The sequence below is a fragment of the Acutalibacter caecimuris genome (assembly GCF_034335085.1).
In the GTDB taxonomy this organism is placed as follows: Bacteria; Bacillota; Clostridia; order Oscillospirales; family Acutalibacteraceae; genus Acutalibacter; species Acutalibacter caecimuris.
The window spans coordinates 1-56,115 of sequence record NZ_JAWXXJ010000022.1; the positions used below are offsets into that span (position 1 = coordinate 1).

Sequence of the window (56,115 nt, forward strand, 5' to 3'; positions counted from 1 at the left end):
TTGAGAGGGGGTGGGGGATCAGGCGGGTTGGGGAGAGAGGTGGGGCCTTGGGAGGGCGGGGCTTTGGCGGGATGAAGTGCAGGGGCGCTTGGGGGAGGGCGTGGGGTAGCTGGCGGGGAGGGGAGGGTGGTTCTTGAGAGAGGATGGGGAGATCAGGCGGGGTAGGGGCAAGGTGGCTTGAGAGGGGTTAGGCGAGGGCGCGGTAGAGGAAGGTGACGATGGCGGCGCGGTCGCAGGAGGCGGTGGAGCCGAAGGTGGTGGCGGAGGTGCCTGCCGCGATGTGGTTCTCCTGGGCCCAGAGCACGGCGTTGTAGTAGTAGGCGCCGGGCTTTACGTCCTGGAAGGGGCTGGCGGCGCCGGTGGGCTGGGGGGCGCCCATCGCCCGGTGGAGGAAGGTGACCACCTGGGCCCGGCTACAGGATTCTTGCACACCGAAGGTGGTGGCGGTGGTGCCCTGGGTGATGCCGGTTTCGTAGGCCCAGAGCACGGCGTCATAGTAGTAGGCGCCGGGGGCGGCGTCGGTGAAGGGGCAATGGGTGGACTGGGGCTTTGGCTGGCCCATGGCCCGCCAGAGGAAGGTGACGACCTGCTCGCGGCTACAGCGGGTGGCCGGGGAGAAGGTGTTGGCGGTGGTGCCGTAGGCAATCCCCTCTGCTATGGCCCACTGGACAGGGTCCGCGTAGTAATCGTCCTGGAACACATCCCGGAACCCGCCTACCGTGGGCCGGGCAAAGGGGTCCTCGCCGGGGGCCAGTTTCCAGCCCCGGTAGAGGGTCCAGTACGGCTTGCCGCCGATGGTTTTCTTCTCTACCATAGCGTAGAAGGAGCCCTGGTCCTCCACCGGGCCGGAGGGGTCATGGCCATGGCTGGACCAGTCGCAGACCACCTCCAGCCGGGAGCCGGTGGCCCGCTACCGGGTGATGCGGATGGTATCGCCCATAGCAAGGCCCGCGGGCTCATCGCCGGAGATATAGCCGTTTTTCACGGTGAGGCCCAAGCCGGTGGGGCTGATGACCCCTTTATTGGCGGCGGCTTTGGCCAACATATCCTCCCAGGCGGCCGCGGGCCAGTTGAGGATGTTGGTGCAGAGCCATTGGGCGTCTTGGACGGACACCCTTTTTTTGCCGGACTGGGTGTAGGACGCCTTGATGCCGTAGGACTCCAGCCGCAGGCCGCTGAGCATATAGAAGATGCTGCTGCCCAGGACTTTGGCGTAGCCGCAGTAGCCGGTACCGGCGCCGTCCAGGTGCTCGTAGTCATACTTGGCGCCGTTGTAGTCATAGAGGGTGGCGGCGCTGATGAGGCGGTTGAGGAACCCTTCCAGGGAGTCCACCTCCTGGGAGCCGGGGACGGCGGCCAGGGCGGTGAAGGGTAGGGCGGACAGGAGCAGGCACAGGGCCAGCAGGGTGGGGACGATCCTCTTTTTCAACATGGTTATCCTCCTTGGGGATATATAATAAGGTATGGGCCCATTATAGCACAGGGGGAGGGCGGTTTGCAAGCTTGGCAGGGGTGGGGGCGGTTTGCGCGGCCCGCGGGGGCCAGCAAGGGGGTTTTTCCGCTTGCTAATGGGCGGGAAACGTGCTATAATGCCTGTACGCGACCTTTATCTTTACTATGCAATAGGAGCTGACCGGATGATCCTCAAATCGTTAGAATTGCAGGGCTTTAAGACATTCCCCGATAAGACGACCCTTACCTTTCAGCGGGGGGTGACCTCTGTGGTGGGGCCCAACGGAAGCGGGAAAAGCAACATCAGCGACGCCATGCGCTGGGTGCTGGGGGAGCAGTCGCTGCGTACCCTGCGGTGCTCGAAAATGGAGGATGTGATCTTTGGGGGCACCCCCCAGCGCCGGGCCCTGGGCTTTGCGGAAGTGACGCTGACCATTGACAACAGCGACCGGGCCCTGCCCTTTGACAACGACCAGGTGGCCATCACTCGGCGGTACTACCGCTCCGGCGAGAGCGAGTACCTGATCAACAAAAGCACGGTGCGGCTGCGGGACATCAACGAACTGTTTATGGACACGGGGCTGGGCCGGGACGGGTACTCCATCATCGGGCAGGGGAAGATAGACAGCATTGTGGCCGCCCGCAGCGAGGACAGGCGGGAGATCTTTGAGGAGGCGGCGGGGATCTCCCGGTACCGGTACCGCAAGGAGGAGGCCCAGCGGCGGCTGGGGAAGGCCGAAGAGAACCTGGTGCGGCTGCGGGACATCCTCTCGGAACTGGAGAGCCGGGTGGGGCCCCTGAAGGAGCAGGCGGAGAAGGCCCAGCAGTTTATTGCCTATGACGGGGAGAAACGGGGGCTGGAGATCGGCATTTGGGTGGCCAACCTGGACCGGGCGTCCCAGGCCCTGCGGGAGCACCAGGAGAAGATCGGCACGGCCAGGGCCCAGCATGAGGCCATAGAGGAGGAGATAGGGGAACTGGGCCGGCTGGCCGAGGAGAACGCCAGGGAGATCAACCGCTGCACCGGCGAGATGGACGCGGCCCGGACCGAGGCCGGGGCCCTGGACGAGCAGGCCCTGCGGGCCGAAGGGGAGATCGGGGTATTGCACAGCGAGCTTGCCCACAACCGGCAGGACGCCCAGCGGTTGCAGGGGCAGGTGGACGCGGCCAGGCAATCTGCCGGGGACACGGCCAGGGAAATGGAGGAGCGGCGGGCGGCCATTGCCCGGCAGGAGGGGCGGATTGCCCACAGCCGGGAGGAACTGGCGGGCTTTACCGCCCGGCTGGAGGAACTGCGGCAGGGGGCCGATGAGGCCACCCGGCAGTTGGAACAGGCCGCGGCCAGGCTGGCCGGGGTGCAAGCCAGCCTGGCGGAGGAGCGGGTGCGGATTAGCGCGGCGGGTTCCTCGATGGAGGAGATACAGCGGCGGGCCGGGGCCGTGGAGGACAGCGTGCGGGAGGCCGGGCAGCGCCGGGAGGCACTGGAGCAGGAATGCGCCCAACTGGCGGATATGCTGGATGAGAGCGGGGAGCGGATTGCGGCCGGGGAGAACGCCGTGAAGGGCTGGCAGATGCGGCTGGAAAGCCGGAAAAAGCGGGTGCAGGCGGCGAAGGACCAGTGGGACAGGCTGACCCTGGACGCCAACGAGCAACTGCGCCGGGCCCGGCTTTTGGAGGACCTGGAACGGAACCTGGAGGGCTTTGGCCAGAGCGTGAAGGTGGTGATGAAGGAGGCCCAGCGGGGGATGCTGAAGGGCATTTGCGGGCCGGTGACCCGGCTGCTGACCGTGCCGCCCCCCTACGCCGTGGCCCTGGAAACGGCCCTGGGCGCGGCCATGCAGAACATCGTGACCGAAACGGAGGGGGACGCCAAGGCGGCCATCAGCCTGCTGAAAGAGCGGGACAAGGGGCGGGCCACCTTTTTGCCCCTGAGCAACGTGAAGGGCCGGCCCCTGGACCCCAGGGAGATGGAGGGGGCACCCGGCTTTGTGGGCGTGGCGGCCAGCCTGTGCGGCTGCGAGCCCCGCTTTGCCGGGGTACGGGACTCTTTGCTGGGGCGGGTGGCCGTGGCGGAGGACCTGGACAGCGCGGTGGCCATTGCCCGGCGTACCGGCTACCGCTACCGGGTGGTGAGCCTGGACGGGCAGGTGGTCAACGCCGGGGGCTCGCTGACAGGGGGCGCGCGGGTGAAGAACTCGGGGCTGCTGAGCCGGGCCGGGGAGATACAGCGGGTGAAGGAGAAGGCCGCCGCCTTGCAGGAAGAGGCCGGCCGGGCCGGGGACGCCTACCGGGAGGGCCAGCGGGAACTGGCCGCCTGTGAAGGCGAACTGGGCGCGGCGCAGGGGGAACTGCTGGGCCGGCAGGAGGAGCGGACGAAGATTACCTATGAACTGGCCAGGGCCCAAAAGGAACTGGAGGGGCTGCGGGAAACCCTGGCCGGGCTGGAAGAGGAACGGGCCGGGGCCAGGGCACGGCTGGACGGGCTGGCCGAAACCCAGGCAAAGGCCAGGGAGCGGGCCGGGGCTTTGGAAGAGGAGGCCGCCCGCTGGCAGCAGGAGAGCCAGGCGCTGGCCGGCAGCCGGCAGCAGCAGATGGACCGCTGCGAGGAGATTGGGGAAACCATACAGGCCTTGCGGATGGAGGCCTTCTCCGCCCGGAAAGACCAGGAGGCCCAGCAGGAGGAACTGGCCCGGCTGGAGGCCCGGCAGCGGGACGCCAGCGGGGAGCAGGCAAGGCTGCTGGAGGAGATAGAGGGGCTGCGGGGGAAAGCGGCGGAACTGGAGGAGCAGGCGGCCGGGATGGTTGCCAGGACCCAGGAACTGCGGGCCGCGGCCCAGGAGAAACGCCGGGAGGCGGAAGAAACCGCCCTGCGGCGCACGGAACAAGAGAAGGAGTCGGCCCGGCTGCGGGGGGAGGAGCGGGAGGCCATTGCCCGCCGGGAAAACGCGGGCCGGGAACTGGCCCGGCTACAGGAGCGGTCGGATAATCTGCAAAAAGAGTATGACGGGCTTTTGGGCCGGCTGTGGGAGGAGTATGAACTGACCCGCCGGGAGGCCCAGGAACAGGCCGCGGAGATAGGCGACCTGCCCGGCGCCCAGCGGCGGCTGGCGGAACTGAAAGGGAAGATAAAGGCCCTGGGCCCGGTGAACGTGGGCGCTGTGGTGGAGTACCAGGAGGTTGCCCAGCGGTACGGGTTTTTGAACGGGCAGGTGGGAGACGCGGAAAAGGCCAAGGCCGAACTGCTGGGGCTGATTGACAGCCTGACCGGGCAGATGCGGGAACTGTTTACGGAGCGCTTTGCCCTGATCAACGAGAACTTTGGGAGGATCTTCCGGGAGCTGTTTGGGGGCGGGGGCGCGGAGTTGAGTTTTTCGGACCCGGCGGATGTGCTGGGGTCTGGCATTGAGATAAAGGTGCACCCGCCGGGGAAGATCGTGACCCATATCGAGAGCCTTTCCGGCGGGGAAAAGGCGCTGGTGGCTATTTCCATCTACTTTGCCATTATGCGGGTGAACCCGCCGCCCTTTTGCGTGCTGGACGAGATAGAGGCCGCCCTGGACGACGTGAACGTGACCCGCTTTGCCCAGTACCTGCGGCGGATGACGGGGAAGAGCCAGTTTATTGCCATTACCCACCGCCGGGGCACCATGGAGGGCAGCGATATGCTGTACGGCGTGACCATGCAGGACCAGGGCATTAGCAAGCTGCTGGCCCTTAGGACGGAAGAAGCGGCGGAGTTTGGGACGTAGCAAGGAAAAGGAGAGTTGACATGGGCATATTCGACAAAATACGGCAGGGGCTGAAAAGGACCAGGGAGAGCATCAGCGGGCAGATCAGCCAGATGGTGCACTCGTTTACCAAGATTGACGAGGAACTGTTTGAGGAACTGGAAGAGCTGTTGATTATGGGCGACGTGGGCATGGACACCGCGGCCTTTATTACCGGGGAACTGCGCCGGCATATCAAGGAAAAGGGCATGACCGACCCCGGACTGATTATGGGGGAATTGCAGGGCATTGTGGCGGAACTGTTGCAGGGGGACTGCACCCTGCACATGGGCACTAAGCCCTCGGTGGTGCTGGTGATTGGGGTGAACGGCGTGGGCAAGACCACGGCCATTGGCAAAATGGCGGCCATGCTGAAGGCCCAGGGGAAGTCGGTGGTGCTGGGGGCGGCGGATACCTTCCGGGCGGCGGCCATTGAGCAACTGGAGGTGTGGGCCCAGCGGGCCGGGGTGCCCCTTGTGAAACACGGCGAGGGGGCCGACCCGGCGGCGGTGGTCTTTGACACCATTGCCGCGGCAAAGGCAAGGGGCTGCGACGTGGTGATTTGCGACACGGCGGGGCGGCTGCACAACAAGAAAAACCTGATGGACGAACTGTCGAAGATTTCCAGGGTGATAGACCGGGAACTGCCCGGCTGCGACCGGGAAAACCTGCTGGTGCTGGACGCCGCTACCGGCCAGAACGGGGTGAACCAGGCCAGGGAGTTTATGCACGCGGCGGCCATTACGGGCATTGTGCTGACCAAACTGGACGGCACCCCCAAGGGCGGGGTTGTGCTGCCCATTAAGCGGGAACTGGGCCTGCCGGTGAAGTTTATTGGGGTGGGGGAGCAGATAGACGACTTGCAGCCCTTTGACCCGGCGGCTTTTGCGGCGGGGCTGTTTAACATGGAGGAGCCCGAACCCCAGGCAGAGCCCCAGGAGGCGGCAGGGCCAGAGCCTCAGCCGGAAAAGGCGGTACAGGCGGCCCAGGAGCCGGAAGGGCCGGAGGAGAAACACCGGCGGTTTAGGGAATTTGCCCAGGGGCTGATGGGGCAGATGGACCGGGGGGAGGATCCCCGGCCGCTGCTGCCGGAACTGGCCCGGTGGCGGGATGACAGCGGGCTGGACCGGGACGACCAGCGGCTGGTGCGCAACCTGCTGCTGACAGTGGAGAACTGGAAGGGCTGAAGGCCGGACGGGCATTGGGAAGAAGAGAAATAACAGGAGAAAGAAAGGGGAGACCGTTATGAAATTTGTGATAGCGACCCATAATAAGGGCAAGCTGGTGGAATTTAGGCGGCTGCTGGAGCCCATGGGCATAGAGGCGGTGCTGCTGGATATCTCGGAGCCGGAAGAAACGGGGGCCACCTTTGCGGAGAACGCGTACATCAAAGCGGCGGCGGCCTGCCGGGAAACGGGGCTGCCGGCGGTGGCGGACGACTCCGGGCTGTGCGTGGACTACCTGGGCGGCGCGCCAGGGATTTACTCGGCCCGGTTTGCGCAGCCCGGCAAGCGGCGGTTGACGGTGCTGGAAAAGTTGCGGGGCGTGCCCGCGGAGCAGCGGGGGGCCCATTTTGTCAGCGCGGTGTGCTGTGTGTTCCCCAACGGCGACCGGGTGGAGGCGGAGGGGAAGTGCTTTGGGCGCATCGGCCTGGAGAGCCGGGGGGAGAACGGCTTTGGGTATGACTCGATTTTTGAGCAGGACGGGGTGACTTTTGGGGAACTGAGCGCCCAGGAGAAGGACGCCCGCAGCCACCGGGGCCACGCCTTTGCGGCCTTTGAGGGGAAACTGCGGGCGTACCTGGAAGGCCACCCGGAACCCTAAAAAGGGGAGAGGGGGGCGCGAAGGGCGGTGGGGTGGGCGGGTGGGGCGATGCCGCTTACTGGGTGGGGCTGCCCACGCGCCACCTTACCGCCTGTGCGGCCTTGGCAAGGAGATGCCGGGGGGACGAAACTATTAAGCAGAAACGAGGGACAGAATTGACCAGTAAACAGCGGGCGTATTTGCGCTCTTTAGCGGTGGAGCAGGACACGATATTACACGTAGGCAAGGCCGGGCTGGGGCCGGAGGTGTTCCGGCAGGCGGACGAGGCCCTGGAAAAGCGGGAACTGATTAAGGGGCGTATTTTGCCGGACACCTGCCCGGAAACGCCCAGGGACGCGGCGGAGAAGATCGCCCAGGCTACCCGCAGCCAGGTGGTACAGGTGATTGGCAGCCGGTTTGTACTGTACAGGCCCCGACGCAAGGACCCGAAGATCGTGCTGCCCAGGCCATGAGGACGGCGGTTTACGGCGGGACCTTTGACCCGATCCACCGGGGGCATTTGCATATTTTGGAAGAGTTTATGGGGCGGCTGGGGCTGGAGCGGGCGCTGCTGATACCGGCTGGGCTGCCTCCCCATAAGCAGGTAAGGCATTTGGCCCGGCCGGAGGAACGGGCTGCCATGTGTGAGATAGCGGCCCAAAGCCTGCCAGGGCAGGTGGAGGTGTGCCGCATGGAACTGGAGCGGCCGGGCAAAAGCTTTACCGCCGACACCCTGGCGGCGCTGGAGGTATTGTACCCGGCGGACACCTTTTACCTGCTGATGGGGGAGGATATGTTCCTAACGGTGGACAGGTGGCACGACGCGGGGGGGATTTTCCGCCGGGCGGTGCTGTGCGCCTCGCCCCGCAGCGGGGAGGGGCTAGCACGCCTGCGGCACAAGCAGCGGGAACTGGAAAAGCTGGGGGCCCGGTGCGCGGTGGAGGATATCCCTTTTTGGGATATATCTTCTACCAGCGTACGGGCTTTGGCCAGGGAGGGGGCGGACATTGCCGCCCTGGTGCCGGCGGGGGTGGCGGATTATATCGCCGCCCACCGGCTGTACGGGGCGGGCCCGGATCAGGTAAAAGGGAGGCGGATGGATTGACCTATCAGGACTATGCGGAAGAGGTGAAAAAGCACCTGACGGAAGGGCGCTTTTACCACAGCCAGTGCGTAGCGGCGTGCGCTGCCCGGCTGGCCGGGCAATACGGCGCGGATGTGGAAAAGGCCCGGCTGGCGGGCATCCTCCACGATATTATGAAGGACACGGCGCCGGAAGGGCAGTTGAAAATCATAGAGAAATATGGTATTATGCTGACAGAGGCCCAGCGGCGCAATACCAAGCTGTGGCACGCGGTGTCCGGCGCGGCCTATGTGGAGTATGTGCTGGGCCTGGGCGACCGGGAGATATTGGACGCCATTGCCTGCCATACCGGGGGCAAGGCTGGGATGGGCCTTTTGGACAAGGTGCTGTTTGTGGCGGACTATATCTCCGCCGACCGGGATTACCCCGGCGTGGAGGGGCTGCGGCAGCTAAGTGCCAGCAGCCTGGAGGCGGTCATCATAGAGGGCATTGCCTTTACCATACCGGAACGGATGGGGCAGCGGCTGACGCTGGAGCCCCGGTCCATAGAGGCCTATAATGAGGCCCTTTGGACGCTGGAGGAGAGGAAGGGGAAAGCGTAGGCGGGGCGCGGTTTTAAGCGGCCCCTGCGCCCCTTGTGCCGCCTCTGGGCGGGAGGTATAGGAAACACACTTGAAAATCGGCAGACACTGATTTTCAAGCTGGGCGGCTGTGCCGTCTGGTTCAAAAGAGGCCCCGACCCGGCAGGGCGCCCGGCTATAGGCCGTGAACTATATTTGGGAAAGGAACGTGGCGTATGAACGCGTATGAACTGGCAAAACAGGCGGCCCGGCTGCTGGACAGCAAAAAGGCCGAGAACATCAGCGTGATAAAAATTGACGAGATCTCCAGCCTGGCGGACTATTTTGTGATTGCCACAGGCAGGGGGAGCACCCATGTGCGCTCCCTCTCGGACGAGCTGGAACAGAAACTGAAGGAGCAGGGCGTGGCCCCGGCCAGGGTGGAAGGGTACCGCTCGGACAGTTGGATACTGCTGGATTACACCGAGGTGGTGGTGCATATGTTTACCCAGGAGGCCAGGGATTTTTATGACCTGGACCGGCTGTGGGTGGACGGGGCCAAGGTGGACTGGCAGGATAAAGGGGAGGCTTAGGCCGCCATGGTGGCCAAAAGGCAAGAGGAACTGCTGGAAAGCTTTTTGTGTGGGCTGGAGCCGGAACAGGCCGCGGTGTACCGGGAACTGGCCCGCTACCTGGAGGGGATGGGCTATAGCCCCAAAAAGCAGCGGTCGGCCATTGTGTTTAAGTGCCCCTGGCATGGGAAACAGTTGGCCAAGCTGGGGTTTGACAAGAAGGGGGCACCCTTTTTTGCCCTGCGCTTTTCCGCCTGCCGGGGGTATTCCCGGCGGTTTGAGGAGATTGTAAAGGCGGCGGTGAGCAAGGAGAAACACCGGGAGCCCGCCTGCATGGGGGCGGACCCGGAAAACTTTTGCAAGGGCCCGGCGGAACAGCGGGTGTATACCTATGTTTTCCCAGGTGGGGAGAGGCGCTGCCTGTGCGGCGCGAAGGCCCTGGCGATACCGGGCCTTGGCAGGGAGGATGTGCCGGAGGTAGAACGCCTGATGGAGGAGGAACACCGCTTTTTGATGCAGTATGAGGCGCAGCCACAGGCTGCGGCCGGCAGGGACGAAATTTAAACCGCAAGGCCGGCGGCCGCGCGGGAAAGGATGATGTAAAGTGAAATATGACCATAGGGCTGTGGAGCCCAAATGGCAGCGGGCATGGGAAGAGGCAGGTGTGTTCCATGCGGAGGAAAAATCGGCGAAACCTAAGTTTTACGCTTTGATCGAGTTCCCGTACCCTTCGGCGCAGGGGCTGCACGTGGGGCACCCCAGGCCCTACACCGCCCTGGACGTGGTGGCCCGCAAGCGCCGGATGCAGGGCTATAATGTGCTGTACCCCATTGGCTGGGACGCCTTTGGCCTGCCCGCGGAGAACTATGCCATTAAGAACCATGTGCACCCGGAGGGCATCACCCGGCAGAACATTGCCAATTTTACCCGGCAGATCAAGGCGCTGGGCATCTCCTTTGACTGGAGCCGGGAGATATGCACCATTGACCCGGACTACTACAAGTGGACCCAGTGGATTTTTTTGCAACTGTACAAGCATGGGCTGGCCTATAAAAAGGAAATGAACGTGAACTGGTGCACCAGTTGCAAGTGCGTGCTGGCCAACGAGGAAGTGGTGAACGGCGTTTGCGAGCGCTGCGGCAGCGAGGTGGTGCACAAGGACAAGAGCCAGTGGATGCTGAAGATTACCGCCTATGCCCAGCGGCTGATTGACGACCTGGATACGGTGGACTACCCGGAACGGGTGAAGGCCCAACAGAAGAACTGGATCGGCCGTTCTACCGGGGCGGAGGTGGATTTTGACACCTCGGCCGGGGACAAGCTGACCATTTACACCACCCGGCCGGACACCCTATATGGGGCCACCTATATGGTCGTTTCGCCGGAGCACCCCTATATAGAGAAATGGGCCGGGCGGCTGGCCAATCTGGAGGCGGTGCGGGCCTACCAGGCCCAGGCGGCGCGGAAGTCTGACTTTGAGCGCACGGAGATGCAGAAGGACAAGACCGGCGTAAGGCTGGAGGGCGTGACGGCCATCAACCCGGTTACAGGGCGGGAGATACCCATCTTCATCAGCGACTATGTGCTGGTAAGCTACGGTACCGGGGCCATTATGGCTGTGCCTGCCCATGACAGCAGGGACTGGGACTTTGCCAGGAAGTTCGGGCTGCCGGTTATCGAGGTGGTACAGGGGGGCCATGTAGAGGAGGCCGCCTTTACCGACTGCGAAACCGGCGTGATGGTGAACTCCGGCATATTGGACGGCCTGCGCGTGGAAGAGGCCAAGGAAAAGATAACGGCCTATTTGGAGGAGAAAGGCATCGGCCACGCCAAGGTGAACTATAAGCTGCGGGACTGGGTGTTCTCCCGGCAGCGGTACTGGGGGGAGCCCATCCCCATGGTGTACTGCGAAAAGTGCGGCTGGCAGCCTATCCCGGAGAGTGAACTGCCCTTGCGGCTGCCCCAGGTGGACAGCTATGAGCCTACGGACACGGGGGAATCCCCTTTGGCCAAGATGACGGACTGGGTGAACACCACCTGCCCCTGCTGCGGCGGCCCTGCCCAGCGGGAAACGGACACCATGCCCCAGTGGGCCGGGTCCTCCTGGTACTTTTTGCGGTATATGGACCCCCACAACCCGGACGCGCTGGCCGGCAAGGAGGCGCTGGCGTACTGGTCGCCCATTGACTGGTATAACGGGGGTATGGAGCACACCACCCTACATCTGCTGTACAGCCGGTTCTGGCACAAGTTTTTGTACGACATAGGCGTGGTGCCTACGGCCGAGCCCTATGGCAAGCGCACCAGCCATGGGATGATTTTGGGCTTTAACCCCCACAACTTCCAGAACCTGCCGGAAGAGGAGCAGGCCCGGATGGTGGCGGAGCATGGCAGCGAACAGGCGGCCCAGGCGGCGCTGGTGGAGAAATACGGCGAGATGGCCAGCCACCCCATTGTGAAGATGAGCAAATCGCTGAACAATGTGATCAACCCGGACGTGATTGTGGAGGAGTATGGCGCGGACACCATGCGCCTGTACGAGATGTTTGTGGGGGACTTTGAGAAGGCCGCCCCCTGGAGCACCGCCGGGGTGAAGGGCTGCCGGCGGCTGGTGGACCGCTACTGGAATTTGCAGGAAAACCTGCTGGACAGCGAAGAGGTGCGCCCGGCGCTGGAAACCGCCTTGCACCGGGCCATCAAGAAGGTGGGCGAGGACACGGAGAACCTGAAGTTCAACACGGCCATTGCCACGTTGATGGCCTTGATGAACGAGGTGGCGGCCCAGCAGGGCATTACCAGGGGGGAGTTGCGGGTGTTTACCCTGCTGCTGAACCCCTTTGCCCCCCACATTACCGAGGAGGTGTGGGCGGCCTGCGGCCTGGGGGAGGGCCTGGCCTGTGCGCAGCCCTGGCCCCAGTATGACGAGGCCAAGACCCAGGAGAGCACCGTGGAGATTGTGGTGCAGATAAAGGGAAAGGTGCGGGCACGGCTGAACGTGCCGGTGGGCATCACCAAAGAGGAGGCCATTGCCGCGGCCAAGGCCGAGGCGCGCATTGCCGGGGAGATCGCCGGGAAGGATATAGTGAAGGAGATCTACGTGCCGGGCAAGCTGGTGAACCTGGTGACGAAGTAGGGCGGCCGCTGGCCGGCCGGTACAGAGGAAAGCGCCGGGGCAAAGGCCCTGGCGCTTTTTTGCGGCTGGGGGTATGGCGGGGCTACCGGCCGGTGTGGGCGGCGCGGGTGCGGGCGATGAGGGCGCGTTCCTCCTCGCTGAGCAGGCCGATGTGGGAGATGCCCTGCCCCACCTTTTTGGGCGCGCGCTTGCGGGCGGTTTCCAACTGGGTGAACTGCTCGGGGTAGAGGAAACACTCTGCCGGCAGGCCGAAAACGGCGGCCAGCACCTTGAGGGTGGGGATGTCCGGCGCGGTGTGGCCGGACTCGTAGTAGGTATAGGCGGAGCGGGAAATGCCCAGCGCGGCGGCCACGGACTTTTGGGTAAACCCGCAGGCCAGCCGTACGGCCCGCAGCATTTTTCGAAGATCGGCATAGTATTCCGACATGATCTGCCCCCCTTTGAAAAAGAATATGTCAACATTTATAACATAAATCATAACATATTAATAGTTGCCTTTCAAGCATAAAATATGTTTGCGAGGTGATAGTGCATGAAAAATGATGATCTGATCATCCACCCCAAACGGGCCAAAGGGGAGGACGGGTACAGGGTATTTTCCATCCGCATACGGGAGGAACTGGTGGAACAACTGGAGGAGATTACCGCCAAGACCTGCCGCAGCCGGAATGAGCTGATTGGGAAGTTTATCGAGTACGCCCTGGAGCACTGCCAGGTGCTGGAGGACGGCCAGAAAGGGCGGCAGGCGGCCGGGGGAGAGGAAGAAGGGGAGGGGCCGGGCGCGGAGTAGGGGGGAATTTTCGGCCGGGCGCGCTTGACATTCGCCCTGGGGATTGCTATAATTTTCTTGATTCCGTTTAGCGCCCGGCCTGTTTGGCGGGCTACCGACCGGGAGATGCGCCCCCCACGGGCAGGGACCGCCGGGGACGCGGACTTTTAAGAAAGGAAGTGCGCGATGAAAGAACACAGAAAGGGTTTGGTGATATGGCTGGTGGTGGTGGCTGTTTTGCTGGCCGGCGCGCTGCTGGCAGGCACCCAGGCCCGGCCGGAGGGCGTGCAGGAGGCTATGCGGGACGCGGTGCTGCATAGCGAGAACCGTATCGCTCTTTTTGGGGGGAAAACCGTGAGCCCCGGGCTGGTTTCCGCCTTTATTGTGACGGCTGTACTGCTGGCCGCCGCTGCCTGTATACGGCTATTTGCCATCCCAAAGTTCCGGTTTTCGCCGGGGAAGCTTCAGCTAGCGCTGGAGGAGGCGGTGGGACTGTTCGACCGTATGGCCAAAAGCAACAGCCCCCACCGAAACGGCTTTTTGGGGGCTTACATTTTTGCCGCCGGGGCCTACATTTTTGTGGGTACGCTGTTTGAACTGCTGGGTTTGCAGGTGGTGGGGGTGAAAGGGCATCCCATCACCCTGCCGGCACCGCTTTCGGACGTGAACGCCGCTATTGGGCTGGGGGTGCTCTCTTACCTGGTGATCCTTTCCGGGGGGATTGCGGCCAACGGCATAAAGGGCGTGGGAAAGACGCTAAAGGAGTTCTCCCTGCCGATCTCCATGAGTTTTAGGCTGTTTGGCGCGCTGCTGAGCGGGCTGCTGGTGACAGAACTGGTTTACTACTTTGTGAACCTGAGCTTTGTGCTGCCGGTGGTGGTAGGGGTGATGTTCACCCTTTTGCACGCGCTGATACAGGCCTATGTGCTGACCATGCTGGTATCGCTGTACTACGGCGAGGTTTCGGAGCGGACCCATAAGGGTTAAGGCCGCCGGCCCGGGGCCTGGCGGTATTTTGTGCGCCTGTTTTATGTCTGCTTTATTTTCCCCGGTTATGCGGGGGCCATTCAGGAGGTTATTCATCATGAGAAAAATTGCCCGTCATAGAAGGTTGATCTGCGCGCTGGTTTTGGCGCTGTTTACTGTTTTGATGCTGGCCGTGCCCGCCTACGCCGCTGCCGCGGAGGGCGGGGAGCCCGCCGCTGTGGCCGCGGACGGCGGCATTGGCGCCAAGGCCCTGGCCGCCGGTATTGCGGTGGGCGTGGCCGCTGCCGGCGGCGCCGTGGGCATGGGCCTGGCCACCGGCAAGGCGGTGGAGGGCATCTCACGCCAGCCGGAGGCCGAAGGGAAAATACGCACCTCGCTGATGCTGGGCCTGGTGTTTATTGAAACGGCGATCATCTACGCGCTGCTGGTGGTCATTTTGATCATCTTTGTACTGTAAGGCAGGTGGGAAACGTGGGAGTACCATTGAACATCGACTGGCAGCAGATTTTGCTGCACTGGCTGAACTTGGCGATTTTGGTAGGCGGGCTGTATTTTTTGCTGTTTAAGCCCGTGAAGGCCTTTATTGCCAAGCGGGAGGAGCATTACCGGGAACTGGATGCGGACGCCCAGGCCAAGCTGGACGAGGCCCAGCGGGTGAAGGAGGAGTACCAGGCCAAAATGGCCGGCGCTGAGGAAGAGCTGCGGATGGCCCGTATTCGGGCCCAGCAGGCCGTGCAGAAATCTACCGAAGAGGAACTGCAGGAGGCCAGGGCCAAGGCCGCGGAGATTATACAGGAGGCCAGGGCCCAGGCGGAACATAGCCGGGAGCGGGCCGTGAAGGAGTCTCAGCGGGAACTGAAAAAGCTGGCGGCCCAAGCGGCGGAAAAGCTGGCCTTCCACCCCGGCGAGGACCCCTTTGACCAGTTTTTGAACCTGGCGGAGGGAGGCGGCAAACATGAGGGCCGATAGAGGGCACCTGCGGGCCGTGCTGCGCAGCGCCAAGGAGCCGAGCCCGGAGCAACTGCGCCGGTTTAGCGCTTTTTTGGAAAAGACCTACCAGCGGGAGATACCCATCCACTGGGAGAAGGACGAGGCCCTGCGCACCGGTTTCCGGTTGCAGGCGGGGTCGGATATATACGACTGGACGCCCCACGGGCTGGCCCGGCAGTTTGAGGACCACCTGCGGGGGGTGACCCCCGGCCAGGAGGACATTATGCCCCTGATGCGGGAGGCCGTGCGGGACTGGAGCCCGGCCATTGCGCCGGAGGAGATTGGCGAAGTGCTGACCGTGGACGGGGACATTGCCACCGTGGGCGGCCTGGACCATGCCCAGTATGGGGAGATCTTGCAGTTTGAGTCCGGCGTGAAGGGCATGGTGATGGACCTGCGGCCCGACGACCTGTGCTGTATCATCTTCGGCGACGGGGAGGAGATCAGCGCGGGGAGCATGGTGCGCCGTAGCCTGAAAACCGCCGGTATGCGGGTGGGCGACAACTTTTTGGGCCGGGTGGTGGACGCCCTGGGCGTGCCCATTGACGGCCTGGGCCCGGTAGAGGTGGAAACCCACCGGCCCATAGAGGCCCCCGCCCCGGGGATTTTGGAGCGGCAGCCGGTGAACGAGCCCATGGAAACCGGGCTTTTGGCCATTGACTCTATGTTCCCCATTGGCAGGGGACAGCGGGAGCTGATCATCGGTGACAGGCAGACCGGCAAGACGGCCATTGCGCTGGACACCATCCTGAACCAGAAGGGCAAAAACGTGGTGTGCGTGTACGTGGCCATCGGCCAGAAAACCAGCTCGGTGGCCCAGATGGTGGAAAACCTGCGCCGCCGGGGGGCTATGGAGTACACCACGGTGGTCAGCGCCCCGGCGGGGGCCTCGGCGGCCTTGCAGTACATTGCGCCCTATGCGGGCTGCGCGTTGGCCGAGCATTTTATGTACCAGGGCCGGGATGTGCTGATTGTGTACGACGACCTTTCCAAACACGCCATTGCCTACCGGGCCCTGAGCCTGCTGTTGGAGCGCTCGCCGGGCCGGGAAGCCTACCCGGGGGATGTGTTCTACCTGCATTCCCGGCTGTTGGAGCGTGCGGCGCACCTCTCGGACGAACTGGGGGGCGGCAGCATGACGGCCCTGCCCATTGTGGAAACCCAGGCGGGGGACGTGTCGGCGTATATCCCCACCAATATTATCTCGATTACCGACGGGCAGATTTTTTTGGAGAGCGACCTGTTCTTTGCCGGCCAGCGGCCGGCGGTGAACGTGGGGCTTTCGGTTTCCAGGGTGGGCGGCGACGCCCAGACCAAGGCCATGAAGGCCGCGGCGGGCACCCTGCGCCTGGAGCTGGCCCAGTACCGGGAGATGGAGGTGTTTACCCAGTTTTCCAGCGACCTGGACGAGGCTACCAAGCGGCAGCTAAGCTATGGGCAGGGGCTGATGCGCCTGCTGCGCCAGCGCCAGTACGCCCCCTTGGCCCACCATGCCCAGGTGGCGGTGCTGGTGGCCGCTATGGGCCATATGATGCAGGATGTGCCTTTGGAGGAGCTGGACAGTTTTAAGGACCAACTGGTGGCCTATGTGGAGCGCCGCGCCCCGGATATGTGCCACAAGCTGGACGTGACCTGCCGCCTGACCGAGGACGACCGGACGGATATTATGGGGCTGGCAGCCAGCTTTTTAACAGAGTACAACGCCGCCGGAAAGCGTGGTGGCTGATATGGCCGGTACCAAAGAGATTAAGACCCATATGGAGAGTGTGCGGGAAACCAGGAAGATCACCAATGCCATGTACCTGATCGCCTCTACCAAGCTGCGCCGGGCCCGGCTGGACCTGGACAACACCCGCCCCTATTTTGAGGCTTTGCAGGGGGAGATCAAGCGGATATTCCGGGGGGCATGGGATGTGGAGAGCCGGTACTTTTACCCGCCCCAGGGCTCGACGGCCTTGGAGGGCACCTACGGGTGCCTGGTGATTACCGCCGACAAGGGGCTGGCCGGGGCCTATAACCAGAATGCCATTAAAGAGGCCCAGGCCCTGCTGGGGCAGCACCCGGACACGAAACTGTTTGTGGTGGGGGAGTACGGGCGGCGGTTTTTTGACACCCACCGGATCCCCATTGAGCACAGTTTCCTGTACACGGCCCAGAACCCGACCATGATGCGGGCCAGGGAGATCAGCGCCCGGCTTTTGGAGGGCTATGAGCGGGGGGAACTGCAAAAGATCTACGTGGTGTATACGGATATGGAGAGCAGCGTGTCTTTCCAGGCCCACTGTACCCGGCTGCTGCCCTTTCACCGCAAACACTTTACGGACACCGCCCAGCACGAAAAGCAGGTGACAGAACCCTTTGAGTTTTTGCCAAACGCCCAGGCGGTGCTGGACAACATGATACAGAGTTATGTGTCCGGGTTTATTTACAGCGCGCTGATCGACAGCTTTTGCTGCGAACAGAACGCCCGCATGACCGCCATGGACAGCGCCAACCAGAACGCCGAAAAGCTGATGGGCGAACTGGGGTTGCAGTATAACCGGGTGCGGCAGGCGGGCATTACCCAGGAGATCACCGAGATTTCCGCCGGGGCAAAAGCCCAGCGTCAAAAAAAGGAGAGGTGACAGAGTTTTGGAACGAGGGATCATAGTACGCATCTCCGGGCCGGTGGTGGACGTGGAGATCACCGAAGGCGCGCTGCCCCGGCTGCGGGAGGAACTGACCGTGGAGAAAAACGGCGTGGTGCGGGTGATGGAAGTGGCCCAGCACCTGGGCGGCAGCACCGTGCGCTGCGTCATGCTTTCTGCCAGCGAGGGCCTGCAAAGGGGCCTGGCTGTGGACGTGCCCGGGCACACCATACAGGTGCCGGTGGGCCGGGCCACCCTGGGCAGGATGTTCAACGTGCTGGGCCAGCCCATTGACGGACAGGGGCCCATGCCGGCGGGTACGCCGGTGCAGAGCATCTACCGCAAGCCCCCCAGCTTTGAGGAGCAGAGCCCGGCTGTGGAGATACTGGAAACGGGCATTAAGGTGATTGACCTGCTGGAGCCTTACCCCAGAGGGGGGAAGATCGGCCTGTTTGGCGGCGCGGGTGTGGGCAAGACCGTGCTTATCCAGGAGCTGATCCACAATATCGCCATGGAGCACGGCGGGTATTCCATCTTTACCGGCGTGGGCGAGCGCAGCCGGGAGGGCAACGACCTGTGGCGGGAAATGCGGGAGAGCGGCGTTTCGGACAAGACGGCCCTGGTGTTCGGGCAGATGAACGAGAGCCCGGGCGTGCGGATGCGGGTGGCCCTTTCCGGGCTGACCATGGCCGAGCACTTTAGGGACAAGGAGCACAAGGATGTGCTGCTGTTTATTGACAACATCTTCCGTTTTGTGCAGGCGGGCAGCGAGGTTTCTACCCTGCTGGGGCGGATGCCCTCGGCGGTGGGCTACCAGCCCAGCCTGGCCAACGAGATGGGGGAGTTGCAGGAACGGATCACCTCTACCAAGGACGGCTCGGTGACATCGGTACAGGCGGTGTATGTGCCGGCCGACGACCTGACAGACCCGGCTACGGCCACTACCTTTGCCCATTTGGACGCCACCACGGTGCTCAGCCGGAAAATCTCCGAGCAGGGCATTTACCCGGCGGTGGATCCGCTGGCCTCTTCCTCCCGGATTTTGGAGGCGGATGTGGTGGGGGCGGAGCACTACCGCATCGCCCGCAAGGCCCAGGAAATTTTGGAGAAGTATAACGAGTTGCAGGATATTATCGCCATTTTGGGCATGGATGAACTTAGTGAGGCCGACCGCCAGGTGGTGGGCCGGGCCCGGCGGTTGCAGCGGTTCTTTGCCCAGCCCACCCATGTGGCGGAGAAGTTTACCGGCCTGCCGGGTATCTATGTGCCCCTGAAGGACACCCTGGAAAGCTTTGGCAAGCTGGTGGACGGCGAGTTGGACCAGTACCCGGAGGCGGCTTTTTACAATGTAGGCACCTGGCGGGATGTGGTGGAAAAGGCCAAGAAGATAGAGGCGGGTGAGCTGTGATGGAAACCTTTCAGGTACACATTCTGGCGGCGGACCGCACCTTTTACGAGGGGCCCTGCGAGAGCCTGACCATCTCCACCTCGGACGGGGAACTGGGTATTTTGGCCGGGCACAGCCCGATAATCGCCGCGGTGCTGCCGGGGACCCTACGCTATACGGCCCCCGGTGCGGAGCCCCAGACCGCGGCGGTTTCGCCGGGCATGGTGAAGGTGGAGGGAAACGATGTGCTGGTGTTGGTGGACTCGGCCGAGCGGCCGGAGGAAATTGACGCGGCCAGGGCCCAGCGGGAGGCCGACGAGGCCAAGGAGGCCCTGTTGCAGCAGCGCAGCCGGCAGGAACACCAACTGGCCCAGGCGACCCTGGCCCGCGCTTTGAACCGGCTGCGGATCAAGGCATCTACCGCCCATTTGGAGCAGTGAGGAAGAAGAGGACGGAAAAAAGGCCGCGAAACCTTTGTTTCGCGGCCTTTTTATGCTTTTTTACACGGACGGTTTACAGGCCCGCTGGCGGACCGCCTCGTAGAGGAGCACGGAGCCGGCGCAGGCTACGTTAAAGGAACTGGCGGAGCCGGTTTCGGCCATGGGGATGGTGCACAGGGCGTCGCAACTCTGCTTGTAGGCATAGCAGAGGCCGTCGGTTTCGTTGCCCAGCATCAGCAGCACAGGGCCGGTAAGGTCCTGGTGGAAGAGGGGGTGCTCCCGGTGGGCGGTGGTGCCGATGACACGGAAGTTAGGGAACCGCTGCCGCAGCCCGGCCAGGAAGGCGGTGACCTCCCGGCTTTCCGCCTGCACGGCGGGCATCTGGAAAAAGGAGCCCATGGAGGCCGTGACCACCTCCGGGTCGTACAGGTCTACCCCGTGGCCGGTGAGGATGAGCCCGTCGGCCCCAAAGCCGTCGCAGGAGCGCAGCAGGGTGCCCAGGTTCCCCCGGTTGGAGGGGCGGTCGAACAGCACCAGCAGGGGGTTGGGGCGGATGGGCAGGGCCGAGAGGCCGCCGGGGCGCATTTTGACCACGGCCAGCAACTCAGAGGCCTCCTCTTTGCCGCTGAGCTCGTCCATCAGCACAGGGGCAAGGCGGTAGTGGACCCCGGCGGGCACATCCCGCAGCATCCCCCGCGCCCAGCCGGACAGGGGTCTGCCCTGGGCGAACAGGAAGGCTTCGATCTGCCAGCCGTTTTTGACGGCCTGGTTGATGTTCCGCACACCCTCTACAAAGAATGCGCCGTACCGGTGGCGCTTGTTGCGGTTGGTTTTCAGCACCTGGAATTTCTGGAATTCGGCCCCCCGGCTGTGGATATCGCATATGGTCTGCTTCATGGCTGTACCATCCTGTCCTGTCATTCCTGTACGTCGATGAGCACCTTCATGGTGGACTCCCGGTGGGCGTCTATGTACTGGTAGGCCTCCAGATACTGGCGGAAGGGGAACCGCTTGGACAGCAGGGGCAACAGCCGCACCTGCCCCTGGGCTGCCAGCCGGATGGCGGTTTCGTAGTCCTCGCTGCGGTACATCATGGAGGTGTTCAGGTCCAATTCGTGGTCGTTGAGCACGGCCAGGTCGATATGGGCCTGGCCGGCGAACACCGCCACCAGGATAATGGTGCTGCCCTTGCGGGCGTGGGCAATGGCCTGACCCATGGTGGTGTCATTGCCGGCGCAGTCATAGATCACATCGGCCTTATCGGGGCCAAAGCAGGCGAGGAGGGCCTCGCCGAAATCCTGCGCAGCGGTGTTGACGCAGTAGTCGGCACCGCATTCCCGTGCTTTTTCCAGCCGCAGGGGGCTGACATCGGTGATCATCACCCGCCGGGCGCCCATGCCTTTGGCGGCCTGGGCCACCAGAATACCAATGGGCCCGGCCCCCAGCACACAAACATCCTTGCCGCTGATCTCCCCGGCCCGGCGCACCGCGTGGACGGCCACGGCCAGGGGCTCGATCATGGCGCCCTCTACCAGGCTCATGGTATCGGGCAGGGGGGTCACTTTTTGGGCATCGACGGCAAAGTACTGGGAGGCCATGCCGGTGGTCTGGAAACCCATGACCCGCAGGTCCTCGCACAGGTTGTACTTGCCGTTGCGGCAGGGCCAGCATTGGCCGCACACCACCTGGGGCTGTATGGTGACTTTTTGGCCGGGGCTAAGGCCGGTGACAGAGGGCCCCAGCTTTTCAATGATGCCGGAAACCTCGTGGCCCTGGGTGACGGGGTAGCTGGTAAAGGGGTGCTCCCCGTGGTAGACGTGGATATCAGAGCCGCAGACGCCGATCTCCATGATTTTAATGAGCACTTCCCCTGGGCCGGGCTCCGGCGTGGGGACCTGCCGGAACGCAATGGCGCCGGGGGCGGTCATAACCTGTTGGAGCATAAGATGTACCTCCTGACTTTCCGCGGCAGGGGCCGCTGGGTGAATTTTGTAAAGCGAGGTGCTTGTCAGCCAGCTTGCAGGCTCTCCACCCGCGCGTCAATGTAGCCCTGCACCTCGTCCTTGGGGATGCCCAGCGCAGCGGCCAGTTCGCCGAACAACAGCTCTTCGGCCTGCTTGAGAAAGCGCTCGTCTACACTGCCGAATTTCCGTTTCAGCCGCAACTGCGCCCTCTTTTTGCTGCGCAAGGACACGGCCAGAACCATCCAGTCCTGGCAGTCGTGGCTTTTCAGCATGGCGCCGTATTGCTCGGCCAGCGCCCGGTTGGGTTTGCCGCTGGGGAGAGGGCAATCCAGGGTGGGGATCAGCCCAATCAACCGGTCGGCCTCTTCGCGGGAAATGATGGGACGCAAGAACACCTTGTCCGACGCCACAGGGACGGAGATCACACAGGCCTTATACAGCGGCTGCAAAACATAATACAACTGCTGGCCAATGTCTGAAAACGCCTGTTCCTTTATCTCGGCCACCCGGCAGACCCCTGTGCTGCCGTATTGGACCAACTGCCCTACTTGATACATGGCTTACCCCCCTAAATATAGTATTTTTCGCCGTATACGGAGGGGATCTCCGTGGTCCATACGGCCTTATTGCTATTATTATACCATATTTTGAGAGAAAATGTAAGCGAAAAAGCGAAAAAGAAAGTTTTTTTCAAAAATGGGGAATCAGATCCGAAAGATAGTCACCATACGCCGTTGGTGACCCAGTAGGGCAGGATGCCGGTGTCGCTGAGGACGATCATCAGGCGGATCAGCAGGCCGATAAGGGACAGCACGATGCCGGCTACAGCCAGGCCCCGGGTCCTATCGCCCCGGAACCCCAGCGCGGAGGACACCAGGCCCAGGGGCAGCAGCACAAGGCTGGTGTAAAAATACCCCACAATGGAGGCGACAAAGCCCAACACTGTACAGACGTCCATCCATGTAAAGGTTTTATGTTGATAGGGCAGCACAGGCGGCGGTGGAGGCATAGGGGCGCGGGGCACAAAGGCAGGGGGCGGCACAGGGGCGGGCTGGGGCGTGGGCGGGTAGGGGGCAGGCGGCGGGGCCGCTACCCCGGAAACCCCGGCGGCAGTAGGGAAAAGCGCTGCCCCGCACCGTTGGCAGGCAGGGGCGTCCAGCGGGTTTAGCTGGCCGCAGTTTGGGCATGGACGCATAGAGGGCACCTCCTAAAGGTAAAGTACAAAACAAGCAACCAAAGATTGCCAGCAAGGGCCGGGCTTGCGCGGAAACGCTTGCTGTAAAGGCAAAAGCTTTGCGAGATAGAAAGCTGTAAAGGGAAAGCCTTGCTATTGGAGAGGGCTACGGACTAGCCCTGCTTGTGTTCCATCTGGCGGCGGCCTACCAGCAGTAGGGCAAGGCCCACCAGGAACAGCAGGGACAGGCTGATGACCCCTATGGAGTCCCGGCCGGTCAGTTGGGTGAACAGGGCCACCAGCAGGGGGCCGATCACGGCGGCGAATTTGCCGAAGATGTCAAAGAAACCGAAGTATTCGTTGGAGCGCTCGGCGGGGATGAGCTTGCCGAAATGGGAGCGGGAAATGGCTTGGATGCCCCCCTGCACGGTACCCACCAGGAAAGCCATACACCAGAACAGCACCAGCGAAAGCTGTAGGGCTGCCGGGTCGCCGGGGTGGTTTTCAATGTTAAAGCCCATATAGAAACCCACCAAGGTGATGAAAAAGTAGATGCCTACCGCCCCGCAGAGCAGCCGCAGGGCCCCCCAACGGCCTGCCAGCCTGCCGAACAGGATGGAGAAGGGTACGGCCACGATCTGGGTCATCAATAGGGCCAGGATCATGCTGATATTGTCCAGCCCCAGCTTGGAGCCGTAGGAGGTGGACACGGAAATGATGGTGCCCACGCCGTCGATATAGAAGAAATACGCCAGGATAAACAGGAAGATGTGCTTTTGGGAGAAGATATCCTTGGCGGTGTGCAGCAGGTTGGAGAGGGTGGAACGCACCAGCCCCTTTTGCGCCTGGATGTAATGGATTTGCCGGACATTGCGCAGGAAGGGGATACTGAACACAGCCCACCACAGGCTGGTAAGCGCAATAACCAGCTTAAAGGCCAACATATTGTCCATACCCATCACAAACAGGAGGATGATGGACAGGATGAAGGGGATGGTGCTGCCGCCGATGTACCCCATGGCGTACCCCCAGGAGGAAACCCGGTCCATGCGCTCGGTGGTGGTCACATCGGTGAGGAAGGAGTCATAGAACAGGCAGGAGCCGGAGAAACCGATGTGGGAGATTACATAGCCCACCAGCAGCATCCGGTACTCGCTGAACAGGGCGCTGGCCAGGGTGAACAGCACCCCGATGGCCAGAAAGGCCGCGAAAAGCCGCATTTTGTGGCCTTTGTGGTCTGCCAGAGCCCCCAGAACCGGGGCCAGGATGGCCACCACGAAGGTGGAAATGGACGTGCCGTAGGACCAGAGCACCAGGTTATCGGCCCCGTTTGCCTGGCAGACGCTGCCAAAATAAATGGGGAAGATGACCGCCAGGATATTGGTGGCGTACACGGAGTTGGCCCAATCGTACAGGATCCAGCTTTTTTCGGTCTTGGTGAACTTTTTCTCGTTGGTTTTTGCCATGCGGCAACACCCCTTTCCCTTATATGATTACATATTTTGGACAAAAAAGCAAGGGGTGATAAGAATTTTTTATTCAAAAGCCGGTTCTGTTAGCTGGCCTATACAGAATTCCTCCTCCACGCCGGTGAGCAGGACCGGCAGCAGGCGGCCGGAAAGGTCTACGGGGCTTGGCACCCGCACCGGGGTGTAGTTGGCGGTACAGCCCTCATACAGGCCGGGGGCGCAGGGGCGCTCGAAGAGTACCGCCTCCCGGCGGCCCAACTGGCAGGCAAAGAAAGCCTGCCGGGTTTCGCGGGCAACGGCCTGCATCTGGCGGCTGCGGGTTTCTTTTTCGGCGGCGCTGACCTGCTGGGGCAGGCGGTCGGCCACGGTGCCGGGGCGGCGGGAGTAGGCGAACACGTGCACCTTTGCGAAGGCCAGCTCCCGGGCAAAGGCCAGGGAGGCGGCAAACTCCTCCGGGGTTTCGCCGGGAAAGCCCACCATGATGTCGGTGGTAATAGCACAGTTGGGGAAGGCCTCCCGCAGGCGGGTGGCGATCTCCCGGTAATCACCGGCGGTGTAGTGGCGGTTCATGCGCCGGAGGGTGGCGGTGCAGCCGCTTTGCAGGGACAGGTGGAACTGGGGGCAAAGCTTGGGCTGGGCCTGCATACGGGCTATGACCGCCGGGGTGAGCCGCTCCGGCTCCAGGGAGCCCAGGCGGATGCGGGCGATGCCGGGGATGGTACAGGCAGCCTCTACGGCGTCGCACAGGGCCAGGCCCAGATCCTGGCCATAGGCGGGCAGGTTGATGCCGGTGAGTACCACCTCCTGATAGCCGGCCGCAGCCAGGTCGGCCACCTCGGCGGCAATATCCCCCACAGGCTTGGAACGCACCCAGCCCCGGGCAAAGGGGATGATGCAGTAGGCGCAGTAGCGCTCGCAGCCGTCCTGGATCTTCAGGAAGGCCCGTGTGTGGCCGCTTAGGCCCCGGACAGCCATAGGCTCGAAGGCCTCGCCCTTTTGGTGGGGGGCAATGTCCACAATGCGCTGCCCCTGGGCCAGGAACTGGCGGATGTGTCCCCCCAGCCCGGCCCGGCCGGCGTTGCCCAGCACAATGTCGGCCTCGGAAAGGGCGGCGGCTTGCTGGGGGAAGGCCTGGGGCCAGCAGCCCGTAAGCACAGCCACCGCGCCGGGGTTCTGGCGTTTCAGCCGGCGCAAGGCCTGGCGGGCTTTCTGGTCGCTTTGGGCGGTGACGGTACAGGAATTGACCACCACCACGTCCGCGGGCCCCTCCCCGGCGGGAAGGAACCCCTGTTGCAGCAGGACCTCCCGCATCACCTCGGTTTCATACTGGTTGACCTTGCAGCCCAGGGTGAAAAACTTTACTGTCATAAAGGCACCTCACAAAAATCATAACGGCAACAGGGGGACGGGGCGCCATGCCGGCACAGTGGCGCCACATTCCAAACAGCGGACGGGCCTGATCCCGATGGGGATAGAACCGTCCGCTTGGTTTACTGCTGCCTGGGATTGGCCGGCCCACAGGGACCGGTTATTACGCCAATACCGTTTCTTTGACCGCGCTTTCCAGAATCTCCAGCCCCTGGCGCAGGGTTTCTTCCTCGATGATCAGGGGGGGCATGACCTTGACCACGGTGTTGCCCCGGCCGACCCGCTCTACAATGAGCCCCTGCCGGAAGGCGGCATCCAGGACCCGCTTGCTGGCTGTGCCGGGGGCCTGGCCGCCGTCGCAGCCGGCCAGGTCGATGCCCCACACAAAGCCCACGCCCCGGGTGGTGATCTTCTCCGGCACCAGGGCGGTGATCCGCTCCATGGCCCCGGCTAGGATTTTTTCCTGGCTGCGCACCCGTTCCTCCACCTTCTCGTTGAGCATCAGCTCCAGCCCGGCCTTTGCCGCTACCATAGACAGTTGGTAGCCCCGGAAGGTGCCGTTGTGCTCCCCGGGCTCCCAGACGTCCAGCGCGGGCTTGATGAGCACCAGCGCGAAGGGCATACCGTAGCCGCCAATGGACTTGGACTGGGTAACGATGTCCGGCACAATGCCCGCCCGCTGGAAGGAGAAGAACCAGCCGGTACGGGCGCAGCCTACCTGCACGTCGTCCACGATCAGCAAAATGTCGTGACGGTCGCACAGGGCCCGGAGATCTTGCAGGTACGGAACAGGCAGGGGGTAGATGCCCCCGTCCGCCTGGGTGGTTTCCAAAATAATGGCGGCGGGTTTCTCGACGCCGGAGTGGTCGTCGGTAAGCAGGGTTTCCATATACCGGATGGTGTCCAGTTCCGGGAACATATAGGGGGCGGGTATATGGGTGACATGGCCCAAAGGCACCCCGGCCCCCGCCCGGCTGGCGGCATCGGTGGTCAGGGCGATGGAGCCCAAAGTCATGCCGTGGAAGGCGCCCATCAGCGCAAAAATGCCCGGGCGCTTTTTGACCTTGCGGGCCAGTTTTAAGGCGGCCTCTACGGCGTTGGTGCCGGTAGGGCCGGGGAATTGCAGCTTATAATCCAGCCCCCGGGGTTTGAGCACGTTCTCCTCATAGAACTGGATAAAGTCCCGCTTGGGCTGGGTGTACATATCCAACGCGTGCATGACGCCGTTGCTTTGCAGGTACTCCACCAGCCTGTCCCGAATGAAGGGGGGGTTGTGGCCGTAGTTCAGCGCGCCTGCGCCGCAGAAAAAGTCGATATACGCTTTGCCGCCTTCGTCATAGAGGAAGGGGCCTTGGGCGGTGGTGAATACCGCCGGAAAGTTGCGGCAATAGGAGCGTACCTCCGACTCGTAGGTTTCAAAAGCCTGGGTGTTTTGCGTAGGGCACATAGTTACCATCCTTTCTACCACGGGAGCTGCCCGTGATTCAGCGATCAACGCCCGGAAAGCCTGGGGCTTGGGCCGGACGGGGCTGTTCGCCCAACCCGGAAAGGCCGGGTGGGCCAGCGGCAAGGGCCAATGGGTTTCCGTTATTTTGGCCTGGACTGTATTTTAGCACATTTCGCCGGGAAAGGGAAGGGGCTGGAAGAAAGTTTACAAAATACTTGCCGGGCGGAGAAGGCCCGGCTGGGGGAGCGCCTGCCAAAAAGCCCCCCGCCACATGGGGCGGGAGGCTTTTTGTGTGGGTATCCGGTTTACGGGCGCCGGGTGTCGAAGAAGAACACATCCCCTGGCGTGCCGTCCGCGTAGGCGGCGTCGGGCCGGCTTTCCAGCCGGTAGGTACCATGGGTATAGGCCCCGACCACATGATCCCAGAACCCTACCGAGGGCAGGTTTTTGGGGTGGCGCTTTAGCTGCCAGGTGCCCTGGAAACGGTGGAATAGCTGCTGGGCAGCCCAGGAGCCCAGGCCGCAGCGGCGGTACTTGTGCATCACAAAAAACTCGGACATACAGTAGTCGGTCTTGCCGCATTCGGGGTAATCGTTTACCATGGCGAACCCTGCCAGTTGGCCGTCCGCCTTTAGGAAGAAAGGCCAGCGGCCCTCCTCGGTCCAGTAGCTGTCCAGGTAGCTGTAGCCGTACAGGCCCAGGGGGTTCACGTCGGAAAGCTCGTACTGGGAGAACTCGTAGAGGTATTTCTCCAGCAGGTTGCGCAGGATCTCTTTCTCATATTCTTTGACGGGGATCAATTCAAAACCCATCTTGCTCACTCCTTTGTATGGGCAGTGTCATATATCTTCTGCGAGGCGCCATACAGGGACAGGCCCGCATCCAGGGCGCTGCCGGCCTGGGCCGCGGCCAGGCGCTTGTTTACCTGGGCGGCGATATCCCCGTGGCGGTTGTACAGGTACTCTCCGGGGCAGGACTTATCCGCGAACCAGCGGTGTACGGTCATGTTTTGGCGGCTGACCTGCCCGATGAGGGAGGGGTCCCCCTGCCACCGCAGTTGGGTGATGCCGTTGCGCTGGCAGATGTCCGTGACCAGGTCGATCAGGGTTTCGTATGCCTGGGAGGACACCGGCCACAGGGGGCCGCCGCCGTTGTTGGCCACCTCGATGGTAACGGCCCGGTTGTCGTTGGAGGAGGAGGAACTGCACCAGGAGCGGTTGCGCTCATCTACATACAGGGCGATGCGCCCGTCGCTGCCAATGGCGTAGTTGCTGCTGGCCTGGCGCTTGGGGTCGGCGAACAGCTCGCCGCACTGCTCTACGGTCATGTCCCCGGCCATGCAGTGTATGGTGATGGTGTCGATGCTGTGGTTCCGCCGGCCGGAGTGGTTGGGGGACATCTGCACATAATCGACCAGCTTGCTGTTGCCCCCCTGGTTTTTGGGGCGGGGTTCCGGCGTGCCCTGGGGCTCCTCCCACTGGGCAAGGGAGCGGTAGGGCTCATAGTAGCCGCGGATGTACCCGGCCAACTGGGCCCGGGTAAAGGTGGCCTGGGGGTCCAGCCTGTCCGGGCCGGAGTGGCCGGCCATGATCCCGGCCTGCACAGCCCAGTTCATGGCGCCCTTTGCACTGGGGCTTACCAGAGCCCGGTCGGTAAAGCGGTCCAGGTATGTACCCGCAAGCCGGATCTCCTCGCCCAAAGCGTCCTCCCGCAGGCGCTGGAAGAGCAGGGCCATCTGCTCCCGGCTGACGGCCTCGTCGGGGTAGAAATGCTTATCCTCGGCGCCGCTGTCTATGCCGGCGTTATAGGCCCAGAAAATGGCCCGGCGCTGGGGATGCCCGGCGATGTCCACCAGGGGGCAGTCCATGCCGGCCACACTGGGGGCGCCGGCCATGGCGTAAAGGACGGCGGCGGCCTGGGCACGGGTGACGGTTTCATCCGGGCCGAAAACACCCTCCTGTAGGGGAGCCATGTAGCCGTTTTCCACGCAATAGCGGATATCCCGCTTGGCCCAGTGGGTCTGTACGTCCGCAAGGCCCGCCAGGGGGTCGCCGGCCTCTGCGGCGGAGGCGGTGCAGGCGGTAAAAAGCAGGCACAGCATCAGCAGCATGGCAACCAGCCGGAAACCCGGCCTGCCTACGGGGGCCCGCATATCCCTATGGCTGTATTGGTTCATAAAGCATTGACCTTCCGTTTTTTGTAGTGGCCCCTGCCGGGGCGGGTCATTCCAGGCCCTCTTGCAGGGCGTTGCGGCTTTTGGCGGAGAGATAGGCGTTGATGAACCCGTCCAGCTCCCCGTCCATCACCGCATTGACATTCCCGGTTTCAAAGCCGGTGCGGTGATCTTTGACCATGGTGTAGGGCATAAAGACGTAGGAGCGGATCTGACTGCCCCAGGTGATCTCCTTCTGCTCGCCCTTGATGTCGCTGATCTTTTCCAGGTTTTCCCGCTCCTTGATCTCCACCAGCTTGGAGATCAGCATTTTCATGGCCACGTCCCGGTTCTGGTACTGGCTGCGCTCTACCTGGCAACTGACCACAATGCCTGTGGGGATGTGGATGAGCCGCACAGCGGAGGAGGTCTTGTTGACCTTCTGCCCGCCGGCGCCGGAGGCCCGGTAGACTTCCATCTTAATATCGTCGGGGCTGATCTCCACGGAGTTGTCCTCCTGGATCTCCGGCATGACCTCCAGGGAAGAGAAGGAGGTGTGCCGCCGGCCGGCCGCGTCAAAGGGGGAAACCCGCACCAGCCGGTGCACGCCCATTTCGCCCTTCAGGTAGCCGTAGGCGTTTTCGCCCTCTACCAGCACGGAGGCGGATTTGAGGCCGGCCTCGTCCCCGTCCAGGTAGTCCAGGGTAGTGACTTTAAAGCCACGGCGCTCGGCCCAGCGGTTGTACATACGGAAGAGCATCTCCGCCCAGTCCTGGGCCTCGGTGCCGCCGGAGCCCGCGTGGAAGGTGAGGATGGCGTTGTGGCCGTCATACTCGCCGGTGAGCAGGGTGGAAAGGTGCATGGTTTCTATCTCTTTGGCAATGCCGTCCAGCTCGGCCTCAATCTCTTCCAGCAGGGAGAGGTCCTCGGCCTCGTCCCCCAGTTCGATCAGGGCGGCGGCGTCCTCGCACCGGGCGCACAGGCGCTGGTAACCCTCGTCTTTGGCCTTTAGCCCGGCCATACGCTGGGTGATTTTCTGGGCGTTCTGCATATCGTCCCAAAAGCCCGGCTCGGCGGATTTGTGTTCCAGCATCTCCACCTCTTCCCGCAGGCGGGCAAGGCCCAGGGCGCCGCTGAGGGTGGCAAGGGCCTCTTGCTGGCCGGCAAGGCGGCGGCCCAGTTCTTCAAATTGCAGCATATATCTTCACTCGCTTTCCATAGGTTTCCACAGTATGGGCAGGGCAGTGGGGGCGCGCCCCGACGCGGCGGTACATCCCCCGTATCCGCACGGTGTAAAGGTTATTCCTCATTATTATAACGGATGGGGGCGAAAATGTAAAGGGCCAATCCGCAGAGGGCGGCCAAAAGCGCGGGCAGGGGCCGGTGTCCGGCCAATTTGTTAACAGAATGAAAATTCCCCCCATGCCCATTGAACTTTCTGACAAAATCGTGTACAATAACCATGATACGGAATGGACAGCACGGAATTGGTAAACTATGAATGGAAAAGGAATGGATTTCGGTTATGATTGATTTTACCGGAATAAAGTGCCCGGTTTGCGGCGTGGCGTTTAAGGAGGGGGACGACGTTGTGGTGTGCCCCCAGTGCGGCGCGCCCTACCACCGGGACTGCTACAACCAAGAGGGCAGATGTATCTTTACCGGCCTGCACGAGGCGGGGGAGGAGTGGAAACCGCCTGCGCCCCCCAAGCCGCCGGAGGCGGCCGTGCGGGTAAAGGACAAGGAATGCCCGGTTTGCGGCTGCCTGAACGACCGGGACGCCGCTGCCTGTGCCCGCTGTGGGAATGACCTGCGGCGGCCCCAGCAGGCCGTGCCCCCCGGCCCGGCCCAGGCGCCCCCGCCCTATAACCCCTATGGGGCCCCCCAGCGGGGCGGGTATGGTGTGCCGCCCTTTGTCTTTGACCCGATGGGCGGGGTGAACCCGGCGGATGTGCTGGATACGGGGGTGAGCTTTGGGGATGTTTCCAAGCTGGTGCGGCAGAATACCACCTATTATATGCCGGTGTTCCGCTATATCAAGCAGACAGGGAAGAACAAGTTCAACTTTTCGGCGTTCCTGTTCTCCGGGGCGTGGATGCTGTACCGCAAGCAGTACAAGGGCGGCGCCTTGGTGACGGGGCTGATGTTCCTGCTTTACCTGCTGTACCTGGGGGCGTCGGTGTTTGTGGCTACGCCCGCGCTGTTGCTGCTGATGGAGGAGGCCGGGATGGACCCTACCCAGGGCTTTGCCCCCAGCAGCGCCCAGATGCTTATTATTTCCCAGCGCATGGCCACGGAACCGGGGCTGTATTTGCAGATATGCCTGCCGATGCTGTGCCTTTTGGCGATGCTGGTGGTGATGGTTGTGGTGGGGATGCGGGGCAACAAGATGTACCTGAAACACTGTGTTAAGACCGTGCGGCAGGTAAAGGCGGCCAATGTGGCCGACGAGCCCACCATGACCTTGGACGACAAGGGCGGGGTGAACACCTCCATTGCCATTTGTATGTTTGTGTGCTATTTCCTGCTGGTGAACGTGGTGCCGCTGCTACTTTAGGCAGGGCAAGGGAACCGCTTGCGGGTTGTGCAAAACAGTTGGGCGATTTGGGCCCATACTTTTGCTTTTTGTGAGAAAAGCTGGAAATAGGGAGAAAAAGGGGGCTGCGGGTGGTGATCCCGCTGTAGGGGAAGGGCGCAGCCCGGCTGAAAGCCCCCCCTTTTTGGCAGGGCCCGGAACCCTTTGGCGGGCCCAAAAGCGCAGTTAAAAAAAGAGGAGATGAAGGCAGGATGCGGATAAGGAAAGCGGTCATCCCCGCAGCGGGGCTGGGTACCAGGGTGCTACCGGCGACCAAGGCTATGCCCAAAGAGATGCTACCGATTGTGGACAAGCCGGCTATCCAATACATTGTAGAGGAGGCGGCGGCGGCGGGGATTGAGGATATCCTCATCATCACCAACCGGGGCAAGGGCCTGCTGGAGGACCACTTTGACCGGGCCCCGGAACTGGAGGAGCGCCTGGCTGCCGACCCCGGTAAATCGGCCATACTAGAAGAAGTGCAGGGCATCAGCCGGCTGGCCAACATATGGTATGTGCGGCAGAAAGAAACCAGGGGCCTGGGCCACGCGGTGAACTGCGCCCGTAACTTTATAGGGAACGAGCCCTTTGCGGTGCTGTACGGCGACGACGTGATCATCGGGGAGGACCCGGCCTGCGGCCAGTTGATACGGGCTTATGAGAAGTACGGCCTGGGGGTAGTGGGGGTAAAGAAGGTTTCGGCAAAGGCGATACGCAAGTACTCCTCGCTGAAGGTGGAGCCTTTGGAAGAGGGGCGGTTCCGGTGCACGGATATGGTGGAAAAACCCCGGCCCGGCGAGGAATTTTCCCTATATTCCATACTGGGGCGCTGTGTGCTGCCGCCGGAAATCTTCGACATACTGGACGGGACCCGGCCGGGCGCGGGCGGGGAAATACAACTGACCGACGCTATGAAAACCCTGGCCCGCCGGGACGGGATGGTGGCGGTGGACTTTACCGGCAAGCGCTATGACATGGGAAATAAGCTGGGCGTGATGCAGGCCGGGGTGGAAGTGGCCCTGGGGCACCCGGAGATCGGGGAGAGTTTTAGGGCCTATTTGAAGGAGCTTGCCAAGGGGCTGTGAGCCCTGTTTTTGCAGGATAGCCCTGCCTTTTATGCAAAATGCGCCCCCAAAGCCGCTGTTTACAGGGGGATAGCGGGGCGGTAGTACCCGGTTATGGGGGCGGTAACCGGGGGATTAGAGATAACTAATCGGGCGGTATGGGGCAGGTATTGGAGGCGGGGGCCGTCCAAAAGGTGTGGAAAGGGAGAAAAAACCAGACGCGGCGGTTTTGGCGCGTCTGGTTTTCCTGGTGGGCTGTGTGGGGGCCGGCGGGAGGGGCTTAGGACTGCTTGCTGCTGATGATTTTGCTGAGCTCCTCCATAAAGCTATTGATGTCTTTAAACTGGCGGTAGACGGAGGCGAAACGTACATAGGCCACCTCGTCTACGGTTTTCAGCTTTTCCATAGCGTAGGTGCCGATGCGCTGGGAGGAAACCTCCTTATCCAGCGAGTTCTGAAGCAGCACCTCGATCTCACTGACAATATGCTCCAGGGTCTCCAGAGCTACCGGGCGCTTTTCGCAGGCGCGCAGCAGGCCGTTGAGCAGCTTTTGGCGGTCAAAGGCCTCGCGGGAGCGGTCCTTCTTGATCACCACGATGGGTATGCTCTCGATGATCTCGTAGGTGGTGAACCGCTTGGCGCACTTTAGGCACTCCCGGCGGCGGCGGATGCGCTCGTTCTCGTCCGTGGGGCGGGAATCTACCACTTTGCTCTCGGTATATCCGCAGTAGGGGCATTTCACAGTTATAACATCTCCCTTAATTCTGGATGTTTTTGATTATACACGATGTTGCGGCTAAAAGCAAGGTGTTTGGAGAAATACTTACCATAAAAAAGATGGAAAGATCATATTGAGATAGATACAGAGGAATTTTTTTGCCCCCTGCCCGGCGCCGGCCTGGCGGCGGCCCCGGCTGCGCGCCATATGGGCCTGGGGGGAAAGGAGTGGACTATATATGGCGATTTTAACGGTGAAAGACCTCTCCCTAAGTTTTGGGGAGGAAAAGATACTGGAAAGCGCTACCTTTGAGATGCAGAAGGGGGAACGGGTGGGGCTGGTGGGGGTGAACGGCAGCGGCAAGACCAGCCTGTTTAAGGCCCTGACCGGGGAATATACCCCGGACGGGGGCGTGGCGGTGTTTGCCAAGGACGCCCGGCCCGGCTATATGGAGCAGCACGTGTGCCGGGACTTTGACAAGACCGCCTTTGAAGAGGTGATGACCGTGTTTGCCCCCCTGACCGCTATGGAAAGGGAGCTGGAGGCCCTGGCGGCCCGGCTTTCCGGCGGGGCGCCGGAGGAGGAGATGGAGGGGCTGATTTTGCGGCAGGCGGAACTGAACGACCGGTTTGTGGACGGGGGCGGGCTTACCTGCCGCTCTAGGGCCAGGAGCACGCTGCTGGGGCTGGGCTTTACCCAGGAACAGACGGAGAACCGGGTGGGGGTGCTTAGCGGCGGGCAGAAAGCCAAGCTTCAACTGGCGAAAATGCTGCTGGGTGGGGCCAACCTGCTGCTGCTGGACGAGCCCACCAACCATCTGGACATCAACGCGGTGGAATGGCTGGAGGGCTTTTTGTTGGGGTATACCGGGGCTTACATTGTCATCTCCCATGACCGGTACTTTTTGGACAAGGTTACGGAGCGTACCTTGGAGATGCAGGGCAAGACCGTGGACTCGTATAAGGGCAACTACAGCCGGTACCTGGAACTGCGGGCGGAAAAACGGCTGGCCGCCCAGCGGGTGTATGAGAGCACCCAGAAGGAGATCAAGCGCATTGAGGGGATTATTGAGCAGCAGCGCCGGTGGAACCAGGAGCGCAACTATGTGACCATTGCCAGCAAACAGAAGGCCATTGACCGGCTGGAGGCCACGCTGGAGAAACCCGAAGCGGACCCGGAATCCATCCGGTTCCAGTTCCATGCCAGCAGACGGAGCGGGGACGACGTGCTGACCGCCCAGGGGCTGCGGCTTTCGTTTAACGGGCAGGCGCCTATTTTTCAGGACGTGGACTTGGAGATCAAGCGGGGCGAGAAGATTTTCCTCATTGGCCCCAACGGCTGCGGCAAGACCAGCCTGTTTAAGATTTTGCTGGAGCAGTACCGGCCGGATGCGGGCTTTGTGCGCATAGGCGCGGGGGTGGACCTGGGGTACTATGAGCAGTCCCAGTTGAGCCTGCACGACGAGAAGGAGGTTATAGACGAGATATGGGACTTGCACCCCCGGATGAGCCAGACCGAGGTGCGCAACGCCCTGGCGGTGTTCCTGTTTAAGGGGGAGGATGTGTTTAAGCCGGTGGGGGCTTTGAGCGGCGGGGAGCGGGCCAGGATCTTGCTGCTGAAACTGATGCTCTCGAAGGCGAACTTTTTGCTGCTGGACGAGCCCACCAACCACCTGGACATAGGCTCTTGCGAGGCGCTGGAGGAGGCGCTGTTGGGGTATGACGGCACGCTGTTTGTGGTTTCCCACGACCGGTATTTGATCAACAAGCTGGCGGACAAGGTGTATGTGCTGGGGAAGGCCGGGGCCACCCTGTACCGCGGCAACTACGACGATTACCTGGCGCAGCGGGAGGCCATAGAGGCCATAGAGGAAAAGCGGGCCGCGCCCAAGGTGAACCTGTACAAGCAGCGCAAAGAGCGGGACGCGGAGGTGCGCCGCCGCCGGGCGGCCCTGGCCCGGCTGGAAAAGGAGATAGAGGAGAACGACACCCGGAAAGGGGCGCTGGAGGCGCAGCTTGGCGACCCGGAGATAGCCGCGGACTACCAGAAGGTAGGGGAGCTATCGGAGGAGATTGGGCAGTTGGCGGCCAGGGCGGAAGAACTGCTGCTGGCCTGGACCGAGCTTTCGGAGCAGGTGGAGGCGGACAGGGCCAGGGAGGGCTGACCGGCTTTGCCTGGGCCAATCAACAGGAAAAAGGGAGGGGCCAGGAGCCCTTCCCTTTTTTGCGTGGGTATTTTGTTGGGATTATTGCAGATGCCACACGTCCTGGTTGTACTGGGCGATGGCCCGGTCTGAGGAGAAGAAACCGGCTTTGGCGATATTGACCAGCATCTTTTTGGCCCAGGCCCGGCGGTCCTCGTACTGGGCGAGCAAGCCCTCTTTGGCGGCGATATAGGCTTTGACGTCCAGCAGGGCCATGAACCAGTCTTTGCGGCTCATGTCCTTATAGAGCCGGCCCAGGTTCTCCGGGTCGCCCAGGCGCATGAGGGTGGGGCTGATGATAAAGTCTACCAGGGACTCGATCTCCGGGTCGGCGGGGTAGTAGGCGGCGGGGCTGTAGCGGCCCGGCCCCTCTTTGTACAGGCCGATGACCGCATCGCTGGAGCGGCCGAAGATGCAGATGTTTTCGTCCCCGACCAGTTGGTGGATCTCCACATTGGCCCCGTCCTCGGTGCCCAGGGTGACGGCGCCGTTGAGCATGAACTTCATGTTGCCGGTGCCGGAGGCCTCTTTGGAGGCCAGGGAGATCTGCTCGGAGATATCGCAGGCGGGGATCAGCTTTTCCGCCCAGGTGACATTGTAGTTCTCCACCATGCGCACCTCCAGGTAGGGGCTGACCTCCGGGTCTTCGGCGATGAGCCGGGAGAGGCAGAGGATCAGGTGGATGATGTCTTTGGCGATGATATAGGCCGGGGCGGCCTTGGCCCCGAAGAGCAGGGTCAGCTTGCGGGCGGGCTTGTGGCCGGCCTTGATCTGCTGGTACTTCCAGATGATATACAGGGCGTTCATCTGCTGGCGCTTGTACTCGTGCAGGCGCTTGATCTGGATATCGAAAATCGAATCGACACAAAGGCCCTGGCCGGTTTTTTCCGCCATATAGGCGGCCAACTGGGCTTTCTTTTCCCCTTTGATGGCCAAGAGCCGGTCCAGCGTGTCCGGGTCGTCCTGGAATTGCAGCAGCTTTTCCAGTTCGTCCGCGTCCTTTTTCCAGCCGGGGCCGATTTTCTCCGTGATAAACCCGGCCAGCTCCGGGTTGCAGTGCATGAGCCAGCGGCGGAAGGTGACGCCGTTGGTTTTGTTGTTGAATTTTTCCGGGTATGCCTGGGCAAAGGGGCGCAACTCGGCCTCTTTGAGGATATCGGTGTGCAGGGCCGCCACGCCGTTTACGGAGAACCCGTAGTGGATATCCATGTTGGCCATGTGCACCAGGCCGTCCTTATCAATAATATGCAGCACGGCGTTGGGGTCTTTTGCCGGGGCCGCGGGGGCTTCTTCCCCTTTGGGCTGCCCCGGGCCGGCAGCGGGCTGGGTGGGGGCGGGGAACTTGGCCCGGACCCGCCGGTCCAACTCCTCGATAATGGGCACCAGGCCCGGCACGGCCTTTTGCAGGTAGTGCAGGGGCCATTTCTCCAAGGCCTCGGCCAAAATGGTGTGGTTGGTGTAGGCGCAGGTCTTTTCCACAATGGAGATGGCCTCGTCCATGTGGATGCCGTCTTGGAGCATCAGCCGGATGAGTTCGGGGATGATCATGGAGGGGTGGGTGTCGTTGATCTGCACCACCGCGTGCTTGTGCAGGTCCCGCAGGGCATAGCCCTGGGCGGCCAGGTCCCGGAGGATCAACTGGGCGGCGTTGCTGACCATGAAGTACTGCTGGTAGACCCGCAGCAGCCGGCCTGCCTCGTCGCTGTCGTCCGGGTAGAGGAACAGGGTGAGGTTGTGGGCCACATCGGCCTTGTCAAAACCGATGCCGTCTTTTACCAGGCCCTCGTCCACGGTTTCCAGGTCGAACAGGTGCAGGCGGTTGGCGCCGCCCTGGTAGCCGGAAACGGTGACGTCATACATGACGGACTTTACCGCCCCGCCGGGGAAGGGTACCGTAAAGCCCACGTCTGTCTTTTCGGCCCAGCAAGCCGGGTCCCCTTCCTGGGGGAGCCAGCGGTCCGGGTGCTCGTACTGTTTGTGCTCCCAAAAATTCTGGCGGAACAGGCCGAAGTGGTACAAAAGCCCTACGCCGTCCGCGGGCAGGCCCAGGGTGGCGGCGGAGTCCAGATAGCAGGCGGCCAAGCGGCCCAGCCCGCCGTTGCCCAGGGCCGGTTCGGGCTCCAGCTCCTCGATTTCGGAGAGGCTTTTGCCGGCGGCGGCCAGGGTTTCCCGAACCTCGTCGAACAGGCCCAGGTTGATCAGGTTGTTGGACAGCAGCTTGCCGACCAGAAACTCGGCCGAAACATAGTAGAGTTTCCGGCTGCCGGTAATGGGGGGGGCAGCGGCCAGTTTCTCTTTGACCAGGGCCAGCAGGCCCCGGTAGACGGCGCTGTTGTCAGCCTCGGCCAGATTTTTTACGCCCAAGCTTTTTTCCAGATGTTCCTTTACTGTCATGGGTATCCTCCATTTCAGCCCGGCCGGTAATAATGGTGAGCCGGGCGATTTTTTTAGCCAGTTCCTGGTCGTACGCGCCCTTTTCCATGCGCCAGCTCCAGTTGTGGGGGCCCACGGTGGAGGGGGTGTTGACCCGTGCGTCGGGGCCCAGGGCCAGGTAGTCCTGCATGGGGACGACGCACAGGCGGCATATGCTGGACATGGCCCCCCGGATAAAGGCCCACACCCCTTGGGGGCCGGCGCCGGTAAAGCCCAGATAGTCCTGGGCCTTGGCCAGGTCGGCCGGGGCGGCGCTTTTCAGCCAGCCCAGGGTGGTGTCGTTATCATGGGTGCCGGTGTAGATGACGGCGTTTTCTACCAGGTTATGGGGCAGGTAGCTGCTCTCCTCGCCGGCGGAAAAGGCGAATTGCAGAACCTTCATGCCCGGATAGCCGCTTAGTTTGAGCAGCCGGTGCACGGCGGGGGTGAGCATACCCAGGTCCTCGGCGATGATAGGAGCCCCGGGCAGCGCCTGGTTGACCGCCCGGATAAAGGAGAGGCCGGGGCCCTTGACCCACTTGCCGTTTTTGGCGGTGTCGTCGCCGTAGGGGATGGCCCAGTAGCTTTCGAACCCCCGGAAATGGTCGATGCGCAGAATGTCGAACATCTCCAGGTTGGCCCGCAGGCGGGCGATCCACCAGGCGTAGTTGTCCCCGGCCATGGCGTCCCAGCGGTAGAGGGGGTTGCCCCACAACTGGCCGTCCTCGGAGAAGGCGTCCGGCGGGCAGCCGGCCACGGCGGTGGGCAGGTTGCCGCCGTCCAGTTGGAACAGCGACGGGTGGGCCCATACGTCGGCGCTGTCGGCGGACACGTAGATGGGGGCGTCGCCGATGATCTGCACGCCTTTTTTGTTGGCGTATTTTTTCAGTTTCTCCCACTGTTTGAAGAACAGGTACTGGGTGAAGGCGTGGTAGCGGATATCCTCGGCCAACTCTTTGCGGGCGGCTTTGAGGGCGGCGGGGTCCCGCAGGCGCAGGCCCTCTTGCCACTGGGTCCAGGGCAGGCCGCCGTGGCGGGCCTTGAGGGCGGCGAAGAGGGCGTAGTCCTCCAGCCAGCCGGCCTGTTGCCGGCAGAACCGGGTGAGGGCCTTCTCTTTTTTAAAGTTTTGGAAAGCCTTGCGCAGCAGGGGCTCCCGGCTTTGGCGCAGGGCGTCGTAGTCCACCCGGTTGGGGCTGCCGCCGGTTTCCAGCTTTTTCAGGCGCTTCTCGGGGAGGAGGCCGTCCTCGCACAGCAGGGCAAGGTCAATATAGAGGGGGTCGCCGGCAAAGGCCGAGTAGCTTTGGTAGGGGCTGTTGCCGGCCCCGGTGGGGCCCATGGGCAGCACCTGCCAGAAACTTTGGCGGGCGGCGGACAAAAAATCCACCCACTGGCGGGCGGCCTTGCCCAGGGCCCCGATACCGTACCGGGAGGGCAGGCTGCTGACCGGCAGCAGGACGCCGGCCCGGCGGGGCGGGCGGGGGCTTCTATCTGGCATGATTATCACGATCCTTTCAGCCCCGGCTGGCGCGCGGGGCATTGCTGGGGGGGCGGCCCGCCGGAAGGGTGGGAAACACCGCGCACCGGCGCGGCCGCCTGCCTGTTGGGCGTGGTGATTGGCACCTATTGGTATAGTATAGCATATTGGGGCAAAATTTTCCATATAAATTAGCGCCGCGGGAAAATTTTTACAAGGGTGCAAGGGGCGGACGGAAAAAAGGAAGGCCCCAGAGGGCCTTCCCGCTGCGCCGGGCCCCGGGCGGGGCTTAGCGGATTTCCACCGTCCAGCCGAAGGTATCCTCCAGGCGGCCGGTCTGGATGCCGGTGACGGTATCGTAAAGCTTTTGGCTGAGGGGGCCGATGCCGCCCCCGGCGATCTCCATGACTTCGTCCCCATAGCGTAGGGTGCCGACCGGGGAGATGACCGCCGCGGTGCCGCTGCCCCAGCACTCCTCCAGGGAGCCGTCCCGGGCGGCGGCCACCAGTTCTTCCACACTGACCCGGCGCTCCTCTACCTCCAGGCCCCAACTGCGGCAGAGCTCCAGGCAGGTGGCCCGGGTGACGCCGGGCAAAATGCTGCCGTTGAGGGCGGGGGTGACGACCTTGCCGCGCAGCTTGAAGAAGATGTTCATGGAGCCCACTTCCTCAATATACTTGCGCTCCACGCCGTCCAGCCAGAGGACCTGGGCGTAGCCCTCGGCATCGGATTTCTCTTGGGCTTTGAGGCTGGCCGCGTAGTTGCCGCCGGCTTTGGCCTCGCCGATACCGCCGCGGACGGCCCGGACGTAGTCGTCCTCGATCCAGATTTTCACCGGGTCCAGCCCGCTGGCGTAGTAGGCGCCGGAGGGGGAGAGGATGATGATGAACTGGTAGCTGTGGGAGGGGTGCACCCCCAGGTGGGGGTCGGTGGCGATGATGAAGGGGCGCACATACAGGGAGGTGCCGGGCTGGGTGGGGATCCAGCCCTTATCTACGCTTACCAGGGTTTCCATGGCGTGCATGAAGTCGGCGGCGGGCACAGGGGGGATGCACAGCCGGCGGCAGGAGTTCTCTGCCCGGGCAATGTTGCGGTCCGGGCGGAACATCAGCACCCGGTCGTCTGCCGCGTGGTAAGCCTTGAGGCCCTCGAACATCTCCTGGGCATAGTGGAACACCATGGCGGAGGGGTCCAGGGAAATGGGCTGGTAGGGCACGACGCGGGGGTCGTGCCAGCCCTGGCCCTCGTTGTAGTCCATGATATACATATGGTCGGTAAAGATCTGGCCGAACCCCAGCTTGCTTTCATCGGTGGGCTTTGGCTTGGGGGTTTTTGTCAGTTCGATCCTGATTTCCTGCATTTTCAGCAACCTTCTCTCCTGATAAATGATGGGGGGACAGGCGCAAGGGCCTACCGGCAGCCCTGGCGGGCCGTGCGCCGCTTGTGGTCACATTATAATACGGTGGGCGGGAAAATGCAAGCTGTGGGGTGGGGCGCTTGCAGGGATAGGGGAAAAAAGGGGAATGTGCATAGTTTTTCTCCACTTTGCAGGGCGGGTTTCTAAAGTGGCAGGCTTGACGAAACGCCGGGGGGAAAGTATAATTTTGGTAAATCAGTAGGGCTTGTTTGAAAAAGCGGAAACGCTGCCTTTTTTGGGGCAAAAACCCGCCGTTTCCCCTATTTGCAAACAGGCCCTAGAGTCTGTTTTAAAACGCCGAAACGCCGTCTATTTTGCCCCAAAACGATGTTTTCTGCGTCAAAAATCCTCGAAAGGCGGCAAGCCTTTCTTGCGGTTTTTTCCTTGAAAGCTCTGGTTTTCGGACAAAAATCCGACATTTCTCCGGATTTAAAACAGACTTTAAGCCAGATAGGCTGCGGCCGGAAGGAGGAAACAGGTATGGGGCTGGCGGAACTGTTTTTGGTGGCGGTGGGGCTTTCGATGGACGCCTTTGCCGTGGCGATATGCAAGGGGCTGGCGCTGCAAAAGGCCAGCGGTAAAAGCATGGCGCTGGTGGGGCTGTGGTTTGGGGGCTTTCAGGCGCTGATGCCGGTGCTGGGGTACCTGGTGGGCGTGCAGTTTAAGGACGCCATTACGGCTGTTGACCATTGGATCGCCTTTGGGCTGCTGGCGGTGATTGGCGGCAATATGGTGCGGGAGGCCCTGGCCGGGGACGAGGAGGAAGCGGACGCCTCGCTGGCGCCCAAGGCCATGGTGCTGCTGGCGCTGGCCACCAGCATCGACGCATTGGCCGTGGGGGTGGGCTTTGCCTTCCTCAGTGTGAACATAACCGCCGCCGCGGGCTTTATCGGCGGGGTGACTTTTGTGCTCTCTGCCGCCGGGGTGAAGGTGGGCAGCGTGTTCGGGGCCCGCTATAAGGCCCGCGCCGAACTGGTGGGCGGCGTCATCTTGATTTTGCTGGGCACGAAGATTTTGCTGGAGCACCTGGGGGTGCTTTAAGGCTGTCGGCTGCCGGGGCGGGGTGGGTGTGCTGGGGAGGGTGCGCAAGGGGCGCTGCCCCTTGCGGATCCCTGCCAGAGGGCCGTGGGCCCTCTGGACTCCCGATACCGCGCACGGACCGCGCTATGGTTTTAGGGCTTTTGGCACGCGAAGGGGAAACGGGATGGTGACTGGTTTTCTTTTTTTGAAGGGCCGGGCGTGTTTGAAAAATTGAAAAGTGTTTTCTTTTTTATAGAAAAGCTACGGCAAGCGGGAGATGGGCTTGGGGTTTCTTCTTAAAAACGGATTTTTTCTGGTGAAGGATTTGGCATTTTCTTTGTTTTAGAGGGTTAAAATCCGGGCCGGAGGGGGATTCCAAAGGGCCAGTGGCCCTTTGGCGGATTCTCAAGGCAGCGCCTTGAGCCGCCGGAGGCGGGGCGGGTGCGCTGGGGGATGCAAGGGGCGCTGCCCCTTGCGGATCCCTGCCAGAGGGCCGTGGGCCCTCTGGACTCCCGATACCGCGCACGGACCGCGCTATGGTTTTAGAGCTTTTGGCACGCGAAGGGGAAACGGGATGGTGACTGGTTTCCTTTTTTTGAAGGGCCGGGCGTGTTTAAAAATTGAAAAGTATTTTTATAGAAAAGCTACGGCAAGCGGGAGGTGGGCTTGGGGTTTCTTCTTAAAAACGGATTGTTTCTGGTGAAGGATTTGGCGTTTTCTTTGTTTTAGAGGGTTAAAATCCGGGCCGGAGGGGGATTCCAAAGGGCCAGTGGCCCTTTGGCGGATTCTCAAGGCAGCGCCTTGAGCCGCCGGAGGCAGGGCGGGTGCGCTGGGGGGAGGCTTGACCGGCGGCGGGGATTGTGGTACAATAATGGGCGCCGAAAGGGCGGGGCTTTGCGGGGGAAGTGGCCGGGGGCCCTGGGGGGATTGAAGGCGTACGACCAACAAAATGCCAGGGGGAGAATATGGGCTTATTGGAACATAAAAAGCGGCTGCTGGTGCTGTTTGGCTCGCCCAACAGCCACGGGAGCACCCGAATGCTGCTGGACGGGTTTTTGCGGGAGTTTAAGGAGCGCAAGGAGTGGCAGATCGACGAGATGGACACCTACGCGCTGAACCCCCATCCCTGCACCGGCTGCCGGGCCTGCGCCAAAAAGGAGAAGTGCCGGTGGGACGACCTGGACGGCTTTGACAAGGAGCTGCGCCGCTGCGACCTGCTGGTGGTGGCCTCGCCGGTATACAATGACTCGTTCCCGGCGCCGATGAAGGCGCTTTTGGACCGCACGCAGCGGTATTTTGAGGCGCGGTTCTCGCTGAACATCAGGCCGCCGGTGAAAAAGCACCGGGACGCGGTGCTGCTGCTGGCCATGGGCCGGGAGGAGGACTTTCCGGTGGAGGTGACGGCCCACCAACTGCAAAGGGCCTTCAGCGTGATGAACACCACCCTGCGGGGCTGCGCCGTGTGGGACGGCACGGACCGGGGCAGGCAGAACCTGGGCCCGGCCCTGCAAAAAGCCAGGGCGCTGGCCCTTGAAATCCTGGGCGAGATGTGATATCATTGAAAAAGAAACTTATTGCAAAGTGGGGTTCAATATGTCTGGACATTCGAAATGGAACAATATCAAGCGGAAAAAGGAAAAGGCAGACGGCGCCAAGGCGAAGATTTTTACCAAGATCGGCCGGGAACTGGCGGTGGCCGTGAAGGAGGGGGGCAGCCCTGACCCGGCGGCCAACTCCCGGCTGAAAGACTGCATTGCCAAGGCCAAGGCGGCCAATGTGCCCAACGACAACATCGAGCGCATTATTAAGCGCGCGGCGGGGGAGGGCAGCGCGGACAGCTACGAGAACATCACCTACGAGGGCTACGGGCCCTGCGGGGTGGCGGTGATTGTGGAAACCCTGACCGACAACCGCAACCGTACCGCCGCCGACGTGCGCCACGCCTTTGACAAATACGGCGGGAACCTGGGCACGACCGGGTGCGTCAGCTTTATGTTTAAGGAGAAGGGCGTGATTGTGGTAGAACGGGAGGGCCTGGACGAGGACACGGTGATGGCCGACGCCCTGGAGGCCGGGGCCGCGGATTTTGCCGCGGACGAGGATGTGTTTGAGATCAGCACCGAGCCGGAGGACTTTAGCGCGGTGCGGGAGGACCTGGAGCAGAAGGGGTATGCTTTTGTTTCCGCCGAGGTGGAGATGGTGCCGGACACCTACACGGCCATTGCCGACCCGGACACGGTGGTGAAGATGCAGAAGATGCTGGACCTGCTGGAGGACAACGACGACGTGCAGAACGTGTGGCACAACTGGGACGCCCCGGAGGACGAGGAGTAAGCCGGCCGGGGAACCGGACAGGCCGGCAATTTGCCGGGGAAAGGAGCGGTTGGGATGGGCAGTTTTGGGTTTGCGGAGATGCAGGCCATACAGGAGGAGTTGCAGGCACGGTATTTTGAACGGTGGGGCGGGCTGCGCCCGGAGAAGGGCCGGGACAGCCTTTTGTGGATGATGATTGAGGCGGGAGAGGCCGCGGATATCATTAAGAAACGGGGGGACGGGCCCATTGTGGACGACCCGGCGGTCCGCCGGCACTTTGTGGAGGAACTTTGCGACGTGCTGATGTACCTGAATGACGTGATGCTCTGCTATGGGATTGGCCCGGAGGAATTGGAAGAGGCTTACCGGGAGAAACACCGCCGCAACATGGGCCGCTGGCCTACCTGAATCAAATAGCCGGAAAGCGGGAGCAGGGGCTCCCGCTTTTTTGCGTTTGGAGGGAGGGATCAAAAGGGTGAAATTTTCTCGGATTGGTACTTGACAAATACCCCCTTAGGGTATATACTATAAATACCCTAGGGGGGTATAAAGGCCCCGCCGGGGGGCAGGATAGATACAGAGAGGAGGCCCGGCCATGTGCGAGGGATGCTGTAAGGGAAGTAAAAAGACCCGGATGCGCTCGCCGGAAGAACTGAAACGGCTGTGCAACCGGCTGAGCCGCATTGAGGGGCAGATACGGGGCATACGGGGGATGTTGGAAAAGGACGCGTACTGTATGGATATCCTGGACCAGGCGGCGGCGGCCAACGCCGCGTTGCGCGCCTTTTCCGGGGAGCTGCTGGCCCAGCACCTGCGCACCTGCGTGGCCCGCGACCTGCGGGCCGGGGACGAGGGTACGGTGGAAGAACTGGCCGGGGCCCTGCAAAAGCTGATGAAATAAAGGCCGGCGGGCTAGAGTCTGTTTTAAAACCGGAGAAATGCCGGATTTTTGTCCAAAAACGAGGGCTTGCAAGGAAAAAACCGCAAGAAAGGCTTACCGCATTTCGAGGATTTTTGACACAGAAAGCGCCGTTTTGGGGAAAAGTAGACGGCGTTTCGGCGTTTTAAAACAGGCGCTAGGGTCTGGCGGAGAGAGGAGCGGTGCTATGAAACAGTTTTCGGTTACGGGCATGACCTGCGCGGCGTGCAGCGCCCGGGTGGAAAAGGCAGTGGCCCAGGTGCCGGGGGTGACAGGGTGCTCGGTGAGCCTGTTGACCAACAGCATGGGCGTGGAGGGGGCCGCGGCCCCGGAGGCGGTGATTGCGGCGGTGGAAGAGGCCGGCTATGGGGCGGCGGAGAAAACGGCCGCCCGGCAGGCCGCGCCGGCGGCAGACGCCAGCGCGTTGGAGGATAAGGAATCCCCCCGGCTGAAAAAGCGGCTGCTGTGGTCGTTGGGGGTTTTGCTGGCGCTGATGTACCTTTCTATGGGGCACATGATGTGGGGCTGGCCGGTACCCGGCCCTTTGGGCCACAACCATGTGGCCCAGGGGCTGGTGCAACTGCTGCTGACCGGGGCCATTATGGTGATCAACCAGCGGTTTTTCATCAACGGGTTCAGGAGCCTGTGGCATAGGGCCCCGAATATGGACACCTTGGTGGCTTTGGGGGCTGCGGCGGCCTTTGGGTACAGCGCCTATGCCCTGTTCGCCATGACGGACGCCCTGCTGCGGGGGGATATGGCCGGGGTGGACACCTATATGATGGAACTGTATTTTGAATCGGCGGGGATGATTTTGACGTTGATCACCCTGGGGAAGATGCTGGAGGCCCGGTCGAAGGGGCGCACCACCGACGCGCTGCGCAGCCTGATGGACCTGGCGCCCAAGACCGCGACCCTGGTGCGGGACGGCCAGGAGCAGGTGGTGCCTGTGGAGCAGGTGCAGCCGGGGGATGTTTTTGCCGTGAGGCCGGGGGAAACGATCCCGGTGGACGGGGTGGTGGCCACGGGCGTTAGCGCGGTGGACGAAAGCGCCCTGACCGGGGAGAGCGTGCCGGTAGATAAGGCACCGGGGGACCTGGTGTCCGCAGCCACGCTGAACCGCTCTGGCTACTTGCAGTGCAAGGCCAGCCGGGTGGGGGAGGACACCACCCTCTCCCAGATCATCCGGATGGTCAGCGATGCGGCGGCTACCAAGGCGCCCATTGCCAAGGCGGCGGATAAGGTTTCCGGGATTTTTGTGCCGGTGGTGATCGCCATTGCCCTGGTGACCACCGTGGTTTGGCTACTGCTGGGGCAGGGGGCAGGCTTTGCCCTGGCCAGGGGGATCTCGGTGCTGGTGATCAGTTGCCCCTGCGCCCTGGGCCTGGCCACGCCGGTGGCCATTATGGTGGGCAGCGGGCTGGGGGCCAAAAACGGCATTTTGTTTAAGACGGCCCTTTCCCTGGAGGCGGCCGGGCGCACGGAGGTGGTGGCGCTGGATAAGACCGGCACCATCACCAGCGGCCAGCCCAAGGTGACCGACCTGCTGCCCGCGGGGGACACCGGGGAAAACCGGCTGCTGGCGCTGGCCGCGGGCCTGGAGGCACCCTCGGAGCACCCGCTGGCGGCGGCCATTGTGGAGGAGGCCCGGGCCAGGGGGCTGGAACTGCCCGGCGCGGAGGGCTTTACCGCTGTACACGGCCGGGGGGTGCGGGCCAGCCTGGACGGGGCGGCCTATATCGGCGGCAACCTGGCTATGATGGAGGAGGCGGGCGTTCGCACGGCGGAACTGGACAGCCGGGCCGGGGCCCTGGCCGGGGAGGGCAAGACCCCCATGTTCTTTGCCAGGGAGGGGGATAAGGCGCTGCTGGGGGTGATTGCCGTGGCGGACACCCTCAAGGAGGACAGCCCGGAGGCTATACGGGAGTTGCAGGGCATGGGCCTGCGGGTGGTGATGCTGACCGGCGACAACCAGCGCACCGCCCAGGCGATCGGCAAGCAGGCGGGGGTGGATGAGGTGATTGCCGGGGTGCTGCCCGACGGCAAGGAGAGCGTGATCCGCCGGCTGAAAGAGCAGGGCAAAACCGCTATGGTGGGGGACGGCATCAACGACGCCCCGGCCCTGACCCGTGCAGACACAGGCGTGGCCATTGGCGCGGGCACGGACGTGGCCATTGACGCGGCGGACCTGGTGCTGATGAAGAGCCGCCTTTCCGACGTGCCGGCCGCCATACGGCTGAGCCGGGCTACCCTGCGGAACATCCACCAGAACCTGTTTTGGGCGTTCTTCTACAACGCGGTGGGTATCCCGCTGGCGGCGGGGCTGTTTATCCCCTTTGGGCTGACCTTGAACCCCATGTTTGGGGCAGCGGCCATGAGCCTTTCCAGCTTTTGCGTGGTGTCCAATGCCCTGCGGCTGAATTGGTTTAAGCTGCGGGACCCCCGCCACGACCACAGGCGTAAGCCGAAAAAACAGACCATAAATAAGGAGGAAATTGCTATGACAAAGACCATGAAGATTGAAGGGATGATGTGCGGCCACTGTGAGGCCAGGGTAAAGAAGGCTTTGGAGGCCCTGCCACAGGTGGAGAGCGCTGTGGTCAGCCATGAGGCCGGTACCGCGGTGGTGACCCTGTGCGGGGACATTGCCGACAGCGGCTTGCAGGCTGCTGTGGAGGCACAGGACTATCAGGTGACGGGCATCGAGTAAAAGAGGGGCCCAAGGGCAAAAAAAGAGCCTGCCGCGCTGCGGTGGGCTCTTTTTTTGCGGGTTAGGGGCCGCCCGGCGCCACCACCGCCAGGCGGCTGATGCCGTAGTAGCGGCAGACAGCGGCGGCGGCAGGGGGGATCTCCTCGCCGGGGACCAGGGGGGCTACGGCGGGGGGGCAGGAAACCTGGGGCGAGGCGGCCACCCGGCCAACGGCCTGGTCCAGGGGTAGGGTTTCCTGGGGAGAGAACATGGCCTGGCGGATGGACAGGACCTGCCGGGGCGGGGCGGGAAGGGGCGGGGCCTCCGCCAAAGGGGGGAGGGGGGGCCGCTGGGACAGTTGGGAAAGGGCTTGCTCCAGCAGGGAGAGGTCGCCGGGGGGGTTCTCCGGGGTGGGCATGAGCACCAGATAGTCCGGGCCGGCGTACTCGGCGGTAATGCCCTGGGCCTCTAAAGCGGCGGCCAGGGCCTGGCCGGTGTAGCCCCGGCTGCGCCCGTCCACGGTGATTTTCAGGGGTTCGTCCCCGGAAAAGGCCCAGCCCTGCCGGGACAGGCGGGCCTTGAGCCCGGCAATGTGGGCGGTGGCCTCTGCCAGGCGCCGGGGGTAGCCTTGGGCAAGATAGGCGTTGGCCTTGTCCAGGGACTGGAGGATCAGGTAGGAGGGGCTGGTGGAGCCGAACAGGGCCATGGCCGCGCCGCCGTGGGCGGAGAATTCTGGGGGGGCGGTAGGGGCAATGTGCAGGTAGGCCCCGCCGGTGAGTACCGGCAGGGTCTTGTGGGCGCTGTCGCAGCAGAGGTCCGCGCCCAGGGCCAAGGGGTGCCGGCTGGGGGAGAGGAAGGCCAGATAGGCCCCGTGGGCGTTATCCACCAGCAGGGGCACCCCCTGCCGGTGGGCGACGGCCCCTAAGGCGGGGATATCCGCGGTGTTGCCCAGGTAGTCCGGGCTGGTGATGTACACGGCCGCCGGGTAAGGCTCCTGGGCCAGGGCATCCGCCAGGCGGTGGGGGGGGATGGGGCAGCGGCAGAGGCTGCCTTCCCCCGGCGGGGGATAGAGCCAGCGGACGTCCAGGTCCAGCAGGGCGGCCGCGGTGAGAAAGGCCCGGTGGGCGTTGCGCCCGGCCACCACCACCGGCCTTTGCCCCGGATACCGCTGCCGGGCCCGGAGTACGGCCAGGTATAGCATGGCCCGGATGCACTGGGAGGAGCCCCCGGTGGCGTACAGGGTGGAACCTGCCCCAAAGAGCCCGGCGGCATTGCGCTGGCTTTGGGCGATGACGCCGGTGGGGGCGTAGAGCCAGTCGGCGCCGTCGATCTCGGTGATGTCGGCGGGCTCGCAGCCCAGGAAACACCGGCCCTTGTGCCCGGGCATATGCAGCCGTACCGGCTTCCGGCGGCGGTAGGCGGCGACAAAATCACAGATGGGGGTGTTCATGCCCCGGTAAGCCCGGCCTGGGCGCATTGCAGCATAATGGCGCACTCCATGCGCTTGCGGAACAGCTCGCACCCGGGCTTGTAGGCGCCGTTGACAGAGCCGGTGGCATGGTAGGCGTTGGCGGCGCATCCCCCGGAGCAGTACAGCTTGGCCCAGCAGTTGGCGCAGTCCGGGCGGGTGTACACGTTGCAGTTGCGGAAATCCTGCTGCACAAGGGGGGCCGTGACCCCTTCGTACACGCTGCCCAGGCGGAATTTCTCATCCCCCACAAACTGATGGCAGGGGTACAGGTCCCCCCAGGGGGTGACGGCCATGTACTCGGTGCCGGAACCGCAGCCGGAGATGCGCTTATAGATGCAGGGGCCCCCTTCCAGGTCCACCATATAGTGGTAGAAGGTAAAGGGGCGGCCCTCTTTTTGGCGGGCCAGCATGGTTTCGGCCAGCTTTTCGTATTGCTCCATCACCAGGGGCAGGTCCTCCGCCGTAAGGGCGGCCGGGTCGCTGGGGTCGCAGACCACGGGCTCCATGCTCAACTGGTCAAAGCCCAGGTCCAGCATGGCTTGGACGTCAGCCAGGAAATCCGGGTTATAATGGGTGAAGGTGCCCCGCATATAGTAGTTTTTGCCCCCCCGGGCCGCGACCAGTTGCCGGAACTTGGGGACGACGGTTTCCCAACTGCCCCGGCCGGCATAGTCTACCCGGAAACGGTCGTGGACTTCCCGGCGGCCGTCCAGGCTGAGCACTACGTTGTGCATCTCCCGGTTGGCAAAGCTGATGACGTCGTCATCGATAAGCACCCCGTTGGTGGTGAGGGTGAAACGGAAGTTTTTGCCGGCCTGCTGCTCTACCGAACGGGCATAGGCCACCAGGTCTTTGACCACCTGCCAGTTCATCAGGGGCTCGCCGCCGAAGAAGTCTACCTCCAGGTTGCGGCGGGAGCCGGAATTCTCTATAAGGAAGTCCAGGGCCCGGCGGCCTACCTCAAAGGGCATGAGGGCCCGCTCGCCGTGGAATTTGCCCTGGGAGGCAAAGCAGTAGGCGCAGTTCAGGTTGCAGGTGTGGGCCACGTGCAGGCACAGGGCCTTGACCACCGAACCGCTGCGCGCTTTAAAAGTGCCGGCCATGCCCTCGAAACGGTCCGGGGTGAAGAGGCGGCCTTCCTGCTCCAGCCGGGCGATGGCCTCCCAGCAGCCCTCCACCTCGGCGGGGGTGAGCTCCGGCCGGTGGGCGTACTTCTCCAGGATAGACCGGACGAGGGCCTCCCGCGGCAGCTCTTTATATTGGGCGATCATGTCATAGGCGGCTTCATCCACCACGTGTACCGCGCCGGAGCAGGCGTCCAGGACGATGTTAAAGCCGCCAAGCTTATATTGATGTACCATAAAAACTCCTTCCACAGGCCGGGGCCTGGAACCAAGAAAAAGTGCCGCCGGCCGTAGAGGCACAGCGGCACTTGAGAACCATGGGCCGGCTTATTTGCCGGCCTTTTTTTCACACTGCTGATTGGCGATACCGCAACTGGTTTTGCAGGCGGACTGGCAAGAGGTCTGGCACTCGCCGCAGCCGCCGTTTTTGGCGCTTTCGCACAGATCGCGGGTGTTCAAGGATTTGATCAGCTCCAAAGCTATTCCCTCCGTTCGCGCCGGGTGGCGCAGTTATTAAATGGGTCATATCTGACGGTATTGGTATTATAGCATAGCTGCAAGCCGCGTTGCGTCTTGCCAAATCGCCAGGGCGATTTGTAAACTTGCTCTGCAAGTTTCGGCTCTACTGAAATATCCTGGGGATATTATAGCATAGGGCCAGGGCGTTGTCAAGGCAGGGGGTGGGGCAGGGGGTGTTTAAACTCTTCCTTTGAATACGCCTAGTGGGGCCCTGGCCGGGGCCTTGAAGGTTAAAGGATCACACGGACGCGGATGATGGCGGGCAGGGAGCCCAGGGAGAGGGCCGCGGCGTGGGGGTCGCCGCCCTGGACGTCCAGGACGGTGTAGGCGTAGTTTTTGCGGGATTTGCTCTGCATATTTTCGATATTGATGCCGGCCTTGCCGCACACGGAGGTGAAGTCGGCGATTACGCCGGGCTGGTTTTCGTGGATGACGCAGATGCGCTGGGTGCTGGGCTCCCGTGGCATGGAGAGGCTGGGGAGGTTGACGGCGTTGACAATGTTGCCGTTCTCCAGGTACTCTTTTACCTGGTCCACGGCCATGACGGCGCAGTTGTCCTCGCTTTCGGGGGTGGAGGCCCCCAGGTGGGGCATGGCGATGAGGTTTTCGGCGCCGATCATCCCGTCGGTGGGGAAGTCAGTGGCGTAGGCGGCCACCTTGCCGCTTTGCAGTGCGGCCAGCAGGGCATCGCTGTCCACCAGGTCGCCCCGGGCCAGGTTGACGATGCGCACGCCGTCCCGCATTTTTTCCAGGCTGCCGGCATTGACCATGCCTTTGGTGTCCGGGGTGCTGGGGGCGTGCAGGGTGATGTAGTCGCAGTGCTGGTAGATCTCCTCCAGCGTCAGGGAGCGGTGCACGGACCGGGACAGCCGCCAGGCGGCATCCACGGAGAGGAAGGGGTCATAGCCGTAGACCTCCATGCCCAGGGAGTGGGCGGCGTTGGCCACCAAAATGCCGATGGCACCCAGCCCTACCACGCCCAGGGCCTTGCCTTGCAGCTCCGGCCCGGCGAACTGGGCTTTGCCTTTTTCCACCAGCTTGCCGACCCCGGCGCCCTGGCCCTTGAGGGTCTTGACCCAGTCTATGGCCGGGGCGATTTTCCGGGAGGCGAGCAGCAGGGCGCAGAGCACCAGCTCTTTAACGGCGTTGGCATTGGCACCGGGGGTGTTGAACACCACCACGCCCTTTTTGGCGCAGTCTTCCACCGGGATATTGTTGGTGCCGGCACCGGCCCGGGCAATGGCCAGCAGGTTTTCTTCCAGGGCCATGTCGTGCATGGAGGCGGAGCGCACCAAAATGGCGTCCGGGGACTCTATCTCCGGGGAGAAGGTGTAGCGCTCGCCAAAGCGCTTGGTACCTACGGGGCTGATTTTGTTGAGGCAGCGTATTTTGTACATGGGGATCATCCTCTCATGAAATATTGCGGGGCGGTTGGGGGCTTAGCCGTTTTCCTGTTCGAACTGCTGCATAAAGGCTACCAGGGCCTCTACCCCCTCAGGCGGCATGGCGTTGTAGATGGAGGCCCGCATACCGCCCACGCTGCGGTGGCCTTTCAGGTTGACAAAGCCGGCCGTGGCGGCCTCTTTGACAAATTTGGCGTCCAGGTCCTTGTCGCCGGTGACGAAGGTCACGTTCATGATGGAGCGGCTGTCTTTTTCGGCACAGCCCTTGAATAGCCGGGAACTGTCCAAAAAGCCGTACAGCACCTGGGCTTTTTGCACGTTGCGGGCCTCCATGGCCTCCAGGCCGCCGATCTCGTCCCGGATCCACTCCAGCACCAGCTTGCAGATGTAGATGGACCAGCAGGGGGGCGTGTTGTACATACTCTCGTTTTTGGCCATGACCCCGTAGTTGAACATGGTGGGGGTGCCTGGTTGGGGCTCGCCGATCAGGTCCTCCCGGACAATGACAATGGTGAGGCCGGCGGGGGCCACGTTCTTTTGGGCGCCGGCGTAGAGGAGGCCGAACCGGGTGACGTCCATGGGCCGGCTGAGGATGCAGGAGGAGATATCCGCCACCAGGGGTACCCGGCCGGTAGGGGGGAGCCGACTCCAGGTGGTGCCGTAGATGGTGTTGTTCAGGCAGATGTGGAAGTAGTCGGCATCCGGGCGGAACTGGCTTTCGTCCAGGGTGGGGATGCGGGAGAAGTTATCCTCTTTGGAGGAGGCCACGGCTTTGCAGTCGCCGTAGCGGGCGCCCTCCTGGAAGGCTTTGGTGGAGAACTGGCCGGAGAGGACGTAGTCCGCCTTGCGGGACCCGGTCAGCAGGTTCATGGGCACGGCGGCAAACTGGCTGGAGGCCCCGCCCTGTAAAAACAACACCTGGTAGTTTTGGGGGATACCCATGACTTCCCGGAGCAGGCGCTGGGCGTCTTTGATGATGGCATCGTAGACAGGGGAGCGGTGAGACATCTCCATAACGGACTGGCCGGAGCCCTGGTAGTCCAGCGTTTCGGCGGCGGCCTTTTGCAGCACGGATTCCGGCAGCATGGAGGGGCCGGCGGAGAAGTTGTAAACTCGTGACATAAATTTGCCTCCCGGTTGGAATATTTTTTATTTCGTTAGCGTAATAAAGGAGCTTATAACTATTATTATACCGTGGAGGGTCCTGAAATGCAAGAAAAAACCCGGCCAAACCCGGCCCTTTGGAAAAATGCGGCGAATTTCATAAAATATTTGCACTAAGCTCCCCATATATGATATAATAGCGTTTATAAGGGCCAGGGGCGTTGGGCGGGGTACCGGCAAACGCCTGCGCGCCCGGAGAACAGCCGCACAGCCGTGCGGGCGCCTACAAGGCGGGGCCCCGGAAGGGGCCGGGCAATCTCAAAACAGGAGGCAAAACTATGCAGGTAAAGGACATTGTTGACATTTTGAAGTGCCAGGTACTGATTGAAGGCGACATGGAGCAGGAGGTTAAGACCGCCTGCGGCAGCGACATGATGAGCGATGTGCTGGCGTTTGTAAAGGACCAGTCGGTACTGCTGACGGGGCTGATGAACCCCCAGGTGGTGCGCACGGCGGAGATGATGGATATGCACTGCATCATTTTTGTGCGGGGCAAGCCGGTGAACCAGCAGGTGCTGGATTTGGCGGAGATGAAGGATATGACGGTGCTTTCTACCCCGTACCGGATGTTTACCGCCTGCGGGCTGCTGTTTGAGAATGGGCTGCGAGGGGGGTGCGACATCCAATGAGTATGCTGCATTTGGAGTATCAGGTGCCCGGAGATGACTTTACCAGGGCGGGCGAGGCCAGCGGGGACGTGAAACATAAGCTGAAAAAGCTGGGGTACGAGCCGGACGCCATCCGCCGGGTTGCCATTGCCATGTACGAGGGGGAGATTAACCTGGTGATACATGGGGGCGGCGGCGAGGCCGTGGTGGACGTGGACCCGGACCGGGTGGACATTGCGCTGATTGACCAGGGGCCGGGCATACCGGACGTGGAACAGGCCATGCAGGCCGGTTGGAGCACCGCCCCGGACAACGTGCGCGCCCTGGGCTTTGGGGCGGGCATGGGCCTACCCAACATGAAGAAGTACACCGACGAGATGACCATTGACTCTACCGTTGGGGTGGGGACGACGGTGAAGATGGCGGTGTTCCCGGGACGGAAATAACCAAGATTCTGCTTTGGGGCCCGGTTTTTGCCGGGTGCTGCCCCAAAGAAGGAGGAATGTCATATCATGGCAGAGTTTTATCATTCTGTGACGCTTTTTGAGGATAAATGCGTGGGCTGTACCAACTGCGTCAAGCGCTGCCCCACCGAGGCGATCCGCATACGGGGGGGCAAGGCGTTTATTGCCCCGGAGCGGTGTATTGACTGCGGGGAGTGCATACGCATCTGCCCCCACCACGCCAAACGGGCCAGGTTTACCCATATGGACGCGTTGGAGCGCTTTACATATAAGATCGCCCTGCCGGCGCCGGCGCTGTACGGCCAGTTTAACAATCTGGACGACATTGACTATGTGCTGACCGGCCTTAAGCAACTGGGCTTTGACCAGGTGTATGAGGTTTCACGGGCGGCGGAGCTGGTGAGCGAGGCCACCCGCAAGCTGATGTACAACGCCGAAAGCGGGGCGGATATCCCCCGGCCGGTGATCAGTTCGGCCTGCCCGGCGGTGGTGCGGCTGATACGGGTGCGGTTCCCGGATTTGTGCGGCCATGTGCTGCCGTTGAAGTCGCCCATGGAAACGGCGGCGGGGATGGCCAAGAAGGAGGCCGCGGAAAAGACCGGCCTGCCGGAAAGCCAGATCGGCTGCTTTTTCATCACCCCCTGCCCGGCCAAGGTGACGGACATTAAAATGCCGTTGGGCATGGGGCGGTCCCAGGTGGACGGGGCCATTGCCATCAGCGAGGTGTTCCCCCAGTTGAGCCACAAGATGGACCACCTGGAATGCGTGGAGCCCATTGCCAACTCGGGGATCATCGGGGTGGGCTGGTCCACCAGCGGGGGGGAGTCGGCGGCGCTGCTGAACGAAAAATACCTGGCCGCGGACGGCATTGAGAATGTGATCCGGGTACTGGAGGAGATTGAGGACGAGCGCATAGGCGACCTGGACTTTATTGAACTGAACGCCTGCGCCGGGGGCTGCGTGGGGGGCGTGCTGTGCGTGGAGAACCCCTATGTGGCCAAGGCGCGGATACAGCGGCTGCGCAAGTACCTGCCTGTCAGCCAGAACCACCTGGCGGGGGGGCCTATTCCCAGGGAAATGGAGTGGGAGGGGGAGTTGGAGTTTTCCAATGTGATGACCCTTTCCACGGATTTGAAAGAGGCCATGCAGATGATGGTGGAGATCAACACCCTGGAAGAGGAACTGCCGGGGCTGGACTGTGGCGCCTGCGGCGCGCCTACCTGCCGGGCCTTTGCAGAGGACGTGGTGAAGGGGGCGTGCAAGAAGGCGGACTGCGTGTTTGTGTACCGGAAACAGATGCAAAAGCTTTCCAGTACGCTGAGCGAACTGGAAGGCGGGTTGGGCTGGCACCCGGGGCAAGGGGAAGGGTGAAACGGGCCGGCGGGCTGGGGGAGAGCGGCGTGGGGGGCGGGT

General features: G+C 62.5%; 50 protein-coding genes and 1 pseudogene. 29 read left to right on the forward strand and 22 right to left on the reverse strand.

Features of this window, described 5'->3' with window-relative positions:
* Positions 1-187: 187 nt before the first annotated feature.
* Both U8U01_RS12615 and U8U01_RS12620 read right to left on the reverse strand, forming a co-directional pair.
* Positions 188-886 carry an S-layer homology domain-containing protein gene (locus U8U01_RS12615; RefSeq protein WP_322174712.1) on the reverse strand — a complete coding sequence of 233 codons (699 nt, stop codon included), beginning with the start codon at positions 884-886 and terminating at the stop codon, positions 188-190.
* 24 nt (positions 887-910) lie between these two features.
* Positions 911-1,432: a hypothetical protein gene (locus tag U8U01_RS12620; protein WP_322174714.1), complete on the reverse strand. Its 522-nt coding sequence runs from the start codon at positions 1,430-1,432 to the stop codon at positions 911-913.
* 205 nt (positions 1,433-1,637) lie between these two features.
* Here U8U01_RS12620 and smc point away from each other — a divergent pair, with 205 nt between their 5' ends.
* The 9 genes and pseudogenes from smc to leuS all read left to right on the forward strand — a co-directional run bounded on the left by smc (position 1,638) and on the right by leuS (position 12,371).
* Positions 1,638-5,201, forward strand: a complete 3,564-nt coding sequence (gene smc, locus U8U01_RS12625) for a chromosome segregation protein SMC (protein WP_322174717.1) — start codon at positions 1,638-1,640, stop codon at positions 5,199-5,201.
* Between the two features lie 20 nt (positions 5,202-5,221).
* Positions 5,222-6,130 (forward strand): annotated as a pseudogene (gene ftsY / locus U8U01_RS12630) (signal recognition particle-docking protein FtsY); the annotation flags it as partial.
* A gap of 334 nt (positions 6,131-6,464) precedes the next feature.
* Positions 6,465-7,043: an RdgB/HAM1 family non-canonical purine NTP pyrophosphatase gene (rdgB, locus tag U8U01_RS12635; RefSeq protein ID WP_322174720.1), complete on the forward strand. Its 579-nt coding sequence runs from the start codon at positions 6,465-6,467 to the stop codon at positions 7,041-7,043.
* Between the two features lie 32 nt (positions 7,044-7,075).
* Entirely contained in the window at positions 7,076-7,495 is a 420-nt protein-coding gene (locus U8U01_RS12640) for a YhbY family RNA-binding protein (RefSeq protein ID WP_322174723.1), read from the forward strand.
* On the forward strand, positions 7,492-8,127 hold the full coding sequence (gene nadD / locus U8U01_RS12645; protein ID WP_322174726.1) for a nicotinate-nucleotide adenylyltransferase: 636 nt from the start codon (positions 7,492-7,494) through the stop codon (positions 8,125-8,127). The genes U8U01_RS12640 and nadD overlap by 4 nt, the downstream gene beginning before the upstream one ends.
* On the forward strand, positions 8,124-8,708 hold the full coding sequence (gene yqeK, locus U8U01_RS12650) for a bis(5'-nucleosyl)-tetraphosphatase (symmetrical) YqeK (protein WP_322174729.1): 585 nt from the start codon (positions 8,124-8,126) through the stop codon (positions 8,706-8,708). The genes nadD and yqeK overlap by 4 nt, the downstream gene beginning before the upstream one ends.
* 194 nt (positions 8,709-8,902) lie before the next feature.
* Positions 8,903-9,259 carry a ribosome silencing factor gene (gene rsfS / locus U8U01_RS12655; RefSeq protein WP_322174732.1) on the forward strand — a complete coding sequence of 119 codons (357 nt, stop codon included), beginning with the start codon at positions 8,903-8,905 and terminating at the stop codon, positions 9,257-9,259.
* Between the two features lie 6 nt (positions 9,260-9,265).
* On the forward strand, positions 9,266-9,802 hold the full coding sequence (locus U8U01_RS12660) for a hypothetical protein (RefSeq protein WP_322174734.1): 537 nt from the start codon (positions 9,266-9,268) through the stop codon (positions 9,800-9,802).
* A gap of 40 nt (positions 9,803-9,842) precedes the next feature.
* Complete coding sequence (gene leuS, locus U8U01_RS12665) at positions 9,843-12,371, forward strand: leucine--tRNA ligase (protein WP_322174737.1); 2,529 nt, start codon at positions 9,843-9,845, stop codon at positions 12,369-12,371.
* An 82-nt stretch (positions 12,372-12,453) separates the two neighbouring features.
* Here leuS and U8U01_RS12670 read toward each other — a convergent pair whose 3' ends face one another.
* The gene (locus U8U01_RS12670) at positions 12,454-12,798 is read right to left on the reverse strand and encodes a helix-turn-helix domain-containing protein (protein ID WP_322174740.1); all 345 of its coding nucleotides are present in this window, start codon (positions 12,796-12,798) and stop codon (positions 12,454-12,456) included.
* 105 nt (positions 12,799-12,903) lie between these two features.
* On the opposite strand from U8U01_RS12670, the gene U8U01_RS12675 reads away from it, so the two are divergent.
* The 8 genes from U8U01_RS12675 (at position 12,904) to atpC (ending at position 19,571) form a co-directional block, all read left to right on the forward strand.
* The gene (locus tag U8U01_RS12675; RefSeq protein WP_322174742.1) at positions 12,904-13,161 is read left to right on the forward strand and encodes a ribbon-helix-helix protein, CopG family; all 258 of its coding nucleotides are present in this window, start codon (positions 12,904-12,906) and stop codon (positions 13,159-13,161) included.
* Between the two features lie 165 nt (positions 13,162-13,326).
* Positions 13,327-14,127: a F0F1 ATP synthase subunit A gene (locus U8U01_RS12680; RefSeq protein WP_322174745.1), complete on the forward strand. Its 801-nt coding sequence runs from the start codon at positions 13,327-13,329 to the stop codon at positions 14,125-14,127.
* 235 nt (positions 14,128-14,362) lie between these two features.
* Positions 14,363-14,584 carry an ATP synthase F0 subunit C gene (gene atpE / locus U8U01_RS12685; RefSeq protein WP_322174831.1) on the forward strand — a complete coding sequence of 74 codons (222 nt, stop codon included), beginning with the start codon at positions 14,363-14,365 and terminating at the stop codon, positions 14,582-14,584.
* A 14-nt stretch (positions 14,585-14,598) separates the two neighbouring features.
* Entirely contained in the window at positions 14,599-15,096 is a 498-nt protein-coding gene (locus U8U01_RS12690) for a F0F1 ATP synthase subunit B (RefSeq protein ID WP_322174747.1), read from the forward strand.
* Positions 15,083-16,843: a F0F1 ATP synthase subunit alpha gene (atpA, locus tag U8U01_RS12695; RefSeq protein WP_322174750.1), complete on the forward strand. Its 1,761-nt coding sequence runs from the start codon at positions 15,083-15,085 to the stop codon at positions 16,841-16,843. The genes U8U01_RS12690 and atpA overlap by 14 nt, the downstream gene beginning before the upstream one ends.
* 1 nt (position 16,844) lies before the next feature.
* The gene (atpG, locus tag U8U01_RS12700) at positions 16,845-17,741 is read left to right on the forward strand and encodes an ATP synthase F1 subunit gamma (RefSeq protein WP_322174753.1); all 897 of its coding nucleotides are present in this window, start codon (positions 16,845-16,847) and stop codon (positions 17,739-17,741) included.
* Positions 17,742-17,748: 7 nt separating this feature from the next.
* Entirely contained in the window at positions 17,749-19,152 is a 1,404-nt protein-coding gene (gene atpD / locus U8U01_RS12705; RefSeq protein ID WP_322174756.1) for a F0F1 ATP synthase subunit beta, read from the forward strand.
* Positions 19,152-19,571 carry an ATP synthase F1 subunit epsilon gene (gene atpC, locus U8U01_RS12710; RefSeq protein WP_322174834.1) on the forward strand — a complete coding sequence of 140 codons (420 nt, stop codon included), beginning with the start codon at positions 19,152-19,154 and terminating at the stop codon, positions 19,569-19,571. The genes atpD and atpC overlap by 1 nt, the downstream gene beginning before the upstream one ends.
* A 60-nt stretch (positions 19,572-19,631) precedes the next feature.
* Here atpC and U8U01_RS12715 read toward each other — a convergent pair whose 3' ends face one another.
* The 10 genes from U8U01_RS12715 to prfB form a co-directional block, all read right to left on the reverse strand.
* Entirely contained in the window at positions 19,632-20,468 is an 837-nt protein-coding gene (locus U8U01_RS12715) for a TrmH family RNA methyltransferase (protein ID WP_322174759.1), read from the reverse strand.
* A 20-nt stretch (positions 20,469-20,488) separates the two neighbouring features.
* Positions 20,489-21,514, reverse strand: coding sequence for a zinc-dependent alcohol dehydrogenase (locus tag U8U01_RS12720; RefSeq protein ID WP_322174761.1), 1,026 nt, complete (start codon positions 21,512-21,514; stop codon positions 20,489-20,491).
* 65 nt (positions 21,515-21,579) lie between these two features.
* A complete protein-coding gene (locus tag U8U01_RS12725; protein ID WP_322174764.1) occupies positions 21,580-22,092 on the reverse strand; it encodes a CarD family transcriptional regulator in 513 nt (170 codons plus the stop codon).
* A gap of 164 nt (positions 22,093-22,256) precedes the next feature.
* Positions 22,257-22,730: a zinc ribbon domain-containing protein gene (locus U8U01_RS12730; protein ID WP_322174766.1), complete on the reverse strand. Its 474-nt coding sequence runs from the start codon at positions 22,728-22,730 to the stop codon at positions 22,257-22,259.
* A 152-nt stretch (positions 22,731-22,882) separates the two neighbouring features.
* Positions 22,883-24,175, reverse strand: coding sequence for an MFS transporter (locus U8U01_RS12735; RefSeq protein WP_322174769.1), 1,293 nt, complete (start codon positions 24,173-24,175; stop codon positions 22,883-22,885).
* 69 nt (positions 24,176-24,244) lie between these two features.
* On the reverse strand, positions 24,245-25,546 hold the full coding sequence (gene mtaB, locus U8U01_RS12740) for a tRNA (N(6)-L-threonylcarbamoyladenosine(37)-C(2))-methylthiotransferase MtaB (protein ID WP_322174770.1): 1,302 nt from the start codon (positions 25,544-25,546) through the stop codon (positions 24,245-24,247).
* 163 nt (positions 25,547-25,709) lie between these two features.
* Positions 25,710-26,993 carry an aspartate aminotransferase family protein gene (locus U8U01_RS12745; protein WP_322174773.1) on the reverse strand — a complete coding sequence of 428 codons (1,284 nt, stop codon included), beginning with the start codon at positions 26,991-26,993 and terminating at the stop codon, positions 25,710-25,712.
* Positions 26,994-27,298: 305 nt separating this feature from the next.
* Entirely contained in the window at positions 27,299-27,805 is a 507-nt protein-coding gene (locus U8U01_RS12750) for a GNAT family N-acetyltransferase (RefSeq protein ID WP_322174776.1), read from the reverse strand.
* 5 nt (positions 27,806-27,810) lie between these two features.
* Positions 27,811-29,169 (reverse strand): S-layer homology domain-containing protein, encoded by a 1,359-nt coding sequence (locus U8U01_RS12755; protein ID WP_322174778.1) that lies wholly within the window; start codon positions 29,167-29,169, stop codon positions 27,811-27,813.
* A 46-nt stretch (positions 29,170-29,215) separates the two neighbouring features.
* Complete coding sequence (gene prfB, locus U8U01_RS12760) at positions 29,216-30,343, reverse strand: peptide chain release factor 2 (protein WP_322174781.1); 1,128 nt, start codon at positions 30,341-30,343, stop codon at positions 29,216-29,218.
* A gap of 327 nt (positions 30,344-30,670) precedes the next feature.
* On the opposite strand from prfB, the gene U8U01_RS12765 reads away from it, so the two are divergent.
* Together U8U01_RS12765 and galU are read left to right on the forward strand one after the other, a co-directional pair.
* Positions 30,671-31,702, forward strand: coding sequence for an RING finger protein (locus tag U8U01_RS12765; RefSeq protein WP_322174784.1), 1,032 nt, complete (start codon positions 30,671-30,673; stop codon positions 31,700-31,702).
* A 230-nt stretch (positions 31,703-31,932) separates the two neighbouring features.
* On the forward strand, positions 31,933-32,805 hold the full coding sequence (gene galU, locus U8U01_RS12770; protein WP_322174785.1) for a UTP--glucose-1-phosphate uridylyltransferase GalU: 873 nt from the start codon (positions 31,933-31,935) through the stop codon (positions 32,803-32,805).
* A 259-nt stretch (positions 32,806-33,064) separates the two neighbouring features.
* On the opposite strand, the gene nrdR is transcribed toward galU, so the two are convergent.
* Complete coding sequence (gene nrdR, locus U8U01_RS12775; RefSeq protein ID WP_322174787.1) at positions 33,065-33,526, reverse strand: transcriptional regulator NrdR; 462 nt, start codon at positions 33,524-33,526, stop codon at positions 33,065-33,067.
* 214 nt (positions 33,527-33,740) lie between these two features.
* Between nrdR and U8U01_RS12780 the strand changes: the two genes are divergently transcribed.
* Entirely contained in the window at positions 33,741-35,666 is a 1,926-nt protein-coding gene (locus tag U8U01_RS12780) for an ABC transporter ATP-binding protein (RefSeq protein ID WP_322174788.1), read from the forward strand.
* 81 nt (positions 35,667-35,747) lie between these two features.
* Here U8U01_RS12780 and U8U01_RS12785 read toward each other — a convergent pair whose 3' ends face one another.
* The 3 genes from U8U01_RS12785 to U8U01_RS12795 form a co-directional block, all read right to left on the reverse strand.
* Complete coding sequence (locus U8U01_RS12785; protein WP_322174791.1) at positions 35,748-38,099, reverse strand: glycogen/starch/alpha-glucan phosphorylase; 2,352 nt, start codon at positions 38,097-38,099, stop codon at positions 35,748-35,750.
* Positions 38,041-39,612 carry a 4-alpha-glucanotransferase gene (gene malQ, locus U8U01_RS12790; RefSeq protein ID WP_322174794.1) on the reverse strand — a complete coding sequence of 524 codons (1,572 nt, stop codon included), beginning with the start codon at positions 39,610-39,612 and terminating at the stop codon, positions 38,041-38,043. The genes U8U01_RS12785 and malQ overlap by 59 nt, the downstream gene beginning before the upstream one ends.
* A 268-nt stretch (positions 39,613-39,880) precedes the next feature.
* Complete coding sequence (locus U8U01_RS12795; RefSeq protein WP_322174797.1) at positions 39,881-40,951, reverse strand: branched-chain amino acid aminotransferase; 1,071 nt, start codon at positions 40,949-40,951, stop codon at positions 39,881-39,883.
* 537 nt (positions 40,952-41,488) lie between these two features.
* On the opposite strand from U8U01_RS12795, the gene U8U01_RS12800 reads away from it, so the two are divergent.
* The 6 genes from U8U01_RS12800 to U8U01_RS12825 all read left to right on the forward strand — a co-directional run bounded on the left by U8U01_RS12800 (position 41,489) and on the right by U8U01_RS12825 (position 47,970).
* A complete protein-coding gene (locus tag U8U01_RS12800) occupies positions 41,489-42,049 on the forward strand; it encodes a manganese efflux pump MntP (protein ID WP_322174800.1) in 561 nt (186 codons plus the stop codon).
* A gap of 944 nt (positions 42,050-42,993) precedes the next feature.
* Positions 42,994-43,581, forward strand: coding sequence for a flavodoxin family protein (locus U8U01_RS12805; protein WP_322174801.1), 588 nt, complete (start codon positions 42,994-42,996; stop codon positions 43,579-43,581).
* 40 nt (positions 43,582-43,621) lie between these two features.
* Positions 43,622-44,362 carry a YebC/PmpR family DNA-binding transcriptional regulator gene (locus U8U01_RS12810; RefSeq protein WP_322174803.1) on the forward strand — a complete coding sequence of 247 codons (741 nt, stop codon included), beginning with the start codon at positions 43,622-43,624 and terminating at the stop codon, positions 44,360-44,362.
* A gap of 54 nt (positions 44,363-44,416) precedes the next feature.
* Positions 44,417-44,749: a nucleotide pyrophosphohydrolase gene (locus U8U01_RS12815; protein ID WP_322174806.1), complete on the forward strand. Its 333-nt coding sequence runs from the start codon at positions 44,417-44,419 to the stop codon at positions 44,747-44,749.
* A gap of 187 nt (positions 44,750-44,936) precedes the next feature.
* Positions 44,937-45,242: a metal-sensing transcriptional repressor gene (locus tag U8U01_RS12820; RefSeq protein ID WP_322174809.1), complete on the forward strand. Its 306-nt coding sequence runs from the start codon at positions 44,937-44,939 to the stop codon at positions 45,240-45,242.
* A gap of 205 nt (positions 45,243-45,447) precedes the next feature.
* Positions 45,448-47,970 carry a heavy metal translocating P-type ATPase gene (locus tag U8U01_RS12825; protein WP_322174811.1) on the forward strand — a complete coding sequence of 841 codons (2,523 nt, stop codon included), beginning with the start codon at positions 45,448-45,450 and terminating at the stop codon, positions 47,968-47,970.
* A 61-nt stretch (positions 47,971-48,031) separates the two neighbouring features.
* Here U8U01_RS12825 and U8U01_RS12830 read toward each other — a convergent pair whose 3' ends face one another.
* The 5 genes from U8U01_RS12830 to serC all read right to left on the reverse strand — a co-directional run bounded on the left by U8U01_RS12830 (position 48,032) and on the right by serC (position 53,588).
* Positions 48,032-49,426, reverse strand: coding sequence for an Orn/Lys/Arg family decarboxylase (locus U8U01_RS12830; RefSeq protein WP_322174814.1), 1,395 nt, complete (start codon positions 49,424-49,426; stop codon positions 48,032-48,034).
* Entirely contained in the window at positions 49,396-50,781 is a 1,386-nt protein-coding gene (scfB, locus tag U8U01_RS12835; RefSeq protein WP_322174817.1) for a thioether cross-link-forming SCIFF peptide maturase, read from the reverse strand. The genes U8U01_RS12830 and scfB overlap by 31 nt, the downstream gene beginning before the upstream one ends.
* 90 nt (positions 50,782-50,871) lie before the next feature.
* Positions 50,872-51,021, reverse strand: coding sequence for a six-cysteine ranthipeptide SCIFF (gene scfA, locus U8U01_RS12840; protein WP_322174820.1), 150 nt, complete (start codon positions 51,019-51,021; stop codon positions 50,872-50,874).
* Positions 51,022-51,293: 272 nt separating this feature from the next.
* Positions 51,294-52,460 carry a 3-phosphoglycerate dehydrogenase family protein gene (locus U8U01_RS12845; protein WP_322174821.1) on the reverse strand — a complete coding sequence of 389 codons (1,167 nt, stop codon included), beginning with the start codon at positions 52,458-52,460 and terminating at the stop codon, positions 51,294-51,296.
* Between the two features lie 42 nt (positions 52,461-52,502).
* On the reverse strand, positions 52,503-53,588 hold the full coding sequence (gene serC / locus U8U01_RS12850) for a 3-phosphoserine/phosphohydroxythreonine transaminase (RefSeq protein ID WP_322174822.1): 1,086 nt from the start codon (positions 53,586-53,588) through the stop codon (positions 52,503-52,505).
* Positions 53,589-53,908: 320 nt separating this feature from the next.
* Between serC and U8U01_RS12855 the strand changes: the two genes are divergently transcribed.
* From U8U01_RS12855 to U8U01_RS12865, 3 genes are all read left to right on the forward strand, one after another.
* Positions 53,909-54,259 carry a DRTGG domain-containing protein gene (locus U8U01_RS12855; protein WP_322174823.1) on the forward strand — a complete coding sequence of 117 codons (351 nt, stop codon included), beginning with the start codon at positions 53,909-53,911 and terminating at the stop codon, positions 54,257-54,259.
* Positions 54,256-54,684, forward strand: a complete 429-nt coding sequence (locus U8U01_RS12860) for an ATP-binding protein (RefSeq protein WP_322174826.1) — start codon at positions 54,256-54,258, stop codon at positions 54,682-54,684. The genes U8U01_RS12855 and U8U01_RS12860 overlap by 4 nt, the downstream gene beginning before the upstream one ends.
* A 66-nt stretch (positions 54,685-54,750) precedes the next feature.
* Positions 54,751-56,073 carry a [Fe-Fe] hydrogenase large subunit C-terminal domain-containing protein gene (locus tag U8U01_RS12865; protein WP_322174829.1) on the forward strand — a complete coding sequence of 441 codons (1,323 nt, stop codon included), beginning with the start codon at positions 54,751-54,753 and terminating at the stop codon, positions 56,071-56,073.
* Positions 56,074-56,115: the final 42 nt, after the last annotated feature.

What these genes read in the sequence shown, in the direction of transcription:
- U8U01_RS12725 (WP_322174764.1), bottom strand. Translation starts at nt 22,092, where the DNA reads ATGTATCAAGTAGGGCAGTTGGTCCAATACGGCAGCACAGGGGTCTGC.
- U8U01_RS12730 (WP_322174766.1), bottom strand. Translation starts at nt 22,730, where the DNA reads ATGCGTCCATGCCCAAACTGCGGCCAGCTAAACCCGCTGGACGCCCCT.
- scfB (WP_322174817.1), bottom strand. Translation starts at nt 50,781, where the DNA reads ATGGTACATCAATATAAGCTTGGCGGCTTTAACATCGTCCTGGACGCC.
- galU (WP_322174785.1), top strand. Translation starts at nt 31,933, where the DNA reads ATGCGGATAAGGAAAGCGGTCATCCCCGCAGCGGGGCTGGGTACCAGG.
- U8U01_RS12795 (WP_322174797.1), bottom strand. Translation starts at nt 40,951, where the DNA reads ATGCAGGAAATCAGGATCGAACTGACAAAAACCCCCAAGCCAAAGCCC.
- U8U01_RS12680 (WP_322174745.1), top strand. Translation starts at nt 13,327, where the DNA reads ATGAAAGAACACAGAAAGGGTTTGGTGATATGGCTGGTGGTGGTGGCT.
- U8U01_RS12620 (WP_322174714.1), bottom strand. Translation starts at nt 1,432, where the DNA reads ATGTTGAAAAAGAGGATCGTCCCCACCCTGCTGGCCCTGTGCCTGCTC.
- rsfS (WP_322174732.1), top strand. Translation starts at nt 8,903, where the DNA reads ATGAACGCGTATGAACTGGCAAAACAGGCGGCCCGGCTGCTGGACAGC.
- U8U01_RS12785 (WP_322174791.1), bottom strand. Translation starts at nt 38,099, where the DNA reads ATGACAGTAAAGGAACATCTGGAAAAAAGCTTGGGCGTAAAAAATCTG.
- U8U01_RS12810 (WP_322174803.1), top strand. Translation starts at nt 43,622, where the DNA reads ATGTCTGGACATTCGAAATGGAACAATATCAAGCGGAAAAAGGAAAAG.
- nadD (WP_322174726.1), top strand. Translation starts at nt 7,492, where the DNA reads ATGAGGACGGCGGTTTACGGCGGGACCTTTGACCCGATCCACCGGGGG.
- U8U01_RS12820 (WP_322174809.1), top strand. Translation starts at nt 44,937, where the DNA reads ATGTGCGAGGGATGCTGTAAGGGAAGTAAAAAGACCCGGATGCGCTCG.
- U8U01_RS12735 (WP_322174769.1), bottom strand. Translation starts at nt 24,175, where the DNA reads ATGGCAAAAACCAACGAGAAAAAGTTCACCAAGACCGAAAAAAGCTGG.
- malQ (WP_322174794.1), bottom strand. Translation starts at nt 39,612, where the DNA reads ATGCCAGATAGAAGCCCCCGCCCGCCCCGCCGGGCCGGCGTCCTGCTG.
- rdgB (WP_322174720.1), top strand. Translation starts at nt 6,465, where the DNA reads ATGAAATTTGTGATAGCGACCCATAATAAGGGCAAGCTGGTGGAATTT.
- U8U01_RS12745 (WP_322174773.1), bottom strand. Translation starts at nt 26,993, where the DNA reads ATGTGCCCTACGCAAAACACCCAGGCTTTTGAAACCTACGAGTCGGAG.
- U8U01_RS12825 (WP_322174811.1), top strand. Translation starts at nt 45,448, where the DNA reads ATGAAACAGTTTTCGGTTACGGGCATGACCTGCGCGGCGTGCAGCGCC.
- U8U01_RS12715 (WP_322174759.1), bottom strand. Translation starts at nt 20,468, where the DNA reads ATGAAGCAGACCATATGCGATATCCACAGCCGGGGGGCCGAATTCCAG.
- serC (WP_322174822.1), bottom strand. Translation starts at nt 53,588, where the DNA reads ATGTCACGAGTTTACAACTTCTCCGCCGGCCCCTCCATGCTGCCGGAA.
- U8U01_RS12780 (WP_322174788.1), top strand. Translation starts at nt 33,741, where the DNA reads ATGGCGATTTTAACGGTGAAAGACCTCTCCCTAAGTTTTGGGGAGGAA.
- prfB (WP_322174781.1), bottom strand. Translation starts at nt 30,343, where the DNA reads ATGCTGCAATTTGAAGAACTGGGCCGCCGCCTTGCCGGCCAGCAAGAG.
- U8U01_RS12720 (WP_322174761.1), bottom strand. Translation starts at nt 21,514, where the DNA reads ATGCTCCAACAGGTTATGACCGCCCCCGGCGCCATTGCGTTCCGGCAG.
- U8U01_RS12815 (WP_322174806.1), top strand. Translation starts at nt 44,417, where the DNA reads ATGGGCAGTTTTGGGTTTGCGGAGATGCAGGCCATACAGGAGGAGTTG.
- atpG (WP_322174753.1), top strand. Translation starts at nt 16,845, where the DNA reads ATGGCCGGTACCAAAGAGATTAAGACCCATATGGAGAGTGTGCGGGAA.
- smc (WP_322174717.1), top strand. Translation starts at nt 1,638, where the DNA reads ATGATCCTCAAATCGTTAGAATTGCAGGGCTTTAAGACATTCCCCGAT.
- U8U01_RS12860 (WP_322174826.1), top strand. Translation starts at nt 54,256, where the DNA reads ATGAGTATGCTGCATTTGGAGTATCAGGTGCCCGGAGATGACTTTACC.
- U8U01_RS12805 (WP_322174801.1), top strand. Translation starts at nt 42,994, where the DNA reads ATGGGCTTATTGGAACATAAAAAGCGGCTGCTGGTGCTGTTTGGCTCG.
- U8U01_RS12675 (WP_322174742.1), top strand. Translation starts at nt 12,904, where the DNA reads ATGAAAAATGATGATCTGATCATCCACCCCAAACGGGCCAAAGGGGAG.
- U8U01_RS12800 (WP_322174800.1), top strand. Translation starts at nt 41,489, where the DNA reads ATGGGGCTGGCGGAACTGTTTTTGGTGGCGGTGGGGCTTTCGATGGAC.
- U8U01_RS12830 (WP_322174814.1), bottom strand. Translation starts at nt 49,426, where the DNA reads ATGCGCCCAGGCCGGGCTTACCGGGGCATGAACACCCCCATCTGTGAT.
- atpA (WP_322174750.1), top strand. Translation starts at nt 15,083, where the DNA reads ATGAGGGCCGATAGAGGGCACCTGCGGGCCGTGCTGCGCAGCGCCAAG.
- U8U01_RS12755 (WP_322174778.1), bottom strand. Translation starts at nt 29,169, where the DNA reads ATGAACCAATACAGCCATAGGGATATGCGGGCCCCCGTAGGCAGGCCG.
- U8U01_RS12865 (WP_322174829.1), top strand. Translation starts at nt 54,751, where the DNA reads ATGGCAGAGTTTTATCATTCTGTGACGCTTTTTGAGGATAAATGCGTG.
- U8U01_RS12750 (WP_322174776.1), bottom strand. Translation starts at nt 27,805, where the DNA reads ATGGGTTTTGAATTGATCCCCGTCAAAGAATATGAGAAAGAGATCCTG.
- U8U01_RS12660 (WP_322174734.1), top strand. Translation starts at nt 9,266, where the DNA reads ATGGTGGCCAAAAGGCAAGAGGAACTGCTGGAAAGCTTTTTGTGTGGG.
- U8U01_RS12855 (WP_322174823.1), top strand. Translation starts at nt 53,909, where the DNA reads ATGCAGGTAAAGGACATTGTTGACATTTTGAAGTGCCAGGTACTGATT.
- U8U01_RS12845 (WP_322174821.1), bottom strand. Translation starts at nt 52,460, where the DNA reads ATGTACAAAATACGCTGCCTCAACAAAATCAGCCCCGTAGGTACCAAG.
- mtaB (WP_322174770.1), bottom strand. Translation starts at nt 25,546, where the DNA reads ATGACAGTAAAGTTTTTCACCCTGGGCTGCAAGGTCAACCAGTATGAA.
- atpC (WP_322174834.1), top strand. Translation starts at nt 19,152, where the DNA reads ATGGAAACCTTTCAGGTACACATTCTGGCGGCGGACCGCACCTTTTAC.
- U8U01_RS12670 (WP_322174740.1), bottom strand. Translation starts at nt 12,798, where the DNA reads ATGTCGGAATACTATGCCGATCTTCGAAAAATGCTGCGGGCCGTACGG.
- U8U01_RS12765 (WP_322174784.1), top strand. Translation starts at nt 30,671, where the DNA reads ATGATTGATTTTACCGGAATAAAGTGCCCGGTTTGCGGCGTGGCGTTT.